We start from the raw sequence: 48,550 nt of genomic DNA on the forward strand, positions 1-48,550 counted from the left end.
AAAAAACAAAATGAAATTCTAAGAAAAACAAAGAAAACAAGAGAAAACGTTAGTATATAGAGGGAGTATAAAATTAGGAGCTTGAGTATTACAACATAAGCGAATAAGTCACGTCTGGCGCAAGCGACCAGCAACTAGACGACTTCACGAATCGCTCTATGATAAGTTACCATCGGTTCACCTTTATCCCAGTTGATTCCGTTCCAGTTGCTACGTTGCTAAAACGGCGCTTGCGCCTTTGTTCAGTAAGAGAGGAAGAAGCGTGATAGCTCTTTATAAGAAGGTGCTCCTAACATATGCAGTATAAAGAAAAATGAGCTTCAATCACCACGGTATGTAGTAGTATTTGTTAACTATTTTTTTGTTTTATATTTTTAAGTGTCTTTTGCTTTAAGAGGGGCCTTGGGCGTGCGTTTTAGTAAAGTCGTCTAGCCTACCTGATCCTGCCCATTTACACTAAAAAGTAGACAAAAAATACTATATAGCATAGCAAGAGCCGAACAACTATAAATGAATTGTCCGGCTTGTTTGTATTAAAAATTCCTACCATCACTACGTCAAAATACCTCGCTTTCCTGGGAGATCTTCAGCTCGTGCTGTTCCTAGAGTCTACACATTTTTACTACGCTTAAAACTTGCGTATATATAATAGATCATTTTTGTTCCAGTCTCGTTTCGCAAGCTGTTTTGTTTAGGCAGCACGCTTCCGTTCAGATTTATCAACAACGCAAGCTCCAACGATGTCTCCGATTACGTTAGAGGCAGTACCGGCCATCCCAATCAGTGCATCAACACCTGCAATTAATGCTACAATTTCAAGTGGTAAGCCAAACATGCTAAGTACCGCGGATAAAGTTACCAATCCTGCTGCAGGAACACCGGCGGTTCCAATAGAGAGCAGTGTTCCAATGATTACAATTACCAAAAAATCGATAGGGGAAAGGTTTAAATTCATAATGTTTGCAGCAAAAACCAGTGAAACTCCCATCCGTAATGCTCCGCCATCTGAATTGAAAACAGCACCTAGTGGGAGTGCAAAGTTGGCTGTGGTCTCTGAAATACCTGCTTTTTTAGCAGAGCGGATTGCAATAGGAAGAGAAGCAATGCTGCTCGATGTAAAGAATGCAGTCATATAAGCTTCTTTCGTTTGCTTAAAAAAGGGAATAACCGGTGTTCTGGATAATTTTAGAAATCCTGTATAAACCAATAACCATAATAACACAATACCAGCATAAAAAACTGCGGTAAACTGTAATAACGACTGGAATGTTTCCCAACCTTGACTGCCGAATGCTGTTGCACTAATGGCAAATATACCTATAGGTGCATATAACAGCACACCTTGCAAAATCTTGTAAAACATTTCATTTAATGCTGTAAAAAGAGTATTTAATAAGTTGCCGTATTCTTTCATTTTTTTGTCTTCGGAGTAGCGCATGGCGGAAATAGCAACTCCCATAATAACTGCAATAAATAAGATTGCCATTAGATCTCCAGACGTAAAGGCTGCGAATATGTTTTTAGGTACAATTTGTAACAATACATCGGAAACGCTTGGTGTTTCAGGTTGTTCCACTTGCGTGTCCGGTAATGTTAGGCTTGTACCCGGGTTAATCCAAAGAGCTAATGCGAGACCAATTAACACAGCAGCTGCAGTTGTTGCCATATAGTAAAGGATTAGCTTTCCGCCCATTCGTCCAAGTTGTGTAAGTTTCATTTGGTTCACTGCAAGTACAACAGTCAGAAAAATGACGGGAATAGCAATTAAACTAAGTAAATGAATAAGCAATGTACCTAATGGCTCTAACACGTTTGTTTGATTTTGAAAGATTACTCCAACTATGATTCCTAGAACAAATGCAACAGTCATTTTTATTACAAAGGAAGTTCGTTTATATTTTTTCCATATATTCATATTGTTAAATCGCCTTCTTTATCGTTAATTTTATCTCCCATATAAGGTGCTGTAAGACTCCTACTTCAAGGGGCTGGAGAGCGTGTATGGAACAAGTCTCAGTGGAAGATAACAGCAACGAATGCCCAATTTGTTATAGGGGCCTTTAGGTTATGCTATTACGGCACTAAGCATCCATTGGGGATGAATGATAACCCACACTAAATTGAAGAGTTCTTTTATATTTTCTATCGTACCAAAAAAGAAGAAGGGAGACACTTATTATCACTTAAGAATAATAAATGATTGGTAATGTATAATGAAATTGATTAGATGGAGGATAACCGTAATATATCCACTTAGCTAAAAGTCAAATCGCATCGTTTTCTGGATTACGAATACGTAGCTAACCGTACCGTTTTTAGCCAAAAGAAATAATGTATAAACTAGTAAGATAGTTACCAATATATAGTTGAAATGAGGCATTTTATGTAGAAACTGTGACGAATGAATATTTTGCTGCTTTTATCATCGCTTTTCAGTTAAATTTAGGTATAATAGGTTGGAAAGTGAGGGATAGATGAGTGAGAAAGCTTTTATATTTTATTATTGTTGTTTCATTTATCGATACATTTATTCAATTACCGATTATAACCCCTTATGCACAAAGCCTTGGCGCTTCTCATATGTTAACAGGAGCAATTGTAGCGGTATATTCACTAACCAATATGTTTGGAAATATTCTCGGGGGACACTGGATTGACAAGTATGGAAGAAAGCGCATGTTATTTATCGGAATGATTTCAGTAACGTTTATTTTACTATTATATCCATTAGCTGCAACAGGATTTCAATTATTTATTATTCGATTATTACATGGTCTGGCTGGAGGGTTTTTAATTCCATCTGCGTTTGCATATGTTGGAGATCAGACAAGAGCTGGTTCTAGAGGAAAGGCAATGGCCTTCACAGGTGCTGCTATTGGTATTGCTGCTATTGTTGGACCGGCAATTGGTGGGGCATTGGCAGCTCGCGGACAAATAGAGTATGTATTTTTATTAGTAGCAGGTTTGTTTTTATTCACATCTTTTCTTGTACTTCGTTATATAGAGGAATCCTTTGTTTCTAGGGACAGGTCCAAGGTCCATGTAAAGCATTTTATCCCATTATTAAAAAACCCCTTATTATTGCAAGCTTCGTTAGCTGCGTTTGGATTGATGATTAGTAACGGGACGCTAGCTTTTGCTCTACCATTAAAAATAGAGGAGATTGGGCTTGATGCGAGTGCAACCGGTGCATTGCTTAGTACTTTTGGAGTGATAGCAATCATAGTCTTTTTAACACCAATTAACAAAATTTATGACCATATGAAGCCATTGACATTAGTTGGTACGGGGATTTTTATCATTGGTAGTGCAATGCTGCTTTTGAGTTATGTTACTATGTTCTGGACAGGCATCCTGACAATGATCGTGTATGGGATAGGCTTTGCATTCGTGTTTCCTTCCATGAATCGAATGGTAGCAGAAAGCTCTTCTAAAATAGATCGCGGAAAAGCATATGGCATATTTTATGCTTTCTTTTCATTGGGAGTTGTAGCTGGATCCTCTGTGTCTGGAGTTATTGCTGAATGGTGGGGAATACCGTTTGTTTTCACGGCAATTATTATGCTGATCATTTGTACAATTTTATATGTAATAGATCAATTAAGAAAAAAGAGTCATAGTCATTAAGCCAGCATAGACGTATCCGCGGAAGGACACTCCCGCGGATACTATAAGACAGCTAAAAAATGAAAATAGTATTTAATCCCTTGGAGTCACTAATGTTGTTTCTGCTATTTCCTCACTTTTAACTGCAAAAAGCTCTTTCAAAGCCAAGCCATGCTTGTTTGCAAAGGTTCGGACAAGATATTCCCCAACACAATATCCCAACATTTTTGGATAAAAATGGGATCCATATAGTAAACGATAGTACTTTTTTGTATTTGCACGGAGATCTTTTTCAGACGAAAGATATTTCGTCCAAAAACGGTGCAGCACTTCATCCTGATATTTACCAATGTAACTGGCTGTATGCTCTTCTCCTAGCCGTTTGAAAACAGCATACTCTGCCAGGCCTTCCAAAATCATTGTGTCTAATAAGGTATACTGTTTTTCTGGTTTATTAAATTTTTCCAGACGGCAAACGTGGTTGTATTCATGCGTTAACAGTGCTTTGATTTCCATTTGTGTATTCGATTCAGATAGGAATAAGAAAGCCTTATCCTTAAAGGTAAGTCCTGCTTTTCCATTAAATTCCTTGCGTAACCTGTAATTGGTTTCATCAGATGGGAAAATAAAAATTGGTACTTCAGGTCCATTCCATTGATGCTGTAATTCTTTATAATCCTCTGAAGTGATGTTCCAAAGTTTTGCTGCTTGCATTTGCTGGACCCGTTTTTTGGGTATCGCCGAACGAGTCATACCAAATTTTGTTAGATGAGCAAATATTTCTTCTGCTTCAGCATTTGGAAAGTAATCCTTCACTCGTTCAGCTAACTGGATCGGATGTTTATAGTCTTCCAGCAACCATTCATCTGTTCGAATAACTCCTTTCATTGTTTCATCTCCTTTTCGAAAGCTTCAGCTTCATTGCGATATCATATGCATAGTGGAAAAAAATATTGACCTTTCGTATCTCATCCACCAATGGGTACATATGTTAATTATTGGAGGTGAAAGCATGAATTATTTGGATAGTTTAGCCAAACTTGGAGTAGGTGGTGCACACCCTGGAGGACTAAAGTTAACGAAAAAAATATTAGTAAATGAAGCTATGGATGATATAACGAGCTTACTGGATATAGGCTGCGGAACCGGACAGACAGCAGCTTTTATCGCTGAACAATATCCATGTTCAGTAACAGCGATGGATATAGATCCAATAATGGTGGAAAAAGCTAGGCAAAGGTTTAATACTTGTAATGTGCCAATTACAGTTTTTCAGGATAATGTAGAGCATATGTGTTTGAAGGAACGATTTGACATAATACTTTCGGAATCGGTACTCGCTTTTACGGATTTTTCTAAATCGCTACCTTCTATTATGAAAGCTTTACATCCCGGTGGAAGGTTATTAGCTATTGAAATAATGATAGATGCAAGCATGTCAGAGAGAGACAGGAATGTGATTTCTTCGTTTTATGGGTTTCGCGAGCTATTAACTGAAACAGAATGGCGAGAAAAATTGCTTCAGGCAGGATTTACACAAATTGATCTGGAACAGCCAGTTATAGATCTACTAAAAGTGGAGGTAGATGAAGCTCAAGATTTTCAGTTCTCGGCGTCACAAATAGATGAAGCGATCGAAATACTGCATCAGCATCAAGAACTCACCGAAATGTATCAAGAGGATCTTCGATATGGTGTATTTCGCTGTACGCAGTAAAGTGAATTTTAAATCAGTGTAGGAGGGGCTTTTACCTCCAGTTTCCAGAACTCAAAAAGAAATATTAGGCACCTGTGGGCAAGAGGATATTTTTAGGAACGGTAACGGAAGAAATAATAAGAAATTATATAAATGAAGGTAAGTAGGTAAGGACGAAATATTTAGGATAGAAGAATGAGTTTAGTCTAGCTTTGAGGGTGCTTCAGCTAAGATCTTTGAGCAGGACTTTAGCCTGAGAAACGACTTTAGTCACCGACATTTATGTCTAAATCCACCTGCTTTAGCATGTGGTCGTTTAAGGTTTTTTTCACACTATTCTATAATATATAGTAATTAGTGGCATATAACCTGTTGTAAGACTTGCCGCTATCCGAGTAGATCTGTAATACAATAAGTTTAAGTAGGAGATAACTTAAATGACCTATTAAGTAAAAGTTCTTTAGGCCATACATCCGGTACGAACAATCAGTGAGGAATAAATATCCCTCACTGATTGCTATGATCCTCATTATAATTGCTATGATCCTCATTATAGTAGATAGAAAAAAGAAAGCGCAAAATGGTTACATCGCTATACCTATCCGCTGCCAAAAGTTGCAGGATGAGAGGTTTTTAATCTAGTGCTAAACGTTCTCACATCCAAGAACAATCAGAAGCCAGGATCTGAAGCATAGAGAGGGTGCTGGATAAATGGTGATTATACGTTCCACCCATATCCAATAACGTAAAGAAGACCTAATTAAATGATCCTTACGTTAAAATGGATGTTATAGAGATTGTAAGCAATCCTTTTAACTAAAGTATTTTTTAAACATATTGACAAGGTTTACCTAAAAACCAATAAAATCCGGCATCATTTAGATTCATGGCTATACTAAAAACCGTTTCTGTCTGCTCTTGTTCTGATAACGCAGGATTATGATGACGGCAGATCGAATTTGGATAATTGTCATGATTAGCTAGCAATTGGAAAAGGAATTCGTGATTGATAGATTTGTCTATTTGGGAGTCAATTAAATTTGAAAGCATGGACAGCCGGTCAAACGAGTCGGGTTTTGCAAACTCATCCATTGCTTGTTTCATTTTTGACGAGCAAATGTGGTTCGTATGTTGAAGGGATCCGTGTTTAGGAAGTATTTTCTCGGTATATACTGGAGAGACTTCCACACTAATTATGTCTTTTGATTTAGATCCAATAAGAAAATGCGCTGCTGATGCAATTTGATTTTGGTCTATTCTGCTGATAGCTTCTTCAAAAGTGTGTGATTCAAGGATTGCCCTTAGCCCTAGATGAATTGGCAACTTCGCGTGCCACTGATTGGTTCTTAAAGCGTTTAAACAGACGCCTATCCCATGACTGTTATAGCCTATTTTTCCAATGATACCTGCTTCTGTTACCATTTGAATAGTTGGAAGATTGTTTTGTACTAGCTCAAGATGAAGTATTGAATTTACTTGTTCTCTTTTCCAGTCCCAATTTTGGGCGAGCCATGTCTTTTCTGTTTTGGGTTGCGTCAGCGCGAATGAAGAGCAACCATCAGGAGAAGTAAGTACTATCTCACTTCGGCAATTTAATACTAAAATATCTTCAAACTCCACCTTTGCACCCATAGCTATTGCCTTCATTTCTTCCAAAAACGAAGGGTAATGTTCTTTTACATAATTCACATGCAGTAAAGCTAGGTCGCATGCTTCATCCCAAGACGTTTCAGCATAATCTCTAAACATTTTTTCGTACGTTTGTAGGCTGTTTTTTATCTGTTCTTCTGCCAGCTTTCCATGCTCATAACCAATGTCGTAAGGCGATCCAGCTAATGTATGTTTTTTAATTTGGTTAGCTCTCGGGGACATGTATCGCTTCTCCTTTGTTTTGATAAACGATCTTCCCATCAATCATTGTCCATTCTACTTTAGCCTCCAGTAAATCATTTGCATGACCGTTCAGTAAGGAGCAATTCATTAATACAAGGTCTGCTAATTTCCCGGGTTCAATACTTCCTTTGATTTTTTCTTCAAATGATGCATATGCCCCATTATAGGTATACATTCGTACGGCTGCTAATAAAGGAATTTGTTGATCTTCACCAATGATTTGTCCGGAGTCAGACACTCTTGTAATCGCGCCATATAGCCCGCGGAACGGATCAACATCAGTAACAGGGCAATCAGAAGCAATTGCTGCTGGTATACCGGCTTTTAAATAATCGTTTAAAGGGTACATATAACTGGAACGCTCTCCGTAATCTTTTACGTAACCATCGCCATACTCGAAATGAAATGCTGGGTTTGGTGTAGGGACTACATGTTGTTGTTTCATTCTTTTTACTAAGTCAGGCGTTGCTATCCCTGCATGCTCGATGCGATGACGAGAGTGCGCTCGTGGATAGAGTCTGTTTGCTGTTTCGATGGTGGTCAGTAACATATCTATTGCAGCATCACCCTGAGCATGTGCAGTTATTTGCCATCCTTTTTCATGTGCGGGGATGAATAGCTCATCTACTTCCTCTTGCGAAAAATAGTGGATGCCATAATTGTTATGATCACTTGTATAAGGATCTCTTGTCCAAGCAGCTGGACCACTACTACTACCATCTAAAAATAGCTTAACAGGGCCAACTCTAAATTTCGTATCTCCAACGCCAGTGGAAACGCCAGATAAAACCATGTGTTTTACAACGTCTTGTGCATTGTTTAGTGCACCAACCATTGCATAAACTCGCTGTTGTATTGTACCCGACCGGGCATCTTGTTGTAATTTACGAAGATTATCCAGTCCATATCCTGTGGCATCATGAATAGAAGTTATCCCTTTTGCTGCAAACTCCCGAGAAGCGATTTTATGGGCTTCGCTTAATTCTGATTCTGAAAAGGCGGCTTTAGCAAACATATTCATATGCGCATTTTCTATTAAAGTACCGTTCAGTTCTCCCGCTTCGTTCTTTTCATATTTCCCACCCATAGGATCTGGAGTGTGTTTATTTATACCAGCTAATTGGAAGGCTTTGCTATTTACAACAGAAGTATGACCACATACCCGACCAACGATAATGGGATGATCTTTCGATACTGTATTTAATTCTTGTTTTGTCGGTAAGCGTTTATCGGTCATGTGATTTTCGTTGTAGCCGAATGCGCGAATCCACTCTCCTTTTGGTGTTTTTGCAACCTTTGTTTTAAGCGCTTCTAACAGAGAAGAAATGGAATGTAGCTTATCCTGTTTACAATGAATAGAAAGTCTGTTAATTCCATACATAGTTATGTGCAGATGGGAGTCGATAAATCCTGGTAATAAAGTTTGACCATGTAAGTTGACTACCTCCGTCTTGCTATCTTGTAGCTCTAAAACCTTTTTATTACTTCCTGTAGCTATTATTTGATTACCTCTTATAGCTAGTGCCTGACAAATATCATTATTCATATTAACGGTCATAATTTCTCCATTTATAAAAATGGTTTGTTTATTCAATAGTATCCCTCCAGTATTAGATTTGTTAAAGTTTAGATAATTTTGCACCGGATAACTCATTGCGGTTTTCTGTAAAAAGTTCCTCAGCCATATCAGGAAAGAAACGTTCAATAGTTACTCGGGAAGCAGGCTTTGTGACTAATGATACAATGATAAATACAGTTATATTAATAGATAACCCCCAAATTCCAGCATGAATACCAAGAGGGTGGGGAACAAGGAAAGAGAATAGGACAGTTACGATAAAACCGGCAAATAAGCCCCAAAAAGCTCCATGTTTTGTTGCCCTAGGCCAAAAAAACATACCAATAATTGCTGGAAAAGCTTGACCGATAAACCCGTAGCCAATTAATAAAATGTAAACAAGACTTGCTGGTTCCATAATAGAAATTGGAGCAATCATACATACCATAATAGGAAATATTAATCGTCGCGTCCATTTACCTGATGTTGTATCGTTCCACCTTAATAGTGGCTGTAAAATATCTTTACTGTAACTAAGAGCAGTTGCATGGATACAAGGTTCACTTGATGACATTGCTGCGGCCAAAGTACCAGCACCAAGTAAACCTGCTACAACAGCTGGCATATGATCAATAGCCAATTGGATAGCTATGGTATCTGGATTCGTTAGATTAGGATATATGAAAATTCCGATAAAACCAACGATGATCATGGGGATTAAAACAATATAGAAAGTAGGTAGCAACGTTGCTGCACGTCTAATGGATTGTTTAGAAGAAGCCCCCATCCATTGAATCCAATGCGTTTGCCAAATAGAAAAGACAGAGATTAAAATGGACGTCGACCAAAAGGTTACATTCATGTCGCTCACCCCTCCAGGCAATGTCAGAAAGGAAGGTATATCAGCTTGAACACGTTCAAAAATGGCTCGAAAGGAATATCCGCCAGTAAATTATCTTGTTGCCCATAACCCAACAAACCAAGAGACAACTAACATTAAACCTCCTTGAAAGGCATTCGTAACTCCAATTGCTTTTAAACCACTTCGATATAAGTAGATGGAAATGACACCTAAGGATAAGAAAACACCGACCCATTTGGGGATTAATTCATAGCTCATAACATGTAAAATATAAGCTGCTCCTGTTGTTTGTAATACAGCATAAGCTAATATGCCAATTGAAGTTACTATAGACGATAAAGCCCCTAATGCTTTACTTTCATAACGGTCAGAAATAGCTGAAGGTTGCGTGACATGTTTATACTTATAACCTAATTCCCATACTTTTGGACCAAAATACCAAGCAACGATCCCCATATAAGTTAGGTATACAACGACGTAGAGAGCTGGCACACCTTTTGCGTATGCCCAACCGGGCGAACCCATAAACGTGTAAGCGCTCACCCCACCAGCGCCAATTAACAAATACATCATTACTGGACCCATACTGCGACTTCCTACACCCCAATTTTCAGTATCATTCATATTTATCCCTTTACTTGCTCTTAAACCTAAAAGAATAGCAATAATCATATAAGATAATGTGATTAAAAGCGGCACATACATATTCATTAGCTAAATCCTTTTATTTTACTTACAAACCACAAGGTACCGGTTGTAAAAATGATAATGAAGATGGACCATACCATCAAGATTGGCATTCCTAAAATGATGGAAGGTTTATTAAACAGTGGTATAAAAGGCCAATTACCAAGTGCAATAACAAATAAAATAAGTCCGAAGCTAAACCAGCTTTTCTTTGTCCTAGGGAGTTTGCATGTCAATTTCATTTAATCACTCCATTTCATCTATGTTTTTTTATTATATAGTGTAGATGAAAGGTTTAATTTATTCATTAATCAGAATGTTAAAATTGAGAGGCAAAAGTTTTACTGTGTGTCTACTTTTTCATCCATTAGGAGATAATAAGATTTAATCGCAGTTTCTAAAGAAAGTCGGTGAATAGGTCTTATTAATTCAACATTCAATAGTTGCTCAATTTTATTTAAACGATGATAAAGTGTTTGTCTGACAATAAATAATCGTCGAGCTGCCTCTTTTTTTGCTCCTTGACATTCCAAGTAAATTTCTAAGGTTTTTAGCAGTTCAGTACCCATTTTTTGATCATAGTCTATCAATTTTCCTATATATCTATTTGAGAACGCTTTCAAATCAGTGTTATTTTGCATGAGCAAGAGCTGGAAAATACCAATATCTTCAAAAAAATACGTATTACAAAGTGCCTTCTTTCTTAATTTAATCACTTGAATAGCTTCATTATAGCTGGAAAAAGCATGTTTTATATCAGATTGGACACTACTTACACCAATTTGCGAAACAACATCGTGAAGAATATTATTCGCACCTGATATTAACATTTGATCGATTATTTTTTGCATGTACAAATAATTTTTCTTAGCTTGGTCTTCGTCCATGAAAAAGCAAACAATGGCAATTTCATTTTTTCTAGTGGATATGATAGGTAAACAACCATATTGCTGGAACAAAGAACGAATGGAAATGGTTCGCTGGATTTTATGTCCATCCCACTTTTCTTGCCCTAACTCGACTTCATATGGAAAAGTTTTTATTACAATTACCCGATAACTTAATTTAGAATGGTGTGTTGGCAAAAAGAATTGTAACTCCACTTCATCATACTTTCTTCCTTGTAATAAATTCTTGACGAGTTCATCTTCTGAGTTTACCCTTCTTTCCTCTACGGTGCGATTTCTTAATAGAATTTGGGCTATAGCCATCGAGGCTCTATCCATTAGAGAAAATAATAACTCATCGTTCAACTGGCTGTTCACTTGTATGCATAAATGACCCCAAGTGCTACCAAGAACAGAAATAGGAACAATTGCAAAGGGTGTATCTCTATAAGGAATGATTTTAGAGTGGTCAACATTGGTTAGTGTTTTAAGAAAATAAGCAAGTATCTGTGGCGCTTCTATTTTTAAACTAGGGGGGTAATAATAGGTGTTTTTTTGATCAATTAGGCACATTACCTTTTGTCCCACATGGTTATATAATTCTTGCAGTACTTTCGAAATCCCATTAGGGGCAAGGGAATATTTGTTAAATTGATGAGAAAGCTGATTTAATTGATGCATCATTTGATGTTGCTGATTAACGAGTAAAGTATGTAAATCTTGGGTGATATCGACAAACTTTACCATTTCATTAAAGACAATAATTGGAAAGTTGTAGCTATCAGCTATTTTTTTAATTTCAGGAGACAGTGTACGAAAATATTTTCCCTTTTCTATACAAAGTCCAGCAACATTTTTATTAATTAGCCGGTGATAGGTGATGGAAGATGCTCGGGTTTGAAGATCTATATTGCTACCTGTTGTCAGAATTAATTCGTTTCCATTTATTAGCGCTTCAAAATCATGGCTCTCTATGATATGCGTCCATGTTATCTTTCTGTTTAGTCCATTTTCTCCTGCAAGTACGATTGCTTTTCTAAACTGCTTTCGTGATAAAACTTCTTTTACAGTTAGATGCAAATTGTTTCTCAACATAAATCCCCCCAAAGTTAAAAGTTGGCTGAAAAAGAGTTAACAAACTGTAAAATGATAATTTTAAAAATAGTTTGTAAAATAATATTATGAATGATGAATGAGAGACTGTCAAATAAGGTTAGGAAAGTTGTTTTAAGGTAAAGTGAGTTTTTCATCAGTGGGGATTTTCATTTGTCCCTAAATGATTGTCAGTACCGTAGTGGTACGATCTAAAGGCTGCTTATGAAATAGGGCTTTTACGTGCTGTTATCTCCCGCTTAGACTTGTTCTAGTACAGATTATCCTACTCGGGAGTGAGAGTCATTTTCAGCACCTTATATGCGAAGTTAAGTAATTCGCTACATGATAAAGAAAGGGGAATTTTGATTGAATCAATTAGACACACAGGTAAAAGAATTACTCCATAAAGACAAAGAAAATGTTTGGCACCACATTTCTAAATACAATGATCATATCCATCCGTTAATTGTGAAGGAGGCAAGTGGAGCATGGATTACAGGGCATGATGGAAAACAATATTTGGATGGGATGGCAGGACTTTGGTGTGTAAATGTTGGCTATGGACGTGAAGTGCTTGCTCAAGCAGCATATGACCAAATAAAGAAAATGGCGTATATGTCCATGACCCAAAGCCATCCACCTGCAATCGAGTTAGCGGTAAAACTAAATCATTTGCTAGATGATGATTATGTGTTTTTTTATTCCAATAGTGGTTCAGACGCAAATGAGGTAGCGATAAAAATCGCTCGTCAATATCACCAGCAAAAAAATGGCGAACCTAGATATAAAATTATTTCACGCTATAGAGCATACCACGGTAGTTCCATGGGAGCTTTATCCGCTACTGGTCAGGCGCTAAGAAAATATAAATATGAGCCACTCAGCACCGGTTTTTTACATGTAGCACCGCCTGATAATTATCGAAAGCCTCAAGGTATGAGTGAAAAGGAATATAATTTACAAAAAGCAAGAGAGATAGAAGAAGTTATTATTTGGGAACAAAAAGAAACGGTTGCTGCGGTTATGATGGAGCCATTAATAACTGGAGGAGGTATACTAATCCCGCATCCGATATATGTTCAAGAAATGGAGAAGATATGTAAACGTCATGGTGTATTGCTCATTATTGATGAAGTGATCTGTGGGTTTGCGAGAACGGGGAAAATGTTTGGGCATATGCATTACGGAATTCGGCCTGATATGATAACCATGGCAAAAGGACTGACAAGCGGATATTTACCTTTATCAGTAACAGCAGTGAAAAAGGGTATTTATGATGCATTTCAAAAGCAAGCTGATCACTCTCATTTACGGCATGTGAATACTTTTGGGGGAAATCCGGCAGCATGTGCAGTTGCATTAAAGAATATAGAGATTATGGAGCAGGAAGAATTGGTCGAGCGCGCTGCTTTAATGGGTAAGGAATTATTGGAAAAGCTAGAAAAGTTTAGAGATCATCCATATGTTGGTGATATTCGCGGATTAGGATTATTAGTTGGGATTGAATTAGTTGAAGACAAAACAACGAAAAAGCCAATACGTTCTAATGTAATTGCGACAATAATGAATGAGTGCAAAGAAAAAGGCTTGATAATTGGAAGGAACGGAGAAACAGTTGCTGGATATAATAATGTTCTCACGTTATGTCCGCCTTTAACCATTAGCGAGGATGAGTTAATGTATATCATAAACACACTGGAACAAGTGTTGCATGACAATAGGAACTTGCTATAAAAAAATCCGTGTTTGGTAACTCCTAAGATTAGAACTATAATTTACTTATAGGAACAACAGACTTATGTAAGGAATGTATGATGCTAAATTTTAAAATTGCCTCACAAAAGTTAATTATAAAATGTATTTTATCGTGGCTCTAGAAACATTTCTTCATTAAAATATATCAATTCAGATGAACTCGACCCAAGTTTTTTTATAAGATAAGAAAGCATAAAATGATGTGCTTATGTAACGAATAACCGAATAGTCACGTCCGGCGCATGAGCCCAGCCACGATGTGACTGCGTCCTACGATAAGGCCTCATCGGTTCGTCACAAAGAGGAAGACCGACTAAAAATGGGCTTGCCGTCCAGACGTCGACATACCCCTGTTGTAGTGGCATGATTCCTTTTCTCGCAAAAAGCGTTGTAGACTCCCACTTTAAGAATGGAAGATGTGAGCTGAACGAGTCGAAGCGGGATGTAATAGCACCTAAATCCCCTATTCGTTCCAGGGTCTTTAGGTCATACCCTGGTGGTACTAACCATCAGCGTGGATGAAGAAAACCCCGCTGATGGAAGGTTCACTTTATCCTTCGTTGAATTCGTTCCATTCACTATGTTGCTAAACGGGCGTCTTTGTTCCACTATAGGAATGTATAAATTTTTTTAGGGTTTAAAGTATAAGAAAAACTGCGGCTATCGACAAAATAACTTTGGCAATAGCCAAGTTTTTCTAAGATGGTAAAGTGTCCAACCTCTGAGAACGTTATACGTTTAAAAAGAAATCAAAGCAGGCTGGCATCTTCCATGCAATGGAAGCATGATATCACGTTGCAGGACAGGAAACGTGAACAGATCAGCGCATAGGGTCAACATTTGCAAAAGCTTCCGCTTTGATAGAAGTTACAAAATGACAACTGGTTAGATAATAGAAATTGATTTATACTAGAAAGTAGGACAAACCATTGATACATAGACATACTTATACAAATTTTATCCCAAATGTAGACTTGCAAGTCTTTCGCTTCAAGCGTGGAGGGAAGATTTATAGAAGTCCAAGTTAGAGATAATGGTACTTGAATGAAATTCCAACTCATTCGGGGCAGATAAGATGGTGATTATTAGATGTGTATCGCCCAGAAAAAGTGTTTTTGTTTTTCAAGGACAAGGAAAGCTACGTCAGCGCTACATCAAAGAGTGCTGTTCTTTTTTCAAGGACGCCTGAAAACCTAAGTTTTGATCTACTATTTTAGGGGGGAGGACAAGCCCTACGGATTGCAGATTTACTTTATATAAAATGTTGGTTTATATATTTGGGGAGGTAGTTTCATAGATGAAATTTTTTCATACTGCAGATTGGCATCTTGGTAAGCTTGTACAAGGAGTGTATATGACGAATGATCAACGATATATTTTAGATCAATTCATTCAAGCTGTCGAGAATGAGCAACCCGATGCTGTTATTATTTCAGGAGATCTTTATGACCGTGCCGTTCCACCTACAGAAGCTGTCCATTTATTGGATGAAACACTTGGCAAAATCGTACTGCAACTTAAAATCCCTGTGCTTGCGATTGCTGGTAACCATGATAGCCCGAGCAGGCTGGATTTTGGAAGCAAGATTTTGCGTGAAAATGGGCTGCATATTATTGGGAATCTTTCTAGTACTATACAACCAGTCGTATTGCACGATGCGTATGGAGAAGTCCATGTTTATCTTATTCCATATTGTGACCCGAGCATCGTTCGTAACGTTTTTGGTGAGAAGGAAATACGTAATCACAACGATGCGATGCAGACAATAATTAAACATATCGAAGCTACGATGGATCCGAATGCAAGGCATGTGTTTGTAGGACATGCATTTGTGACACCTTATGGGGAAAAAAAGGAAAACACAAGTGAATCAGAACGTCCGTTAGCAATAGGGGGATCTGAATACGTGGAAGCTAAGCTCTTTCAACGTTTTCACTATACTGCGTTAGGACATCTTCATCAAGCACATTATGTAAAAGATCAAAAAATCCGCTATGGTGGTTCCCTATTAAAATACTCGATTTCGGAGGAAAATCACCGTAAAGGTTTTTTTATTGTAGAAATGGATGGAGAGGGTAACGTTGAGATCGAAAAACAGTTGCTCATACCAAAAAGGGACATGCGAACAGTAGTAGGTTCATTAAGCGAACTTTTACAACAACCTATTAATGAAGATTATGTATTTATTAAGTTGACAGATGAAACACCTATCCTTTCGCCGATGGAAAAAGTGCGCTCGGTTTATCCAAATGCGATGCATGTGGAGAGAAAAAGTTTCTTTATAAAGCCAGAAGCTGGCCATCAAGAAAAGCCGATGGAGCGGACGAAGATGTCCGATCTGGAACTGTTTACAGCCTTTTACAAGGAAGTAAAGGGATATGAACCAGAAGAAGAAACCGTGATGCTTTTCCAAGAAACCCTCGATGATCTTTTAACGGAACAAAACGAAACAAAAGGTATTGCTCGTATAAGCAACTAGATATGAATGTCAAGCTGATAAGATGGGGAAGGATGAAAAAAGTTGAAGCCGATAAAGTTAACCATGACGGCGTTTGGCCCATATAAGGATAAAGAAGTAATCCATTTTGATGATCTTAGAGATAATCGTCTATTCGTAATAGCAGGGAATACTGGAGCAGGCAAGACAACGATTTTTGATGCCATTTGTTTTGCTCTATATGGTGCTGCCAGTGGACAAGACAGAGAGAGTAATGCAATGCTTCGAAGTGATTTTGCAGAAGACCACGTTCATACAGCTGTAGAGCTCTTGTTTGCTTTAAGAGGTAAACAGTATCGGATTTTGCGACAGCTTGGGCATGTGAAAAAAGGCAATAAAACGAAAACAGGCGAACGATATGAATTTTTTGAAGTGACAAGCGACGGTGAAATACCTTGTGTAGATAGGCAAATTGTATCGGAGATTAATGATAAAATGGAACAACTTATCGGTTTAACACAGGATCAATTTAAACAAATTGTGATGCTGCCACAAGGCGAATTTCGTAAATTGTTAACGTCACAAACAGAAAACAAAGAAGAAATTTTACGGCGATTATTTAAAACAGAAACGTACCAAGCCATTACGGAGCGACTGAAGCAAAAAAAATCGGCGATAGAAGAAGCTTACAGGCAAGCAGACCAGGAACTAAAGCAATATATTGCTCAAATTCATGCTACGCTTCCAATTCGGGAAGAAGGGGTACTTTTTCAAACATTAGAGCAAGAAAATTACAATATGAATCAAATATTACAAGGTCTTCAGGAAGAATGTCGTTATTACGAAGGGAAAATCATCACAGATAAAAAAACATATGAACATGCGTATCAGATGCACGATAAAAAGCAACAAGAATTTCACGAAGCAAAAGCAATTAATGAGCGTTTTGCTGAGTTAAATCAGAAACAAGCACGTTTAAAAGAGCTTGAACTACAGGAAACAGCAAATACCCAAAAAAAGAGTAAACTAGAGCAAGCGGAACGCGCCCAGGTGATTATTCTTTTGGAACAGCAGCGAAATGATTGGCTTCAAGAAGCAGAAAAAAAGAAAAGACAGTTAACTGAAGCAAAAAAAAATAAACAGCTTATTGATGAACAAGTAACCCAGGCGAATATAAATTTTGAAACAGAGGAAAAGCGTGAACCTGAACGTGAATCCCTGCGTAAACAACTGGATAAACTAAAGGAATATTTGCCGATTGTACAGCAGATAGATAAAATGAACCGAAACTTAATGGATTTGGAAAAACAAACCAACCAGGCTTCTGAAGCACTGTATACTACTGAACAAAGCCTTATGAAAAAAAACAACCAGCTAGAGACAGCGGAAAAAGAAATAAACCAGCTTGACCAATTGGTAGCAAAGCTACCCGATATGCAGGAAGAATTAATTACGATGCGCGACCAATATAGGCTGGTGCGTGACTATCGTAAACTAATGGAACAGCAAATATGGTTGATAAATGAGACAAAGCAAAAACAAAACATAGCTATACAGATGAAAGAAAATTATAACAAACTGGAACAAGCCTGGATGGATAATCAAGCGGTTTATCTAGCTGCTCATTTACATGATGGAGAGGCTTGTCCTGTTTGCGGCAGTGTAGATCATCCAAATAAAGCCACACAGCAGAGGGAAGCTGTTGCAAAAGAACAATTAGAAAAAGCTAGAAGGGAATTCGAAAGGCTAGATGGGGAGTATCGTGACGTACTTGGTAAATTAAAAGCTAACCAAGATGATGTTCGTGCGAAAACGACTGAATTAGAAATGCACCACATTGTCATAACTAGTGCAAAACAAACAGAAGATCAGCTGGCCTCTGCTGGTAAACAGCTTAGTGCTGAGGTAGAGCAATTAAAGCAACAACGTAACCAGATGGTAGAAAGAAAGCGCGAATTGGAAAAGCTACGCTTTAGCTATAAAGAATTAGAAGCAAAGTACAAAGAACAGCAACAACGTGATCATCAGCTAAAATTAAAATTAGCTCAAGAACAAACGCTCTATCAGGAAAGAATTCAGTTTGTTCCTGAAAATATGCGTGTATTATCCGAATTAAAGGAACAATTAACTAACACACAAAGCAATCTAAAAAAGTTAGAACAAGTATGGGAAGAGGTGCAAAAGCAGCAGCAAAAATCCAAAGAAGAGCAAATGAAAGCTAGTTCAGAGGTCACTCATGCGAAAATGCAGCTAGAAGAGGCGATACAAAAACGTGATAAGGCAGTGACTCAGTTTATCCAGGCATTGGAAAAGGAACGTTTTAACTCAGAAGAGAGTTACCAAAAAGCAAAAATGCCTAAATCTGAACGGTTAGCTTTAAAAGAAGAACTCGAACAATATGATCAAACGAAATCCACGTTACGTGAACAGGTACTGGAATTAAAGAATGTGTTAACAGATAAACACCAAATTGATTTAACGGTCATTCAAGCCGAATTAAATCATTGGAAAGAAAAATATGAAACGGCTTTAGATAGGTTGAATAAGTCTCAGCATTATGAGCAGGAAGCACAAGCACTAAAGCAATATATTCAACAAGGGACTGAAAAAATAACGGAACGTGAACGTACGCTTCAACGGATAGCTGGTTTATACGATACCGTACGCGGGCAAAATAATCAGAAAGTATCGTTTGAACGCTACTTGCAGATTGAATACTTAGAACAAATTATTGCTGCGGGGAATGAACGATTAAAAGAGCTGTCCAATGGTCAATATGTCTTTATACGTAGTGATCGTCAGGAGTCACACGGTAAACAGAGTGGTCTTGCCCTTGACGTATACGATGCCTATACAGGACAAACAAGGGATGTGAAAACTTTATCGGGCGGAGAGAAGTTTAATGCCTCCCTTAGTTTAGCGCTTGGAATGTCAGATGTTATTCAAAGCTTTCAAGGGGCAATTTCCATTGACACGATGTTTATTGATGAAGGATTTGGTACGTTGGATGAGGAAGCATTAAATAAAGCAATTGATACGTTAGTTGATCTACAACGATCTGGTAGAATGATCGGGGTCATTTCTCATGTTCAGGAATTAAAGACTATTTTTCCAGCTGTCCTGGAAGTGTCCAAGTCCAAAGATGGATCGAGCAGAACGAAATTTATCATTAAATAATGTTATCCTAGTCTTTTTGGTCGAAGAAGTGCTCCCTTGGAAAAAGGAGATAAGAACAGTCTTTCGTCCTGCGGGGTGATTCTAAGTAGGACAAGTGAAGTTGTCAGGTTCTATTCAGCGGCTTGTCAGAAGAGAATAAATAACTGTTTGGGGTGGAGTTTTACTTGGTATACTAATTATTTCAATGATTTTCAAAGTAGACAGATCGATAAGAAATGAGCTGTCTACTTTGAAGAATGTTATCTGTATTTTATAGATGAAAACAAGTAGCATTTGTCTTTGGATTTTATCTGTTGGTATAAGTCATCCTATTCTGGTGCTCTTACTCATTATTAAAGCTATCAATCAGCATTTTGGCAAGGATTTTTCCAGCTGTCTTTGGAGCTGTTTTTCCTGGTAAACCGAGTGCATGAATAGCTTTTATATTATGCTGTTTCGCACAAGCAATGTCTACGCCTCCAGGTTTTGAGGCAAGGTCAATAACTACAGTAGAAGGGGACATATTACCAATTAGGTTCTCATCGATTATTAGTTTTGGAATCGTATTTATACAAATTGCTATGTCACCAATAACCGTAATGAGTTGGTCGGTTTTGATTGGAGTTAGTCCCATTTCGGTAATCCTAGCAAGGTCGGCGTTATTTCTGGCTGCTACATGTACATGAGCGCCAACAGCATGAAAAAGTCGCGCTACTGTTTTTCCTACTCTTCCAAAACCTAAAACACATACATTACTGTTATGGATGGTCTCCTCTGTTGCTTCAATCGCTAACTTCAATGCTCCTTCTGCAGTTGGAATCGAATTATAAATGGCGACGTCGTCACGATCAAATAACCGCACTATTTTTCGATTTGCAGCTGTGCATATTTCTCGTAAATAATCGTTCGCATTACCCGTATAGATCGTGCAGTGATTCGGTGTGCAGGAAAGGATTTGTTCTGTAAGAAAAAGCGACTCATCCGCATAGGTGATTTCTACCTTTCCTTTTTCATCTGTCCCTGCAACTGGCAATATGATCGCATCCATCATAGAAAGATTGGTATGCGCTAATTCGGTATGTTTAACATTGTGTTTTTTAAATGACAGGTGCTGGAAGCCGATTAAATAAAGCTGATTACCCGTATTAGCCAATAATTCTATTACATGTAAATATCTGGCGTCGCCGCCGATAATGAGTATATGACGCATGTTCATATGATGGTCTCCTTTTTGTAGAAGGTATATAGGAGGCTATTAGATAAACCATATTAGTATAGAAAGGCCCTAATTTATTTTACAATAAATTGCATCCACTGTATCCATTGTATGATAAAAAAAGATAATTATTCCAGTATATGTTCAAAACATACTCGTATTGATGAATAAGCTATTGATTATTGATTATGAAAACGCTATAATAACAATATACAAAATTTCGTATTTTGAAAGGGATAAGTATGAGCAGGATTTGGGAAAGTTTATTTTCTAAAAACGGATTAGCAGCACGAGAGATTGCAAAAAAATTATTGTTATTAGAAGAAGGAGGACGCATCCCAAAGGTAAGTGACTTGGCTCAAGAGCTTGGGATTGGTAATGGAACGGTCCAAGGTGCTTTAAAGGTATTAGAGAAACTGCATGCTATTAAACTAGAAGCACGTGGTCATCTTGGAACTTTTTTAAGAAAAAAAGATACTATTTTACTTAAAGAGATAGCTGGTGTAGGGAAGTTGGTCGGTGCAATGCCATTACCCTATTCAGCCATGTATGAAGGATTGGCAACGGGAATCATTGAGGTATCTGACACAATCGTTAACAATATTGATTTAGTTTATATGAGAGGATCAAAACAGCGCTTAGAGTCTTTAAAAGCGAGAAGATCTGATTTTGTAGTTATGTCACAACTAGCTGCAGAAACAGAGATGGAACAGGAAGACAACCTTGAAATAATCTTGAATTTTGGGGCTAATACGTATGTTTCTACCCACCAGGTATTCTTTTCCAACAAGCAACATACCAAAATAGAGGATGGGATGCGTATAGGAATAGATTACACGTCTGTCGATCAATCTCAATTGACATTATTGGAATGTGCAGGATATACAGTTTCTTTTGTTCCAGTTAATTATATGCAGTTGTTTGATATGCTTTTAAATGAACATATAGATGCTGCTGTATGGAATGCCGATGAAAATAGATCGAAACAAACCTTTACGACAGGAGAGTTTCAATCTAGTAAAGCTTCTGCATTAGCTTTAAAGGCGTCTACAGCTGTTATTTTAGTTGAAAAAGACAGGGAAGCTGTTCATTCTGCTATCAAAGGATTAGATAAAGATAGGATACTAGAAATCCAACAAAAAGTAATAAATAAAGAGAAATTGCCTCATTATTAAATAGGTAATTCTTTTTATCATCAATATACAAAATACAGTATATTATATATAGGGGGGTATCATCTATTGAATATAAATAATCTGCAGGATAGACTACAAATTTTATTACTAGGAAAGGTCATATCCAAAGATACTTTTTATCTCACTTTGAATGCTTTTGAACGTTTATTAAAAGAATTACGTATGAAAAATCTTGAACAAGCAGAGATGTTATTTACCCATCTTCCTTCAGCATTAGAGCGAATGAAGGAAGGAGAAGAATTAGATTTACCAGTAGTTGATGAGATGGACGAGGTAAAGAACTCCTCATACTATTTATTAGCAAAGCAACAGGTTAGTTTATTAGAAGAAGAGTGGGGGGGAACTTTACCGCAAAAGGAAAAAGATTTTCTATACATACATTTTACCAATGTTATTTCATTAAATAAGGGAGGAAATAAAGCGTGAAAATTGTAATTGGTGGACAAGTGGAAAAACAAGCTATAGAGGCTTTAATCAAGGAGATTGATAGCTCGATTGAGACAGTAGTGAAATCGGATTTAGATGCAGCAATGGCAATGAAAACACAGCAGGCAGATTACTATTTAGGAGCTTGTCATACTGGAGGAGGTGGTGCACTTGCGATGGCAATCGCCATGATAGGTCGAGATAAATGTGAAACGGTTTCCATGCCGGGTAGAAAGCCGAATAAACAAGCAGTAGAAGCGGCTGTTCAAAACGGAAAAGTAGCTTTTGGATTTACAGGAGATCATTTGGAAGCAGCAATCCCTATGATTATTCACGCACTGAAAAATAAAAGTTAAAAGTTATTTAGTAGGGGGGAGTATGTGAAATGGAAATGATATTTGTTATTTTAATTGGGGCTTTAGCAGCAGTATTGGCAAATATGAATATAGCTGTATTTAATGATGGCCTACGTCCTATTGTTTCTGAACATTTAGAAGGTCGCTTAAAGCGCAGGGAGCTTGGGCTAACGGCATTTGCGATGAGCTTTGGTTTAGTAGTTGGATTTGGAATACCATTCACCATAACTGCAAGTATTATTTTAATTCATAGTATTTTACTAGGTACAGATATTATCGGTCTAATTACTCCAAAAAGTAAATGGGGTACTCCTGTTGCGGCTGTTATTGGTGGATTATATGGTTGGGGACTTTTAATAGGTTTAGAAGGTTTTGTGAAATTGTTTGAACATCTACCGGTAAACTTCCTTGAACCGATGGGAGAAGTAGGTACACCTGTCGTAGTTACATTTATGGCTTTTCCCGCATTAGCTGTTGCACTTCAATTTAGTTTAAAAAAAGGTATTCTCACGTTTCTAGTAGCAGCCTTAGTGAGGCAATTAGCTGTATTTTTAAATGAAAGCGGTTTATTTGTTATAGGTGAAAATGTGATAACGCTTAACCAAGAAGGGATGGCATTAATTGCTGGAATGATTTTCTTATTCAGCTTTGCAATGAAGAAGAAGGAAAGTGAAGCTGCTACAGTGGATTTAGTATCTATCTTTAGCGATAAAGTAAGCTCTATAAAGAAAAATGTTGTTTTCTTTATGCTAATTGGTGCCCTAATTGCTGGCGCTACTAATCTGTTATTAATGGCGGGTGACCCTATTTCGTTAAATTTATTAGCTGAAGGAAAACAAACAGACGCTGGAATAGCAGCTGCCGCTAGAGCAATTGGGTTTATTCCACTTGTCGCTTCAACAGCAATAGCTACTGGCGTTTATAGTCCAGTTGGTTTTACGTTAATTTTTGTAGCAGGTCTATTTTCTCCGAATGTTTGGATAGCAGTTCTCGTTGGTGCTATTGTTATCTTTTTGGAAGTAATGTTACTCAATTCTATTGCAAAGTTTCTTGATAAATATCCTGGGGTTAGAAATTCAGGAGAGAATATACGCAGTGCTATGACTAAATTATTAGAAGTAGCACTTTTGATTGGTGGAGCAAACGCTTCAAATATGATTGCTCCTGGATTTGGCTTCTTCTTTATTGCAGGATTTTACTTATTAAATGAAGCAGCTGGGCGGCCAATTGTCCGGATGGCAGTGGGACCAGTAGGGGCGATTGCTGTAGGTGTTATAGCTAATATTTTAGTTCTACTGGGGGTTATGTCTATCCCTCAATAGTCCATAGGAGGTCATTCTGCAATGATACAGACAGTAAGAGGGAAAGTAAAACCGGAGGAATTCGGGATTTGTGCAGCTCATGAGCATCTATCTATTGATTTATCACGAATTAAAGGGGATCCGGATACCATTTTAGATGATGAGCAAGGAATGATAGATGAATTAACTCATTTTTATAAAGCTGGGGGCTGTGCCTTAATTGAGCTTACGAATGAAGGAATGGGTAGAAACGTTGAGAGATTGGTGCGCTTAAGTGGAAAGACTTCTGTGCATATCGTTACATGTACGGGATTTTATAAAGATCCATTTATACCTGAATTTGCGGCGGAATGGGATAGAGAACAGTTTGCAGAGCATTTCGTAAAGGAAAGTCAGGAGGGGGTAGATAATACCAAGATTCTTCCAGGAGTTATTGGAGAGATAGGTACAAGTGTTGATGAGATAAAGCCGATTGAAAAGGAATTAATCATGGGTGCAGCGATTGCTGCTGTCGAGACTGGTTTACCTATTTCAACGCATACATCTCTAGGCACTTTAGGAAGTGAGCAAGTAGATATGCTGATTGGGAGTGGAGTAGATACGGATCAAATCATTATTGGGCACCAGGATTTAAATTCGAATAAAGCAGAAGTTCTTGATGTACTTCAGTCAGGCGTTTATATCGGTTTTGATACGATCGGAAAAAATAATTATCGCCCTGATGAAGAGAGGATTGAATTTTTACTTGATTTTATAGAACGAGGATATCATAGGCAAATATTGTTATCGGCTGATTTGACAAGGAAGTCCCATTGGAAGAAATACGGAGGTCCTGGTTATGATTTAGTGCTCCATCATTTTATTCCTACATTACGTACCAGAAGAGTTTCTAATGAAATAATTCATGATTTGCTAGTAACAAATCCTGCTAGCGCATTCTCTATAAAGGAGCAAAACAGATGATTTATAATCCCTCTTCGTTAAAATATGCTTCTTCTGTACTTCCTGTATTAACTGTAGAAGAGGCGAAACAATTACAATTTAAACTTACTGATCACATGAGCAAAGTGTTCACAGGTCAACAGTTTTTATCATTGGGCGATTTGGGTATAACCCCTAATTGTAAAAGACCTGAACAAACAAAAAGGGTAGAACAGGTTATCGCTAACTTCTTTCATGCTGATAAAACAGCTCTTGTAAGAGGAGCTGGCACAGGAGCAATTCGGACAATATTAAGTACTTTACTTAAAACAGGCGATTCTATGTTTATTCATACAGCTCCTGTCTATACAACAACTAAAGAAACGGTTCGTCTTTTAGGAATTCAGACAAAAGCTGTAGACTATAACGATCTTGACGCAGTTCGGGAGACAGTAATAGCTGATTTAACAAACAAATTGTTTTATATTCAGCATGCACGCCAGCAGCCGACAGACACTTACAACTTAAAAGAACTTATTCAGAATGTAAAGCGAGTAAGACCTGATATCACGATAGTTGTAGATGATAATTATTGTGCCATGAAAACAGCAGGAATTGGTATTGAATTTGGGGCCGATTATTCTACATTCTCAGGTTTTAAATTACTTGGACCCGAAGGAATCGGAGTTATAGTTGGTAAAAAAGAAGCTATTACAACCTTGCAGGAACGCAATTATTCTGGAGGCGGTCAAATACAAGGTTATGAAGCGATGGAACTGCTGCGTATGATGACATTTGCTCCAGTCTCACTTGCTATTCAAAATGAGCAAGTAGAAGAACTGTGTAAGCAATTAAACGAAGGAACTGTTAAAGGGGTAGCGTCTGCGTATATGACAAATGCACAATCGAAGAACGTTATTGTTGAACTAGATTCTCCAATTGCGCTTGAGGTGATCCAGCGAAGCAATGCACTTGGGGCTGCGACACACCCTGTTGGTGCAGAATCGAAATATGAAATTCTTCCAATGATTTATCGCGTTTCGGGAAGCTTCCTTGAAGCCCAGCCATATTTAAAGCAGTATGGATTACGAATTAATCCGATGAAATCTAGTGCAGCTACTGTTGTTCAAATTCTTAATCAAGCCATACAATCAAATAACTAGCCACTATTAAAGGGGGGAGGCAGCTATGTTTTTGCAGAGGACAATAGAAAGAAACCCAAAGTTAATTGCAACGAGTGTTACGCTTCATCAAACTGGAGAAATCCCTCCAAATACGTATGTGATCGATGTAGATGCGCTAATAGGAAATACGATACAGTTATCTCGTACGGCTAAAGCTCATGGAATGGAATTGTACTTTATGAGTAAGCAGCTAGGAAGGTTACCAAAATTGGCCAGATATATGGTAGCGAATGGGATAGATAAGGCAGTAGCCGTTGATTTTGATGAAGGAAAACTGTTGGCAGACCATGGGGTTCGGATTGGAAACATCGGGCATTTAGTGCAGCCTGGAAAGCATCAGTGGCAAGAGGTTCTTAGTTGGAAGCCGGAGGTCGTTACTGTTTTTTCATATCTTCGTGCGAAACAAGTATCTGATGCAGCTCAAAAAATAAATAGAAAACAAGACATTCTATTAAAAGTAGTTGGTCCTCATGATTATATTCATGAGGCACAAGAAGGAGGAATTGAGCTATCTCTACTAAACCGTGAATTGGATTTAATTCTTCGTTTACCAGGAGTTCGTGTCGTTGGAGTTACTACGTTTCCAATTTTGAAATTGGCTGATGATAGAAAACAGATGGTGCCGACGGAAAACTTAACTACTCTTTTAAAAGGCAAACAAATGCTGGAAACAAAAGGTGTAAATGTCTTACAAGTAAATGGACCAGGTGGGACGAGCAGTGAAACAATCCCTTATTTAGTAAAGCAAGGTGTCACTCATGGCGAGCCTGGTCATGGATTGACAGGCACGACACCGCTGCAGGCGTATCAGTCTTTATCTGAATTGCCGGCAATGGTCTATGTCACGGAAGTGTCTCACGAGACAAGCAAACATTATCACGTGATTGCAGGTGGATTTTACGGCAGATCTAATATGAAAAGCTGCATTGTCGGTCATGATTCTGTCACCATTTTGCAAAAATATGTAGCTACAAAACCGAATAGTCCTGAGGTTATTGATTATTACGGTGCAATTAAAAAGCCAAAGCAATTCAAAATACAGATAGGAGATACAGCCATTTTTGCATTTCGAACGCAAATATTTGTAACAAGAGCACATGTGGCACTAGTAGAAGGAATTCAATCCGGATTACCGAGGCTTGTGCATCTTGAAAGGAAGTGGTGAATAAATGGCAAAATTAACATTGTTTGTCATTGATAGTTTTGGCATTGGAGCAATGGACGATTGTGCAGAGTATAATATTGCTGATTGTTCTGCTAATACGTACAAGCATATCCGAGATGTAAAGCAAGCGGAATTACAAATTCCATTGATGTATAACGCAGGGTTAGGTACGTTAGTGGATGGAATCAAAATCCCTTCCAACGCTTATGGCTGTGCGAAGCTTGCGCATCATGGTGCAGATACGTATTTAGGACACCAAGAAATAGTAGGAAGCTGTCCCAAAAAATCCAATAAACGTTTAATAAAGGACATTCATGTTGGTTTAAAGCTGGCTTTAGAAGCAGCTGGGTATACGGTTACGTATCCAATTGTCGGTTGTCCAGTTTTATTAATTAATGAGGCAGCTGTAGTGGCCGACAATTTAGAATCTGTTTATGGTAACATCATTAATGTGACAGCGGATTTGAAAAAAATGCCGTTTCCTATGGTAAAGCAATTAGGACGAGTAGTTAGACAACATGTGGATACTTCTAGGGTTATAGCATTCGGTGGACCGTATACTTCCATAGAGCATATTTTATCTTGTGTAATAGAAAAACAAATTGGTCAATGGGGCGTTGATACACCAAAAGCAAAAGTTTATGGTAAGGGTTATAATGTTTATCATATGGGATATGGTGTAGAAATGGACAAGCAATTTCCTATGATTGCTGCTAAGCATGGCTTGAAGGTTTATCGTTTAGGAAAAACAGCCGATGTTTTACATGGAGAAGGTCCTGCTAATCCAATTGTGAATACGTCGAAGTTACTGGAAAGCGTAAGCGACAACTACGTAACAGAACAAGGTGAGGCAGCTTTTTTAATTAATATTCAAGAAACAGATTTAGCTGGACATTCTCAAAATGTAGACTGGTATTGCCAATTATTAAATGAAGTTGACCGGTGGCTGTCTAATATTTTCTTACCCATGATGGCTAAGGAGGATATATTAATCGTTATGGCTGATCATGGAAATGATCCAACGATAGGTCATGCTAATCATACGAGAGAATATGTACCTATTTTAATTTTGGGTGAAAAAGTAAATAGCATAAATATAGGCCTTCGTGAAACAATGGCTGATGTCGGGGCCACTATATGTGATTTTTTTCACTTACCTTCCACAGCAGAGGGGAAAAGTTTTTTAGCAGACATTTTAAATGAATAGGTAAGAGTTAGTGTCCTTCCGTTGGCATTTTAAGAGAATACGTTTTCTTATTAAATAAAAACGACTAAATATTCTGTTGTTGGAGCTAATGTAGTAGGATGGATGAGCGATCTTATTGTTTGATGTAAGGGGTTTTTTGGTTATTTATAATGTAATTAAGTATAACATTAGGACTTGAGTATAAGGAAGTAACCGGATAGCCACGTCCGGCTCCAGCACCCAGCAACTAGGCGACTTCACGAACTGCTTCCGATAAGTCCTCATTGGTTGTAGCTAAGAGGAAGGCCGACTAAAAACGGGCTTGCCGCTCAGGCGTCGTCATACTCCTGTTGCAGGAGCATGATTCCTAAAACTTTAGTTGCTTCGTTCCAGTGCTACGTTGCTAAACGGGCGCTCTGCGCCTTTGTTCTCATGTTTTACAGGGTTATTTTGTGGTACATTACTTTATAGATGAAGAGAAGCAAGTCTAATTCATCAGGGGAATTTTATTTTAAAAGGAGATGTTTTTAATCATGCCCAAGGTGAGTTTAGGAAAATCAGATATCTCTGTCTATCCAATCGGATTAGGAACGAACGCCGTCGGTGGTCATAATATTTATCCTAATATGCTCGATGAAGAACAAGGAAAGAATGTCGTTCGTACTGCATTGGAACAAGGAATTAATCTGTTGGACACAGCGTTTATTTATGGGCCGGAGCGGTCCGAAGAATTAATCGGAGAAGTGATGAAAGAATATCAGCGTGAAGATATCGTGCTTGCGACCAAAGGCGCGCATAAATTTGTTGGTGACGAAGTAGTAATAGATAATTCTCCTGCTTTTTTGAAGCAGTCCGTAGAAGATAGTCTTCGTCGCTTACAAACAGACTATATCGATCTATACTATATTCATTTTCCGGATAAAGATACACCAAAAGATGAAGCTGTTGGTGCATTAAAAGAATTAAAGGATGAAGGGAAAATTCGTTCTATCGGTGTGTCGAATTTCACATTGGAACAATTGAAAGAAGCGAATAAGGATGGATATGTTGACGTACTGCAAACAGAATATAATTTACTAAAGCGTGAAGCAGAAACTAGTTTTTTCCCTTATACGAAAAAAGAAAAAATTACGTTTATTCCTTACTTTCCACTGGAATCAGGATTACTTGCTGGAAAATATGATAAGCATCAAACATTTACGGATTTACGGGCTGAAAACCCGAATTTTCAAGGTGAAAAATTCCACGAAAATCTTGCAAAAGTAGCAAAATTAAAGCCAATAGCTGAGAAATATAACGAGGAAATTGCTCATCTTGTTTTAGCTTGGTATTTTACTCGTCCTTCTGTCGATGTGCTTATTCCTGGAGCCAAGCTGGCAGAACAGGTAGTTAGCAACAAACGGGCTGCTGCGATTATTCTTGCAGAAGAAGATATGCAGCTGATTAACGATATTTTTGCCTAAGTTTGTATTTGTTCCGTGAGACGTAAAACCTCACGGAACAGCTTGTTGTTTGCATATTCTCTAAATGGACCCCCTTCTACGCATAGTGCCCACCGATTTTTTTGCTTCTTTCGATCGTAATACCTGCATCTGTATAGCTGCTCGCACGGAGAAGCGAAGTAGCGCCATATTTCGCACGGATGGCATCCATCGTGTAACCAATATCATCTTTTTTGGCACGATCTTCAAATAAACTCAATTGCGTTGTTTGTTTTCCGTATAAATGAGTTAATGTCACGTACACGCGGCGAATACTGCTAATGCCATCGTAAAAGCGAAAAAATAAATCCATACAAACATGATACATATCCATCGTAACATTGGTGGGAATAGAAACAGAGGCAGAGCGGGAGAATCCACCACCAGTTTCTTTGGAATAGCTGATACCAAGCTGAATGGTTTTTCCAGCCATATGAGCGGTTCTTGCCCTCCGGCACACTTCCTCACAAAGATCCAGTATACAAACATGGACTTCTTCTTTTGAATAGTCACGCAATAATAAAATACCATGACCAAACCCTTTTTGCTCCGTTTTGATAAAATTTCCGATTACAGGGCTTAAATCGATTCCCCATGCATGCCAGTATAGTTGCTCTCCCATGACGCCAAATCGTTTTCGCAGGTGTTGCAAGTCAAAGCAAGCGAGCTGACCAAGTGTTATAATTCCCATTCGCTGGAGGTTTTTTTTCATCCTGTTTCCAACTCCCCAAATCATTTCTACTGGAAAAGGCCACAGTTTTTGTGGTACATCTTCATAGGTGCATTCAGCAACCCCTTGTTTTTTTGCATGCAGATCCATCACGACTTTGGCGAGGAATTTATTATCACCAATACCAATGGAACATGTTATCCCAAAGCATTCGAGAATATCGTTTTTTATACGTTCAGCTATTTCTAGCCGGTTTCCAAACCTTCTTTTGAGTCCGTTAACGGTGACCCAAACTTCATCTACGGAATATGGATGGATGGCTTCTTTAGGGACGTATTGATAAAGTAACTTGGTTATTTCAGTGGATACTTTTAAATAGTCAGCCATATGTGCAGGAACAATATGCAGGTTTGGATCATTCGGCAGTTCAAAGAAACGACTCACATTGCTAATCCCGTATTTTTTCTTTAGCGCAGGAGAAGCAGCAAGTACGATACTACCGGATCTGCTTGGATCTCCTACAACGGCAAGCAATGCTTTCATTGGATCTAAATGCAATTTAACTGCCTCCACACTGGCATAAAAAGAGCGCATATCGATACATAGAATATCATTACGTGGATAGAGGGAACAATCCATCATTCAACCTCCTCATCAAAAGAACGTACGTTCTTATTATATGCAGATCGCAATTATTTTACTAGTGCCATTTTCTTCCTAAAGATACGAAGGTGTTCAAGGATAAGAAAGTATAAAATGGCGTGCTTATGGATAGCGAAATAACCGAAGCCTCACGTCCAGCCCAGCAACGACGCGACTTTAGAAATCGCCCTACGATAAGGCCTCATCGGTTCGTCTCTAAGAGGAAGGTCGACTAAAAACGGGCCTGCCGTCCAAACGTCGGCATCCCCCTGTTTTAGTGGCATGATTCCTTTATCCCGTAAAAAGGCGTTGTAGACTCCCACGGTCTAAGAATGGAAGATGTGAGCGGAACAAGTCGAAGCGGGAGGTAATAGCAACTCAATTCCCTATTTCGTAAGAGGCCTTTAGGTCATACCATTATGGTACTAACCATCAGCGGGGGTTTCTTTATCCCTGCTGATGGAAGGTTCACCTTATCCTTCGTTGATTCGTTTCATTCGATATGTTGTTAAACGGGCGCTTGCGCCTTTATTCGTGAGTCTGGTACATATCTTAAAAGGCATACAGATTCCTTTGGTGATATGCTACTTTAGTATTTAGAGATAATTTGCTACTGGTGTTTAGGTTTTCCTATGAAAAAACCGTAAAACTTCTGCATAAAAAGGATTATTACTTAACTATATGGAATTAGTTTATAACGATAAGCATGATACAACTATCCTGAATGGGAGTAAAAAGGCTCGAGGAGGCGTGCTGGATGAAAGAGATAATAGAAACGTATATAACCAAAGAACCGAGATTACGAGGAGCGTTGATAGGTATTAGCATAAGAGAAGCGGATACCGGAAAAGTTGTTTACGAACATATGGGTGATATCAGGTTTCATCCGGCTTCCAATATGAAGCTACTAACAGCTGTTGCAGGTTTAAACGTTTTAGGAGAGAAGTATCGCTTCACCACTGAATTAAATACCGACGGAGTAATAGAAAATGGAATTCTAAAAGGAAATCTGTATATTGTTGGTAAAGGTGACCCGACTTTATTACCAGAAACCTACCATCTATTTGCTCGCCGGTTAAACCAACTAGGAATTGGATATATTGCAGGAGACATTATTGGCGACGATACATGGTATGATGCCGTTCGACTTTCGCAGGATATCATTTGGAGTGATGAGACCTATCATTATGCAGCACAAATCGCAGCATTAACAGTTTCACCAGATAAACAATATGACGCGGGTAGTGTTTATGTAAAAATAAGCCCTCGAAAACATGGGGAGCCAGCAAATGTAACCATATTTCCAAAAACGGATTATGTTACGCTTGTCAATAAGATAAAGACAGGCGAAGAAGAAAATATTGTGATTGAAAGAGAGTATGGAGGAAATAAAATACATTTATCTGGAGAAATATCAGAGAACGGTGGGGAAGTGGAGGAATGGATAGCAGTATGGGAACCAACAGATTATGCGTTACATATTTTTCAAACTGCACTAAAGCATCAGAGTATCGTATGGGAAGGAACTGTGTATCGAGGACAAGCTCCGCGGCGATTAACATGCTTGTATAAACACCATTCTATTCCGCTAAACAAGCTGGTTATTCCGCTTATGAAAAATAGTAACAATACGATTGCAGAAATAATTATCAAAGAAATGGGAAAGCTCGTATATGGAGAAGGAAGCTGGGAAAACGGTTTACGAGTGTTAGAAAGGGAAATGGGTGAGATGGGGATGGAGCTTGAAACAATGGTTATTCGTGATGGTTCAGGTATATCACATATAAATGGTATCCCTGCTAACCAACTAACAAAGCTGCTATATACGATTCAAGCAGCTAATTGGTTCGATATATATATACATGCGCTACCGGTTACAGGAGCTTACGCCCCATGGATTGGCGGTACATTGCAGGAACGTATGCCTCACCTTAACATAAGAGCTAAAACAGGGACAATTCATGGTGTAAGCACTTTAGCAGGGTATATGCAAAAAAGGAATGGAAAACAGTTGATTTTTTCTATTTTAATAGACCATTTAATTGATGAAGAGGAAGGAAAAGAAATTGAAGATCGTATTTTGAATATGATAGCTAATGAAGATGTGTGAATTTTCGTGTATATCAAAGTAAAGTTTCAATGGCAGTAGACATATATCAGTTTTACCTCGCATGAAAGGTGCCGTAAGACTCCCACTTCAAAATTTTGAGTGGATACAAAAGGTCTAAGTGGGAGAAAACGGTACCTAAGTGTCCGACTCGTTCAAGGGCCTTAAGGTCATACCCTGGCGGTTACTAACATTCAGTAGGAGATGGGAAAACGTCACTGAATGAAGTTTGACTTTATTGGGCAACACGTTTTGAAAACCATTGTCACGGGAAAAGCAATAGCAATAAAAGTTAAAAAAAGGGGTTTTCAAAATGACAGCAAACCAAGTTGGCTTTGCCTTTTTGTATATAGCGGCTTTTTTGCTATTAGGAAAATGGGTACGCGTCCGTGTTTCATGGTTACAAAATTTATTTTTACCAGCTTCTATTATTGGAGGTTTTTTAGCTTTAATCCTTGGTCCACAAGTTCTTGGAAAGCTAGTAGGCATGTTTGTTTCAGAAGGTTCTTTTTGGGTGAACGGAATATTTCCAGAGTCCGTAACTGCTGTATGGAATGATTTACCGGGGTTATTAATAAACGTTGTATTTGCTTCGTTATTTCTTGGAGCGTCCATCCCTGGACTGCGAAAAATCTGGAACTATGGCGGTCCGCAATTAGCTTTTGGCTGGACCATTGGTTGGGGACAGTACGTTATCGGTATTTTATTAGCCGTCCTTGTGTTAAGCCCTGTGTTTGGCTTACCTCCATTAACTGGTGCGCTCATTGAAGTGGCGTTTGAAGGTGGACACGGGACTGCAGCTGGCTTAGCCGGAACGTTTGAAGAAATAGGATTTGCAGAAGGTTATGATTTGTCTGTCGGTCTAGCTACGATAGGGATATTGTCAGGAGTAATTGTAGGAATCATTTTAATTAATTGGGCGGTTAGAAAAGGAAAAACAAATGTGATTAAAGATGTACAAGGTTTCTCTGATTTACGGAAGCAAGGAATTATGGAATTTGAAAATCGAGATCCTGCAGCCAAAATGACGGTACGACCAGAATCAATTGAACCGCTATCTTTACATTTTGCATTGGTGGGCTTATCTGTACTGGTGGGGTATTTACTTCTACAAACGTTAATATGGCTGGAATCTATCATCATCGGTTCATTTACAGATACAACCTTTATGACCTATATTCCATTATTCCCATTAGCCATGATTGGCGGGATTTTGGTTCAACTATTTTTCAATAAAGTGGACAATGCACAAATTATAGATCGGAATATGATTAACCGTATTCAAGGCTTTGCGTTGGATATACTTATTTTAACAGCCATCGGTACAGTATCAATTGATGTCATTAGTGATTATATTGTTCCGTTTCTTTTATTAGCGACAGCCGGTATTTTATGGAACGTTTTTGGTCTTTTAGTGTTAGCACCAAGAATTATTCCTTCCTATTGGTTTGAACGAGCAATTGGAGATTTTGGACAGTCTATGGGGATCACTGCAACTGGTTTATTATTAATGCGAATTGTGGATCCTAGAAGTGAGACACCAGCATTTGAGGGGTTTGGTTATAAACAGCTTGTGTATGAGCCATTCCTTGGAGGTGGACTGGTAACAGCTCTTTCAATCCCACTTATTTATCAGTTTGGCGCGATACCATTTTTAATTTTTGCTATGATCATGAGTCTCATCGGTGCTTTAGTAGGCTTGCTATATTTTGGCAAAAGATAAACATGTAAGGGAGCGAATGGATTGACGGAATATCATCTTCTGCTATTGTTGATTATCGGCTATTTTGTTTTTTCAATGGATAAAAAACAGAATTATTTTCCTGTTCCTGTTGTACTTGTGTTACTAGGAGTTGGCTTGTCTGCAGTTCCTTTTTTTCAGGGGATTACCATAACGAAAGAAATGCTCTTTACCTTCTTTCTTCCGGCTTTATTGTTTATTTCTGCTTATCAATTTTCAACGCAAGCTTGGAGAAAAAATAAGTTTATTATTAGCAGCTTAAGCTCTATTGGATTATTTTTGCAAGTTATTATACTTGGTTTATTCATTTATGTTATTGGAAATGGGTTTCTCCCCATCTCTTTTATAGCCGCTTTATTAATAGCATCGCTATTAACACCAACCGATCCTGTTTCTGTTGTAAATATATTAAAACAAGCTTCAAGTGATAAAGAGGATGTAGCTGATATAGTAGAAGGTGAATCCATGTTAAATGATGGTACAAGCATTGTTGTGTTTACCGTTTTATTACAGATGTATAAACAGCAAGCGAGTTTTCATTGGCTAGATTTTACGCAAGAGTTTATTCTCGTTTCTTTTGGTGGAGTAGTGGTTGGTATTGCTTTTGGCTGGCTGATGAGTAAGGCTGTTCACTTTACTCATCGTCGTCAATATCAAGTTATGCTTAGTATCATTGTAGCTTACGGAAGTTTTTATTTAGGAGAAGCATTGCATGTTTCTGGAGTGTTGGCAACGGTCACGGCAGGAATGATGCTTTCTTATGAATTTGGGAAAAATATAAAAGAGGCACATTTTCGTGAATCACTTGATGGTTTTTGGGAAATTGTTGAACCAACTTTATTATCCATTATCTTTTTACTAATTGGTATTCAGGCAACAGAATATCTGGAGTTTTCTGCATGGGCGCTTGCTTTTTTCGTCTTTGTAGGTACATTGTTAGTAAGATTTATAGTTATAACCGGAATGACGCAGTTGCATCCTGCATGGAGGAAAATGATTAAGGTTAAAGATAGTGGAGTGATTACATGGGCCGGCATTAAAGGAACGATGTCTGTTGCTCTAGTACTTGGTTTGGAAGCAACATGGGGAGCAAACCATTTTATTGTCTCCTTAACTTTTGTGGTAATTATATTATCCTTTGTTGTTCAAAGTGTCGGGATCTATCCAATCATGAAGAAATTAAATAAAAAAGGAGTGTCTTCCAAACCATAGAAATAACTTTGCTTGATAAAAAAAACCCCTTGTTTTAATTTTAAACGAGGGGATAGGTTTATCTTCGTATACAAGGTGCTGCAAAAATCTCGCTTCAGAAGTTAGAAAATCTGATGGGAGACTACAGTACCTAATACCCTGTTCCGGAAAAGGATCTTTGTTCATACGCTACAACCATCGATAGGGAATAAGCACCCACTGATGGAAGATTCACTTAGCGTATTATATTTGTCTAACTTTCATTTGATAAGTTGACAATATCCAATACTTTAAAGAAGATGCTCAATAAAATAGCCACTATCGTAGCAAGTCCCATGCCTGCTAATGAAACGGAACCGATTTCCACAGTCGTACCACTAACACCAATTACAAGCACAACGCTAGATAGAATCAAATTTTGTGAACGATTATAATCGACATTTGCCTCTACTAACATGCGTAATCCACTTGCTGCGATGATACCAAATAGCAGTAAGGATATACCTCCCATAACCGCTGTAGGGATGGAGGAAATTAGTGCTGCAAGTTTGCCGACAAACGATAAAATGATTGCGATTACTGCAGCCATACCGATAATCCATGTGGAATATACTTTTGTAATAGCCAAGACCCCGATGTTTTCGCCGTATGTTGTGTTTGGTGTTGAACCGAAAAAGCTGGAAATAATCGTAGAAATTCCATTCCCAGCTAGGGAAAGGTCAAGCCCTGGATTTTTGGTCAAGTCCTTTTTTACGATGTTTCCTGTTACGAAAAGGTGGCCGATATGTTCAGGAACAAGAACGATGGCAGCTGGTAAGATTGTTAAAATAGCGCTCCAATCGAATTTCATCTGATAGAATTCTGGCATGGAAAACCAGCTTGCTTCACGTACAGCTGTAAAATCGACAAGTCCAAAAAAATAGGCAATGATATAGCCTGCTATAATCCCAATTAATATGGGGATGATTTTTAAAAATCCGCGTAGTGTAACCCAGCAAATGATCGTTATTAATAAGGTGAGCAATGCTACGATCGCTGTATCTGTGTGGATCGTCCATGTATCATCTGCACCAGCTGGAGCAATCCAGCCAGCCATTTCCGCAGCAGTAGGGACAAGTTCTAATCCAATAACAGAAACAATTGCGCCCATAGCTGCTGGTGGAAATATCACATCAATCCAGTTTGTTCCACCGAGTTTAACTACAAAAGCAACGAGACAAAGAATCACCCCCACTGCTAAAAACCCACCTAAAACATAGCCATAACCTTCTCCCCCAGCATAATTTGCCAAAACTGCGGAAACAGGGGAGATGAATGCGAAACTAGAGCCTAAATAGGCGGGGATTTTTCCTTTTGTAATAAACAAATAAAGTAACGTACCGATCCCATTCATCATCAAGATCGTTGCTGGATTTACTCCAAACAATATCGGGACAAGCACTGTTGAACCAAACATGGCGAATAAATGTTGAATACTGAGTGGTAAGCTCGTTAATAAAGGCAAACGCTCATCTACTTGAATTTCTTTATGTTGTGTCAAGATGTATTCCTCCTATTTGCTTAACGGTTACCACGCTGCATAAGAAAAAAGCACCCTGCCGTGTTGGTGCAGGGTGCTTCCATAAAAGAAAAAGTTGCCTACTTATTCCTTTTATAACAGAATTTTATCTGTTTCACCTTGGCAGCCTCACGGGACTGAATTAAAGGTAACCGTATCAATTTATCTTTTGTATTATCCCAATTTAAATGGAATTTGTCAATAGTATGGAGCCATTTTTGAAGTCGGCTTTTATTTTTCATAAGAGTGCTAATAGGATAAAGTATTTTCATGATGAGTTAGAGTCTGTTTCTTAATTCTACTTTTAATATTTTCCCACTCGATGTTTTCGGCAAATCATCTACAATTGAAATTCTGGATGGATAGGTAGAATCTTCTGAATGTTGTTTGCAGAATGAAATAAGTGCTTCTTCGGAGATCGCAGCTTTTTTTTCCTTAAGGACAATAAAAGCGTGCGCAATTTCTCCCTTTTCTTTATGCGGCACAGGGATTACTGCAGCTTCTTGTATAGAAGGATGCTGCAATAAGATTTGTTCCAAATAAGCTGTAGAAATGGCACCCGTTGCCTGCGGAATATCTTTTCGAGCTTCTTGTACATGAATACGACCATGTTCATCTACAGTTCCTTTATCTCCCGTGAAAATCCAACCATCCCTCAGCGTTTGCTGGTGTTCCGCATGCTGTAATGCACCATTCCCCTTTACTATAATATCGCCAATTTCCATGCCGTTTGGTGTTACATCTTCCCCTTTATGGTTAATGACACGGACTTCTGTTTGTTGCATTAAAACACCCCACCTTGTTCCGTTTTTTCTTTATATACGTTATTATAAAATTATAACATAAATTATTGAAAGCGTTTAAAAATACGTTTAACTGGAGGGTGAAGCTGGATATAGATAAAAAAGGAGGGACTTAAGAGGATAAGGTTACAGCACTCTGCTCCATATAAGTTAACGTTTTGGTTGTAACATACAACAACGGAGGGCGAATTATTGTCGATCAGGGGTTAGAAATCTATCATTATGAAAGACGGTTTAAAGTGGAACAGGAAAAGAATCTTCTTGTTTATAGCCTAAATATGAAATTTTTGTTATGATAATTATATTGTAAATAAAGGATGGCGTATATATATTTTATTTTCATTTATATTTAATAAGAAGAGCGCTTTTCCTGCAATATATAAGTAAGTATAGGAAGGTGGAAGTTTTTATGAGTCTAAATAAACCAAAGATAGTGGTGTTGGGGGCAGGGTACGCTGGGCTAACGACAACAAAACGCTTAATGCAAAAGCTGTCTCCTGAACAAGCAGAAATCGTCTTAGTAAACAAGCATAACTACCATTATGAATCTACCTGGTTACATGAAGTAGCTGCAGGTACGATTAATCCAAACCAAGCACGAGTTATCATAAGTGATGTTATTAATCCAAATAAAGTGCGACTTGTATTTGACTCTGTAACTAAAATTGATAAAGATAACCAACGCGTTATTTTAGAAAACAGTGAACTGGAATATGATTACCTTGTTGTTGCCCTTGGATTTGAGTCTAATGATTTCGGTATTAAAGGAATGGCGGAACATGCATTTGCAATTGAAGATATTGATTCCAGCCGCTTGATTAGTGAACACATAGAATACCAATTTGCAAAATACAGATCAGGTGAAGACGTAGATGAGCATAGCTTAAATATTCTAGTTGGTGGAGCTGGATTTACAGGTATTGAGTTTGTTGGTGAACTCGCAGATCGTGTACCGCAATTATGTAAGAAATATGATATTGATCGTAATAAAGTAAGAATTATTAACGTGGAGGCTGCTCCCTCCATCCTGCCAATGTTTGACAAGGAATTAGTTGCCTATGCGAAAAAATCATTGGAAGATCGTGGTGTTGAAATCAAAATCGGCGCTCCTATTTCAGAATGTACCGAAGAAGGATTTATCGTTGGTGAAGATAAAGAGTTAATTAAAGCCGGCACCATTGTTTGGACAGGCGGGGTGAAGGGAAGCTCTGTTTTAGGAGATTCTGGCTTTGAATTAACGAAAGGTAAAGTCAACGTCAACGGCGATTTACGCGTGCCAGGTGAAGAGAATATCTTCGTCATGGGAGATTGTTCATGGGTATGGGATCATGAAGCAGATCGTCCGTATCCGCCAACTGCTCAGTTAGCTATGCAAGAGGCAGATGTGGTAGCAGCAAACTTTGTGGCTTTATTGAACAATGAACCGTTAACTGATTTTGTCTTTAACAGCAAAGGAACAGTCGCTTCGCTTGGACATTCGGATGGGATTGGGAATGTTTTTAACGATTACAAACTTAAAGGAAAAGCAGCTGCAGCAATGAAAAAGGTAGTAGATAATCGTTCTCTATTCCTTATGGGTGGACCAAAATTAGTACTTAAAAAAGGGAAATTTCGTCCATTTTAAGATGTTCACAGCCTAAGATGAGTTAAAATTTATAGGGAGGCTTACGAATATGAAAAATAAAACGTTGTGTGGAATTTTCTTAGTTATTGCTTCATTAATTGGGTATCGACTGTTAAGTGATTATGTGGAAGAAACCAGAGACTTTAGGTAGTTACAGCAGACCATCTCATCCTATTAGGTGAGATGGTCTTTTTATAAGATAAGAAAGCATAATCAGGTGCTAGTGGATAGCGAAATAATAGTCACCTCCGGCGCATGAGCCCAGCAACGATGTGACTTTAGAAATGTGCCCTCCAATAAGGCCTCATTGGCTCGTCACAAAGAGGAAGGCCGACTAAAAACGGGCTTGCCGCCGAGACGCCGGCATACCCTGTTTTTAGTGGCATGATTCCTTTTTCCCGTAAAAATGCGTTGTAGACTCCCACTTCAAGGAAAGAAGATGTGAGCAAGCGGGGAGGTAACAGCACCTAAATCCCCAATTCGTTCAAGGGCCTTTAGGTCATACCCTGGCGATACTAACAAGCAGCGGGGATGCAGAAAACCCCGCTGCTGGAAGGTTCACTTTATCGTTAATTCGTTCCACTCGCTACGTTGCTAAACGGGCGCTTGCGCCTTTGTTCTTACTTAATGAAAGCGTTATCCGCTAACTGGAATTTTTCCTTTCCTGAATGTTCATTGCTTATTTTACTTATACTAAGAGCAGGAGGTTGTTACCATGAAACGAGTTATTATCTGTTTGATCTTATTCGGATTTATCTTGTTACCAATCCATAGTATTGAAGCAAGCAAAGATAGGTCAACTGAGATTATGATAAAGCGCATAGAAATAAACCAATATGCTTTAGACAACGTCGATAACCTATTTATTAATGATGCTAAATTGCAGACGCTAATGAAACAAATAAAACAAAAGGTTTACCAAGATCCTATAAATGCCAAGATAGACCGTGTGGGAAAAATTACTCCTGGAAAACCAGGAGTTACTATTGATACGGATCAGTTTCAAGTTGAATTTCGGGAAGCATATTATAATCCAAATATCCAAGGGTTTAAAGTTCCGGTGCAGCCCGTATATCCTCGTGTAGATAAAGGGCTATTAACAGAAATTAGTCAAAAGCAATTAGGTAGTTACGTCACCCATTTTAAGAAAAACAATGAGGAGAGAACCACAAATATTGAGCTTGCCGCCCGAGCAATCGATAGTCATGTTATATTTCCGGGTGAGTTATTCTCATTTAATGAAGTAGTTGGAGAAAGGACAGAGAAAAAAGGGTATAAACGGGCGCCAGTTATTGTAAAGGGTGAACTAGCTGAGGATATTGGTGGGGGTATTTGCCAAGTCTCATCAACTTTGTTTAACGCTGTTAATTTAAAGGGAATTGAAATTGTAGAAAGATATGCACATAGCAAACGTGTCCCTTATGTGCCACCAGGAAAAGATGCAACAGTCAGTTGGTGGGGGCCAGACTTCAGTTTTAAAAATAGATACAATCAACCGCTTTTATTACGTGCACATGCAAAGAATGGGCAATTGGTTGTCCGTGTTTATTCATCAGACATCGTAGAACATTTTGAGAAAGATGTACAAAAGTAAACAATCCCCGTACGGGAAATGTACGGGGATTGTTTTGGATATTGAATTAAGTTTCTTTATGTGCTTCAATTTCGAAACTAATTTTTACGTCATCTCCAAGCAGAACGCCACCTGTTTCAATGGCTGTATTCCATGTTAGACCAAAATCTTTGCGGCTAATGGTAGTTTCGCCGCTAAACCCAGCAACCATATTTCCGCTCATTGGATCTTTACTTTGACCTGCAACTATTACGTCAAGAGTCACCGTTTTGGTTGTTCCACGAAGCGTTAAATCGCCAATCAACTCATATTGGTTGTCAGATTTTTTCCGAATATTTGTGGAGATAAAAGTTGCTGTTGGGTAATTTTCCGTATCGAAAAAGTCTGTGGAACGTAAGTGATCATCGCGGTCTTTATTACGTGTATCAATACTGTTTACATCAATGGTAAATTGGACATTTGCATCCGTAAATTGTTCTAAATCAGCTTCTATTTTACCTTTGAATGAATTAAATCTCCCTTTGGCTTTTGAAATCATCATATGTTTGATTGAAAACCCAATTTCACTATGAATCGTGTCTACATTCCAAACTGCTTTTGCCATGTACATTCCCTCCATTAATAATTACTTTATGTAACTTAGTGTAAAATAGAAAGTATACGTTGTCAAGTAATTATTTAAAGTGTCATTTATCCCGCATATGAGGTGCCGTAAGATTCTCACTGATTAAAGCTTCACTTTGTAACAGGAGATAAGCCCCCACTTTGTATACGGTGAAGTGAAACTTAGCAGGATAAAGCTAAATTGGTTAATGCAATGCCAGAAAGCAGTGGACTGAAAAAAATCATCCTGATTGAACTTCATTTTGTGAAAAATCAAGCCAATGTTTGGTATACTTACTTATGTAGTGAAATTTCTAACAATAGGAGGGCTTATATTGGAACAATTAAACAATCAACAAACATGGGATTTAGAAATTATTTTCCCTGGTGGAAGTAAATCTACAGAGTTTCGCACCTATTTGCAAACGGTAGAGCAAGAAATGAATAAACTTGATTCTGATGTTCTTCAGTTTGATACCAAAGCCACAACAGAAAATATAGAAGCACTTTTACGAGTATGTAAGCAATTGGAACGGACAATGAAGATGATGAGAGAAGCTTTTGCGTTTATTAGTTGTTTACATGCACAAGATACAAATGATAAGCATGTGCAACTTTTATTAGGTGAGCGGTCTCAATTGAATGCGAAATTTAGTGGGATACAATCAAGCTTAAAGCAAAAGCTAGGAGAGATAACAGAGTCGGACTGGAATATTTTTGAAAGAAATGCATCCTTGCAAGAAATAAAATTTGTACTACAGGAATATCGTGAACAGGCGCAACAAATGTTGCCTGTCGAGCAGGAGGCAATCATAAATGATTTAGCTAAGGATGGGTACCATGCGTGGGGGCAAATGTATGATGTTATTGTAGGTAAAATGGAGGTTGCATTAGAGGAAGAGGATGGTGTTCACCATTATTCCATAGGTCAAGCAACGAATAAACTTACACATCCGGATCGTAATTTTCGCAAACACGTATTCACCAAGCTTTCTGAGGCATGGAAGTCGCAGGCCGAGCTATTTAGTCAAACGTTAAATCATTTAGCTGGTTTTCGTTTAGAGACGTATAAGCATAGAGGCTGGAATGATGTGCTCATGGAACCATTACTGATCAATCGAATGAAACAGGAAACATTACAGGCGATGTGGTCGACGATTACCAAGCACAAGGATCATTTCGTTCGTTATTTAAATAAAAAGGCCGATCTTCTCGGTGTGGACACGTTAGGAATTTATGATGTGACAGCTCCAGTTAGCAAAACGGTTCAAACATATACATATAATGAAGGAGCTCATTTTATAGTAGATCAATTCCGTAAATTCAGTCCCAAAATGGCTGATTTTGCGGAGATGGCTTTTGAAAAGCGTTGGATTGAAGCAGAGGACCGCCCAGGTAAACGCCCTGGTGGTTTTTGCACGAGTTTTCCGTATAGCGAGCAAACACGTATTTTTATGACATATTCTGGAACGGCTAGTAATATTGCTACGTTGGCACATGAATTAGGGCATGCGTACCATCAATATGTGATGAATGATGTGAATGGCTTAAACCAAAGATATGCGATGAATGTGGCAGAAACTGCCTCTACTTTTGCAGAAATGATTGTAGCGGAAGCCTCTTTACAAACAGCAGCATCAAAGGAAGAGAAGAAAGCCTTATTGGAGGATAAAATTCAACGTAGTGTGGCGTTTTTTATGAATATTCATGCCCGCTTTTTATTTGAAACACGTTTTTATGAAGAGCGTAAGCAAGGAGTAGTTTCTACTGAACGATTAAATCATATTATGGTAGAAGCCCAAAAAGAAGCTTATTGTGATACACTTTCAGAATATGATCCAACCTTTTGGGCGTCTAAACTTCATTTTCATATTACAGGTGTGCCGTTTTATAATTTCCCTTACACATTCGGTTATTTATTTAGTAATGGGCTTTATGCAAAAGCTAAAAGTGGAGGGGGAAGCTTTGAGGATGCTTATATTTCATTGTTACGCGATACAGGACGAATGACGGTAGAAGAATTAGCTATGAAACATTTAGGAGCAGATTTAAGCCAAACAGCATTTTGGGAAAAGGCTATTCAAGAATGCATTAAAGATGTAGATGAATACATGGCTTTAGTATAGAAAAAGTTGCTTTTTTAAATTTCTGGTTGGTACCCCATGCAAGAAAGCTGTTACGATAGAATAAGTATCTAAAGGCGTTATGGGGAGCCCACTGCTGAAAGTGACGTTGTTCAGACCCTTTGAACCTATTAGTTAATTCTAGTGTAGGGATAAGACTTTTTAGCAAACAATAAAAGCAGTGCCGATAAGGATTCCTTGACAAACAAGTTTTCCCTATTGACATTGCTTTTTAAAAATGTCCAGGAAACTTGTAAACGACTAGCCTACAAGCTTGAATCTGTAAGAGTAAATAGCAGTTGCATGAGCAAAGGGGGGATGGGTTTTGAAACAAAATCGAACACTATTTTTAGTAGAGGTTGCTATTTTTGCGTCTTTTGCTTTGTTATTGGATATGATTCCGTTATGGTACCAGCGTTTATCTTAAGCACGCTATTAATCTTTTTATTATTTCATAAACAACCGAGAACGTTGCTGCAAGGAACGGTGCGGTCGTATTAATTGGGAGTATGATAGTGCAATTAATGTAGCACATTTGGGAGAAAAAGGTTGGGCAAATATTTAGCTTAACCTTTTTCTATGTGGAAAAAATATCGTTACATTTATGATAGGAAGAATTAGTAGTTGGAAAACATTCATTTTATGGAATGGGAGATTCAGCTAATACAATTTCAAAACATCTATACAATACGTGATTCAAAAAGGAATTTCTCTTTTATACTTTTCTTCATCAAGCCGATTGCTTGTAAAGAAATATTAGTTGCTATTTTAAAAATCGCATTTGTTTTAGCTGTATTTTAAATCTATCCAATCTTTTTCTAAGTTTATTTCTGTTGTCAGGGAGTAAATGTATATTAGAAATAGAGGCAATCGATTCCGCTACATGTTCCATAGTCATATTCTCCGTATCTATTCGATGTTGAAATATATGATTTGATAACCCTTGCATACACCTATCTATTTGTTTTGCCCCCCATGAATTCTTGCTCTCCCCCCTGCTACGTAATCTTTTTAGTAAAGTTTCCTTCGAAGCCCATAGTACAAAATGTTTAACTATAACCTTGTCATTTCTAAGTCTACCAATGATTTCCTCAAAGTAATGAGGATTGACTATGCTCATTGGCACCATGATAATTCCGTTATATTCCCTTTCCATATTTTTTAAAAGGGTATAATTTAACTCACGCCAGCTACAATAATCTTGGAAATTTTGCTTGTGGATTTCCGCCGGTATATTTTTATCTATAAAAAAACCCATGTTTTCTGGATCATAAACAAATGAATCAGGGATTCTTCGATGTAATTCGTAAGAAGTTTGAGTTTTTCCAGAACCAAAAGCCCCATTAATCCAAATAATCAATTACCACACCTCTTTTTAATTAACTTTTTTGTTAAATCATTTCACAATAATTGGAATATCTGCTTTCAGTATTTCTTGATACTTCCCTATTTATGGGTTGATATATTTCTCCCCCTATTGCTTTTATATTTTACCATATCGTATTGGTTGATCTTTCATTTCAAATGTAAGAAGTTCGTAAAACTATTACTTCCAAAGCTTGATTTTAATTCAAGCAGTAATAGGAAAGCGAGGAATGAAAGAAAACAACGACTAATTGAAATGGAACTTCATCATATTAGTGTTTAATGTACTATTCCGTCAGAATTAAAACGCTAATTATTTATTAAAGAAATAATGTGACTATATTTTACGAAGCTCCGCTTAATTGCTTCATCCACCAAACTGAACGAAATCCAAGTAGCTTGCATAGGCTAAAGAACACTACTTTCGGAGAGGAAGGTTAACTGGTGGATCTTTTTTTATCTCACTATCTATACGGTCTTTTTACGTTGCTCATTATAGGTACGATGATTATGCGAAAAGGGGTTGTTTTACCAACTTTATTAGGAACATTTTTAGTAGCATGGTTATACAAAGGGAGTATTATTGACGGATTTAAGGCAATCTTTCAAGCTAACTTGGTTGCTGCAAAGGAACTATTTAGCATTTTTTTAATCATTACGTTCATGCTTGCATTATTAAATTCTCTTAGGGATCTAGGGGCTGATAAGCGAATGATTCAGCCAATACAGCGAATCATGGTTAATGGACATATTTCATTTTTTATCCTGACCGTGGTAACGTACATCATATCGCTATTCTTTTGGCCAACACCTGCAGTTCCACTTATTTGTGCCTTATTAGTACCAGCTGCTATTCGTGCTGGCTTACCAGCAATTACAGCAGCAGTTGCTATCGCCATAGCTGGTCAAGGGATGGCTTTATCCTCAGACTATGTTGTGCAGGTAGCGCCAAGTTTATCTGCATCTTCGGCTGGTGTATCAACAACGGCAGTCGCAGACCAAGCCCTGATTTTATCACTTATAACGGGGGCTATTGCAATTAGCTTAGCGTATATACTCACTCGTAAAAAGATACGTCGTGCCGATGATCCAATAAATGTACAAGAGTTAGCTAATATGCAGACTTCTCAAGAAGACCCCATTGTTGATCCGCAAAAGGAAATACGTACCAAATGGAGTAAAGTATTTGCTATTTTCGTTCCTTTAACACTAGCTACAGTTGTCATTTACATGGTTTATGAAAAACTAAATTCTGGAAGAATGAGTGGTTTTGAAGGGGGAGATGGAGCGGCATTTATTGGTGGTGTTGCTGTTATTCTTCTATTATTATCAACGGTCGCTCTTCGAAAGCAGCAAGCTCTGGATTACATTACGAAGCATATTACAGATGGTTTTGTGTTTGCTTTTAAAGCGATGGGACCAGTAATTCCGATAGCAGGGTTTTTCTTTTTAGGCAGTTCAGACTTTGCAGGAGCGATAGTAGGCATCGAAGAGGGCGCCCCGGCATTTTTATTTGATTTAGTTCAGTCTACACAGTCATATTTACCTGAAAATCAATGGTTAGCAGCGGTTAGTATTTTAATAATCGGGATCATTACTGGATTAGATGGTTCTGGTTTTTCAGGACTCCCTTTAACAGGTGCATTAGCAGCTTCATTGTCGTCAAATAGTATGGATGTGGAAACCCTTGCTGCAATTGGACAGATGGGAACTATCTGGACAGGAGGAGGTACACTCGTTGCCTGGTCTTCACTTGTGGCAATAGCAGGATTTTGCGGTGTATCCGTTATGGAGCTTGTTAGGAAAAATTTCATCCCAGTTATAGCTGGCCTTTTGGTAGCAACATCAATCGCAGTATGGTTACTATGATACGTCTATGAGTAGATGGAAGATCTAACTGTATTATAACAGTTAAAAATAACTGAAGAAAGTTTAGCTTCACTACGGATCTAGAAAAAATGTACTTACATTGTTTTCATCAATCCCGAGTAAATAAGCACAGCTGATAAAGCTTTTCCATATGTATCCCACTTCAAGGCACTGTATTTACAGTGCCTTGAATTAATTTTTTTGTTTAATGCGAGAAGACATATATGGTGTCGCTTAATTTTCCATAATTTAAATCAATTGTTTTAAATAATTTTACATTCAAAATATTTTGAGTTAAAATCGTACTAAAATAAAGCGGTTACACATAAATGTTTAACAAGATCGTTTCGCAATGAACAAAGGCGCAGAGCGCCCGTTTAGCAACGTAGCAACTGGAACGAAGCAACTGAGATAAAGGAATCATAGTAAGGATACGAACCAATGATGACTTATCGTAGGGCGATTCGCGAAGTTGCCTAGTTGCTGGGCGATGGAGCCGGACGTGGCTATTCCGTTAATTCCGTATCCCAAGGCAACAATTTTTATACTCCCTCTATTTACTAACGTTTTCTCTTGTTTTCTTTGTTTTTCTTAGAATTTCATTTTGTTTTTTCTTT

At 38.0% G+C, this 48,550-nt stretch carries 35 protein-coding genes; 21 read left to right on the forward strand and 14 right to left on the reverse strand.

The features are described from left to right. Positions 1–691: 691 nt before the first annotated feature. Positions 692–1,915, reverse strand: a complete 1,224-nt coding sequence (locus tag D1839_RS15895) for a dicarboxylate/amino acid:cation symporter (protein WP_120380856.1) — start codon at positions 1,913–1,915, stop codon at positions 692–694. A gap of 563 nt (positions 1,916–2,478) precedes the next feature. On the opposite strand from D1839_RS15895, the gene D1839_RS15900 reads away from it, so the two are divergent. Beyond that, on the forward strand, positions 2,479–3,627 hold the full coding sequence (locus D1839_RS15900) for an MFS transporter (protein ID WP_120380855.1): 1,149 nt from the start codon (positions 2,479–2,481) through the stop codon (positions 3,625–3,627). A gap of 72 nt (positions 3,628–3,699) precedes the next feature. Here D1839_RS15900 and D1839_RS15905 read toward each other — a convergent pair whose 3' ends face one another. After that, the gene (locus D1839_RS15905; RefSeq protein ID WP_120380854.1) at positions 3,700–4,494 is read right to left on the reverse strand and encodes a DUF2268 domain-containing protein; all 795 of its coding nucleotides are present in this window, start codon (positions 4,492–4,494) and stop codon (positions 3,700–3,702) included. A 124-nt stretch (positions 4,495–4,618) separates the two neighbouring features. Here D1839_RS15905 and D1839_RS15910 point away from each other — a divergent pair, with 124 nt between their 5' ends. Then, positions 4,619–5,323, forward strand: a complete 705-nt coding sequence (locus D1839_RS15910; RefSeq protein WP_158589681.1) for a class I SAM-dependent methyltransferase — start codon at positions 4,619–4,621, stop codon at positions 5,321–5,323. Between the two features lie 807 nt (positions 5,324–6,130). On the opposite strand, the gene D1839_RS15915 is transcribed toward D1839_RS15910, so the two are convergent. From D1839_RS15915 to D1839_RS15935, 6 genes are all read right to left on the reverse strand, one after another. Beyond that, positions 6,131–7,174: a C45 family autoproteolytic acyltransferase/hydolase gene (locus tag D1839_RS15915; RefSeq protein WP_199690288.1), complete on the reverse strand. Its 1,044-nt coding sequence runs from the start codon at positions 7,172–7,174 to the stop codon at positions 6,131–6,133. Beyond that, complete coding sequence (locus tag D1839_RS15920; RefSeq protein WP_199690286.1) at positions 7,158–8,789, reverse strand: amidohydrolase; 1,632 nt, start codon at positions 8,787–8,789, stop codon at positions 7,158–7,160. The genes D1839_RS15915 and D1839_RS15920 overlap by 17 nt, the downstream gene beginning before the upstream one ends. A gap of 25 nt (positions 8,790–8,814) precedes the next feature. Beyond that, entirely contained in the window at positions 8,815–9,615 is an 801-nt protein-coding gene (locus D1839_RS20465; protein ID WP_199690284.1) for a sodium:solute symporter family transporter, read from the reverse strand. A gap of 90 nt (positions 9,616–9,705) precedes the next feature. Further along, entirely contained in the window at positions 9,706–10,326 is a 621-nt protein-coding gene (locus tag D1839_RS20470; protein ID WP_199690282.1) for a sodium:solute symporter family transporter, read from the reverse strand. Next, positions 10,326–10,544, reverse strand: coding sequence for a hypothetical protein (locus D1839_RS15930; protein ID WP_120380851.1), 219 nt, complete (start codon positions 10,542–10,544; stop codon positions 10,326–10,328). The genes D1839_RS20470 and D1839_RS15930 overlap by 1 nt, the downstream gene beginning before the upstream one ends. A gap of 99 nt (positions 10,545–10,643) precedes the next feature. After that, positions 10,644–12,281: a PucR family transcriptional regulator gene (locus D1839_RS15935; RefSeq protein WP_158589680.1), complete on the reverse strand. Its 1,638-nt coding sequence runs from the start codon at positions 12,279–12,281 to the stop codon at positions 10,644–10,646. Positions 12,282–12,650: 369 nt separating this feature from the next. Between D1839_RS15935 and D1839_RS15940 the strand changes: the two genes are divergently transcribed. From D1839_RS15940 to D1839_RS15950, 3 genes are all read left to right on the forward strand, one after another. Further along, positions 12,651–14,018: an aspartate aminotransferase family protein gene (locus D1839_RS15940; protein ID WP_120380849.1), complete on the forward strand. Its 1,368-nt coding sequence runs from the start codon at positions 12,651–12,653 to the stop codon at positions 14,016–14,018. A gap of 1,318 nt (positions 14,019–15,336) precedes the next feature. Then, on the forward strand, positions 15,337–16,518 hold the full coding sequence (locus D1839_RS15945; protein ID WP_120380848.1) for an exonuclease SbcCD subunit D: 1,182 nt from the start codon (positions 15,337–15,339) through the stop codon (positions 16,516–16,518). A gap of 42 nt (positions 16,519–16,560) precedes the next feature. Then, positions 16,561–19,653, forward strand: coding sequence for an AAA family ATPase (locus D1839_RS15950; RefSeq protein WP_120380847.1), 3,093 nt, complete (start codon positions 16,561–16,563; stop codon positions 19,651–19,653). A gap of 322 nt (positions 19,654–19,975) precedes the next feature. On the opposite strand, the gene dpsA is transcribed toward D1839_RS15950, so the two are convergent. Beyond that, positions 19,976–20,848, reverse strand: coding sequence for a dipicolinate synthase subunit DpsA (gene dpsA / locus D1839_RS15955; RefSeq protein ID WP_120380846.1), 873 nt, complete (start codon positions 20,846–20,848; stop codon positions 19,976–19,978). Positions 20,849–21,090: 242 nt separating this feature from the next. On the opposite strand from dpsA, the gene yhfZ reads away from it, so the two are divergent. From yhfZ to D1839_RS16000, 9 genes are all read left to right on the forward strand, one after another. Next, positions 21,091–22,023, forward strand: coding sequence for a GntR family transcriptional regulator YhfZ (yhfZ, locus tag D1839_RS15960; protein ID WP_120380845.1), 933 nt, complete (start codon positions 21,091–21,093; stop codon positions 22,021–22,023). 66 nt (positions 22,024–22,089) lie between these two features. Continuing rightward, a complete protein-coding gene (locus D1839_RS15965; protein WP_120380844.1) occupies positions 22,090–22,470 on the forward strand; it encodes a PRD domain-containing protein in 381 nt (126 codons plus the stop codon). Then, positions 22,467–22,826, forward strand: a complete 360-nt coding sequence (locus D1839_RS15970; RefSeq protein WP_120380843.1) for a DUF2620 domain-containing protein — start codon at positions 22,467–22,469, stop codon at positions 22,824–22,826. Before D1839_RS15965 ends, D1839_RS15970 begins: the two co-directional genes overlap by 4 nt. A 29-nt stretch (positions 22,827–22,855) precedes the next feature. Next, complete coding sequence (locus tag D1839_RS15975) at positions 22,856–24,148, forward strand: YhfT family protein (protein ID WP_120380842.1); 1,293 nt, start codon at positions 22,856–22,858, stop codon at positions 24,146–24,148. Between the two features lie 21 nt (positions 24,149–24,169). After that, positions 24,170–25,090 carry a phosphotriesterase family protein gene (locus D1839_RS15980; RefSeq protein WP_120380841.1) on the forward strand — a complete coding sequence of 307 codons (921 nt, stop codon included), beginning with the start codon at positions 24,170–24,172 and terminating at the stop codon, positions 25,088–25,090. Next, on the forward strand, positions 25,087–26,211 hold the full coding sequence (locus D1839_RS15985; RefSeq protein WP_120380840.1) for an aminotransferase class V-fold PLP-dependent enzyme: 1,125 nt from the start codon (positions 25,087–25,089) through the stop codon (positions 26,209–26,211). Before D1839_RS15980 ends, D1839_RS15985 begins: the two co-directional genes overlap by 4 nt. A gap of 25 nt (positions 26,212–26,236) precedes the next feature. Then, complete coding sequence (locus D1839_RS15990; RefSeq protein ID WP_120380839.1) at positions 26,237–27,397, forward strand: alanine racemase; 1,161 nt, start codon at positions 26,237–26,239, stop codon at positions 27,395–27,397. Between the two features lie 4 nt (positions 27,398–27,401). Next, positions 27,402–28,604 (forward strand): phosphopentomutase, encoded by a 1,203-nt coding sequence (locus D1839_RS15995; protein WP_120380838.1) that lies wholly within the window; start codon positions 27,402–27,404, stop codon positions 28,602–28,604. Between the two features lie 512 nt (positions 28,605–29,116). Beyond that, the gene (locus D1839_RS16000) at positions 29,117–30,046 is read left to right on the forward strand and encodes an aldo/keto reductase (protein WP_120380837.1); all 930 of its coding nucleotides are present in this window, start codon (positions 29,117–29,119) and stop codon (positions 30,044–30,046) included. 76 nt (positions 30,047–30,122) lie between these two features. On the opposite strand, the gene D1839_RS16005 is transcribed toward D1839_RS16000, so the two are convergent. Then, positions 30,123–31,373, reverse strand: coding sequence for a DNA polymerase IV (locus tag D1839_RS16005; protein ID WP_183030256.1), 1,251 nt, complete (start codon positions 31,371–31,373; stop codon positions 30,123–30,125). A gap of 760 nt (positions 31,374–32,133) precedes the next feature. Between D1839_RS16005 and dacB the strand changes: the two genes are divergently transcribed. The 3 genes from dacB to D1839_RS16020 all read left to right on the forward strand — a co-directional run bounded on the left by dacB (position 32,134) and on the right by D1839_RS16020 (position 36,436). Continuing rightward, positions 32,134–33,486 carry a D-alanyl-D-alanine carboxypeptidase/D-alanyl-D-alanine endopeptidase gene (gene dacB, locus D1839_RS16010; protein WP_120380835.1) on the forward strand — a complete coding sequence of 451 codons (1,353 nt, stop codon included), beginning with the start codon at positions 32,134–32,136 and terminating at the stop codon, positions 33,484–33,486. 310 nt (positions 33,487–33,796) lie between these two features. Further along, positions 33,797–35,206 (forward strand): sodium/glutamate symporter, encoded by a 1,410-nt coding sequence (locus tag D1839_RS16015; protein ID WP_120380834.1) that lies wholly within the window; start codon positions 33,797–33,799, stop codon positions 35,204–35,206. Between the two features lie 21 nt (positions 35,207–35,227). After that, positions 35,228–36,436, forward strand: a complete 1,209-nt coding sequence (locus D1839_RS16020) for a cation:proton antiporter (RefSeq protein WP_120380833.1) — start codon at positions 35,228–35,230, stop codon at positions 36,434–36,436. A 232-nt stretch (positions 36,437–36,668) separates the two neighbouring features. Here D1839_RS16020 and uraA read toward each other — a convergent pair whose 3' ends face one another. Next, positions 36,669–37,955: a uracil permease gene (gene uraA, locus D1839_RS16025; RefSeq protein ID WP_120380832.1), complete on the reverse strand. Its 1,287-nt coding sequence runs from the start codon at positions 37,953–37,955 to the stop codon at positions 36,669–36,671. A gap of 296 nt (positions 37,956–38,251) precedes the next feature. Then, entirely contained in the window at positions 38,252–38,758 is a 507-nt protein-coding gene (locus tag D1839_RS16030; RefSeq protein WP_120380831.1) for an AMP-binding enzyme, read from the reverse strand. 427 nt (positions 38,759–39,185) lie between these two features. Here D1839_RS16030 and D1839_RS16035 point away from each other — a divergent pair, with 427 nt between their 5' ends. Both D1839_RS16035 and D1839_RS16040 read left to right on the forward strand, forming a co-directional pair. After that, positions 39,186–40,400, forward strand: a complete 1,215-nt coding sequence (locus D1839_RS16035) for an NAD(P)/FAD-dependent oxidoreductase (RefSeq protein ID WP_120380830.1) — start codon at positions 39,186–39,188, stop codon at positions 40,398–40,400. 715 nt (positions 40,401–41,115) lie between these two features. Next, a complete protein-coding gene (locus D1839_RS16040; RefSeq protein ID WP_120380829.1) occupies positions 41,116–41,994 on the forward strand; it encodes a VanW family protein in 879 nt (292 codons plus the stop codon). A gap of 46 nt (positions 41,995–42,040) precedes the next feature. Here the strand turns inward: D1839_RS16040 and D1839_RS16045 are convergent, their stop codons facing one another. Then, positions 42,041–42,577: a YceI family protein gene (locus D1839_RS16045; RefSeq protein ID WP_120380828.1), complete on the reverse strand. Its 537-nt coding sequence runs from the start codon at positions 42,575–42,577 to the stop codon at positions 42,041–42,043. Positions 42,578–42,911: 334 nt separating this feature from the next. Between D1839_RS16045 and D1839_RS16050 the strand changes: the two genes are divergently transcribed. After that, a complete protein-coding gene (locus D1839_RS16050) occupies positions 42,912–44,702 on the forward strand; it encodes a M3 family oligoendopeptidase (protein WP_286164835.1) in 1,791 nt (596 codons plus the stop codon). 760 nt (positions 44,703–45,462) lie between these two features. Here the strand turns inward: D1839_RS16050 and D1839_RS16055 are convergent. Further along, positions 45,463–46,059, reverse strand: coding sequence for an AAA family ATPase (locus D1839_RS16055; RefSeq protein ID WP_120380826.1), 597 nt, complete (start codon positions 46,057–46,059; stop codon positions 45,463–45,465). A 449-nt stretch (positions 46,060–46,508) separates the two neighbouring features. Between D1839_RS16055 and D1839_RS16060 the strand changes: the two genes are divergently transcribed. Continuing rightward, on the forward strand, positions 46,509–47,933 hold the full coding sequence (locus tag D1839_RS16060; protein WP_120380825.1) for a hypothetical protein: 1,425 nt from the start codon (positions 46,509–46,511) through the stop codon (positions 47,931–47,933). The last annotated feature ends 617 nt before the right edge of the window (positions 47,934–48,550 follow it).

It is taken from the genome of Roseburia sp. 1XD42-34, from assembly GCF_009917385.1.
In the GTDB taxonomy this organism is placed as follows: domain Bacteria; phylum Bacillota; class Bacilli; order Bacillales; family Amphibacillaceae; genus Virgibacillus.

What these genes read in the sequence shown, in the direction of transcription:
- yhfZ (WP_120380845.1), top strand. Translation starts at nt 21,091, where the DNA reads ATGAGCAGGATTTGGGAAAGTTTATTTTCTAAAAACGGATTAGCAGCA.
- D1839_RS16045 (WP_120380828.1), bottom strand. Translation starts at nt 42,577, where the DNA reads ATGGCAAAAGCAGTTTGGAATGTAGACACGATTCATAGTGAAATTGGG.
- D1839_RS15915 (WP_199690288.1), bottom strand. Translation starts at nt 7,174, where the DNA reads ATGTCCCCGAGAGCTAACCAAATTAAAAAACATACATTAGCTGGATCG.
- D1839_RS16000 (WP_120380837.1), top strand. Translation starts at nt 29,117, where the DNA reads ATGCCCAAGGTGAGTTTAGGAAAATCAGATATCTCTGTCTATCCAATC.
- D1839_RS15930 (WP_120380851.1), bottom strand. Translation starts at nt 10,544, where the DNA reads ATGAAATTGACATGCAAACTCCCTAGGACAAAGAAAAGCTGGTTTAGC.
- D1839_RS15985 (WP_120380840.1), top strand. Translation starts at nt 25,087, where the DNA reads ATGATTTATAATCCCTCTTCGTTAAAATATGCTTCTTCTGTACTTCCT.
- D1839_RS20470 (WP_199690282.1), bottom strand. Translation starts at nt 10,326, where the DNA reads ATGAATATGTATGTGCCGCTTTTAATCACATTATCTTATATGATTATT.
- dacB (WP_120380835.1), top strand. Translation starts at nt 32,134, where the DNA reads ATGAAAGAGATAATAGAAACGTATATAACCAAAGAACCGAGATTACGA.
- D1839_RS15995 (WP_120380838.1), top strand. Translation starts at nt 27,402, where the DNA reads ATGGCAAAATTAACATTGTTTGTCATTGATAGTTTTGGCATTGGAGCA.
- D1839_RS16030 (WP_120380831.1), bottom strand. Translation starts at nt 38,758, where the DNA reads ATGCAACAAACAGAAGTCCGTGTCATTAACCATAAAGGGGAAGATGTA.
- D1839_RS16040 (WP_120380829.1), top strand. Translation starts at nt 41,116, where the DNA reads ATGAAACGAGTTATTATCTGTTTGATCTTATTCGGATTTATCTTGTTA.
- D1839_RS15895 (WP_120380856.1), bottom strand. Translation starts at nt 1,915, where the DNA reads ATGAATATATGGAAAAAATATAAACGAACTTCCTTTGTAATAAAAATG.
- D1839_RS15980 (WP_120380841.1), top strand. Translation starts at nt 24,170, where the DNA reads ATGATACAGACAGTAAGAGGGAAAGTAAAACCGGAGGAATTCGGGATT.
- D1839_RS15910 (WP_158589681.1), top strand. Translation starts at nt 4,619, where the DNA reads ATGAATTATTTGGATAGTTTAGCCAAACTTGGAGTAGGTGGTGCACAC.
- D1839_RS16015 (WP_120380834.1), top strand. Translation starts at nt 33,797, where the DNA reads ATGACAGCAAACCAAGTTGGCTTTGCCTTTTTGTATATAGCGGCTTTT.
- D1839_RS20465 (WP_199690284.1), bottom strand. Translation starts at nt 9,615, where the DNA reads ATGAATGTAACCTTTTGGTCGACGTCCATTTTAATCTCTGTCTTTTCT.
- D1839_RS16005 (WP_183030256.1), bottom strand. Translation starts at nt 31,373, where the DNA reads ATGGATTGTTCCCTCTATCCACGTAATGATATTCTATGTATCGATATG.
- D1839_RS15990 (WP_120380839.1), top strand. Translation starts at nt 26,237, where the DNA reads ATGTTTTTGCAGAGGACAATAGAAAGAAACCCAAAGTTAATTGCAACG.
- D1839_RS16035 (WP_120380830.1), top strand. Translation starts at nt 39,186, where the DNA reads ATGAGTCTAAATAAACCAAAGATAGTGGTGTTGGGGGCAGGGTACGCT.
- D1839_RS15905 (WP_120380854.1), bottom strand. Translation starts at nt 4,494, where the DNA reads ATGAAAGGAGTTATTCGAACAGATGAATGGTTGCTGGAAGACTATAAA.
- dpsA (WP_120380846.1), bottom strand. Translation starts at nt 20,848, where the DNA reads ATGAACATGCGTCATATACTCATTATCGGCGGCGACGCCAGATATTTA.
- D1839_RS15975 (WP_120380842.1), top strand. Translation starts at nt 22,856, where the DNA reads ATGGAAATGATATTTGTTATTTTAATTGGGGCTTTAGCAGCAGTATTG.
- D1839_RS15945 (WP_120380848.1), top strand. Translation starts at nt 15,337, where the DNA reads ATGAAATTTTTTCATACTGCAGATTGGCATCTTGGTAAGCTTGTACAA.